This window comes from Belliella alkalica, assembly GCF_022549785.1.
In the GTDB taxonomy this organism is placed as follows: Bacteria; Bacteroidota; Bacteroidia; order Cytophagales; family Cyclobacteriaceae; genus Belliella; species Belliella alkalica.
This window is the reverse complement of record NZ_JAKZGO010000004.1, coordinates 288,358-346,028: the sequence shown is the minus strand read 5'-3', so window position 1 is coordinate 346,028 and position 57,671 is coordinate 288,358. Positions and strand designations below refer to the sequence as shown.

Sequence of the window (57,671 nt, the reverse complement as noted above, 5' to 3'; positions counted from 1 at the left end):
TTTTCTTCTTCGAAGCAAATCCATGGCAAGCTCCAACCCAGCAACAGTATTGGTATGGTATGGGCCAACTTGCAAATAGGGCAAATCCTTGATTTCAATCTGCCAAGCATCATTTCCGAAAACAATGATATCCAAGGTGTCTTTAGGGTAGCGAGTTTTGATCAATTCAGCCAGCGCCATAGCAACTTTTTTGGCAGGTGTGATCCTATCTTCTCCATAAAGGATCATGGAATGAGAAATGTCAATCATCAAAACAGTAGAAGTCTGTGTTCTGACTTCATTTTCCACGATTTCAAGATCGTCTTCTGTGAGTAAATAATCCCCAGAAAAACCATGATTGACTTGGGCATTTCTCAAGGAATCAGTAAGTGCAATCTGATCCAAATTGTCTCCAAAAGAATAAGGTCTCCTATCAGTACCTCTTTCATCTCCTGTTCCAGAATGTTTGGTTTTGTGTTGTCCTCCTTTTGATTTTTTCAATTTCCCAAAAATCTCCTCTAGCGCAGATTTTCTTATTGATCGCTCTGCTTTCCCAGTGATTTTGAATTCCCCTTTTTGATTTTGCTCTGTCAAATATCCTTTTGCCTTGAGGTCTTCGATAAAATCCCCAATGCCATATTGAGGGTTGGTCAGGTTGTATTGTTTGTCCAAATTAGTCAACCAACTCAATGCTTCAGCAGCATCTCCTCCAGTCATGGTCACTAATTGGAGGAAGATATTCAGCAAATTTTCAAAATTATTCTTATCGGGGTCTTGTGGCGGTATATATTGTGTAAATCTGAATCCTTTCATAACAGGCACATAACAAGAATAGGTGCTTGCTAGTTTACCTTATTGAAAGAATAAACAAAAAAATCATGAAAAATTTCCTCTCACCAGTCTATTGGGTCACTGCAATCTTGATTATTTATGTGACATTTCTATTTACCAACATCAATATCGCTGTAATTTTATTCATATTCTCAGTATCACCACTCCTTATACTTTGGATGGTTTACAAAGTACTGACAGCTGATGTTGAAGTGGAGTCAACATTCGAAGAAAAATGGTATGAAGATCAGCAAGATTAGAATTACTTGCAAGCACCTTGAGTAAATGACTTCACCCCTGCATTGATAGCTATACAATCATTGCCGTATGTTTTATTGTCACAACCACATACAGGAGCATATATCATGTAACAAGCCGCATCTTTTTTGATTTTTGATGGATCAATGCAATCAGTTACTTCATTTGGGGTGATATCCTCGCACTGAAATGCAAAAGCTGTCATCAAGAATATTAGTATGGCTGGAAATTTTAGATTTTTCATATGGTCAACAATTTTCCCCCTAGACGTAATTCGATTAGAAAACGCTACAGATAATTTTTTGGTATCTTTAGGGAAAATTTCAATTATCTCCCCATGGATTTACAATACCCGCTAGAACTTGCCGGAACTTTTGTCTTTGCTATTTCTGGAGCACTTGCTGTGAGAGATCGTGAACATGATCTCTTTGGTGCAGGTTTTACAGGTTTCATCACAGCCATCGGAGGTGGTAGCTTGAGAGACATTCTTCTTGGAAGCTATCCGTTGGTTTGGATTGGGGATGTACATGTATTGTATGCCATCTTTGCGGGGATTCTATCTGCATTTTTCTTCCAGAAATTCTTGCTGAAACTTCGGAAGACCATGTTCCTTTTTGATACATTGGGTATTGGTTTTTTCACTGTATTGGGAGTAGAGAAAGCGCTTAGCTTGGGCGTAAGTGTAGAGATTGCAGCAATCATGGGAATGTTCTCTGCAGTAATGGGCGGGGTATTGAGAGATACCCTGACCAATGAAATCCCGATTTTGTTTAGAAAAGAAATCTATGCCAGTGCTTGTCTTACCGGTGCTATTTTATATTTGATCTTAAATCATTTTGGCCTGGAAAGAGACTATAACCTACTGATCTCTATGTCGGTAGTAATCAGTATTCGGATGATAGCTGTAAAATACAAACTGAGTTTGCCTAGCTTGGATTAAAAGATTTATTTGACTATTTTAGATCTTGAAAAGTGTTAAAATCTTTTTTGTGAATATTCATTTAAACTCAATACAGCTATGGAATCAATATGTTGTAAACACTTTTTTTCTTCCACTTTGGTCTTTTTCCTATGTTTCCAATTCAGTTCATTTGCCCAAAAAGAGGCTGAAATTTTCACTGCTAAAAACTCTTTATTTGTTGAACTCGGGGGAAATCCGCTTCAGTATGCCGTCAACTATGGGCGCATTATACATCAAAACAATAAATTAAAAATAGCAGCAAGTGTAGGTTTCTCTTTGAGATATCGCCAACCCAGTGAACCCATTCATTCTGGCTATTTGATTCCTGTCTTTCCAGCAGAAATTACAGCGTTTCTTGGGAGAGATAAACATCATTTTGAGTTTGGAGCAGGATTTTTCACGATTCTAAACAGAAGATTTCTCTCAGACCCTGATCAGGCAGGCGAACTTGAGGAAAAAACATATTGGGATAGATTCCTTATGGCGAGAATTGGGTATCGCTATCAGAAGCCTGATGGAGGCTTTTTTTATAGAATAGGATATACACCTACCTTAGCATTCTATAATTCTGGCGTTTCAGAAAAACCTGTTCAATTTATCCCAATTGGATTTGGAATCAGTTTGGGGAAAAGTTTTTGATCACAAAACCACTTTGGAAAGGAATGGCACTAGAATGTCTTGATCTCTATTTCAACAGTGATCAGTATTAAGATGATTGCCGTGAGGAAAAATTGAATTTGCCAAGCTTGGATTAAAAGTAAAAGGATGCAATAAAACCAATATGCATCCTTGAATGTCTATTTTTTGAATCAGTAAGTCCGCTTTCTAACTCGTAGCTAAGCAAAATGATATGTTTTAAATCAATTAGTACACTGATAACTAATCGACTAATAACCCTTGCTCGCTGCACCTAGGCGCACAGGCGTGGCGTATGTAATGATTACCCTCCTGATTTCATGTAAAAATTCACCTAATGATTTTTTAAGTTCCAACTTATGAAAGCAAAGTTTGAATTTCATCAGCTTGAAGATTGCAATTGATCCATTCACCATCCAAATCCGCACCATATTTTTTGTAGAAATTGATAGCAGGTTCATTCCAGTCGAGTACCTGCCACATCATTCCAGAACATTTGTCTTCAAGGCACTTCATCATGGTTCTGTCAAAAAGTAACTTTCCAGCACCGAACCCTCTTTCAGATTCTGTCACCACAATATCTTCTAGATAAAGTCTTTTACCTTTCCAAGTGCTATAGCGATAATAATAAATTGAGATACCAATAATCTCTTGTGTTGCCTCTTTGACCGCGACAAAAAAACCATAAATTGGATTTGGACCAAATCCATCCATTTCCATCATTTCTACAGTATTAGAAACTTGCTCGGGTGCTTTTTCATAAAGTGCAAGTTCCCTGATCAATTCTAAAACCCTTGGAAGATCTTCTTTTTCTCCTTTTCTAATCTTATACATATTCGAAATTAGCCAAAATTCTAAAAAGGTTGAAATCAATTTTTATATTTGGACAAAAATAATCACCAACCTATGTTTCTTTCAATTGATGCAGGCAACTCAAATATTGTTTTTGGATTTTATGACAAGCAAGAGGCTGCCTGGAAACATGAGTGTAGAGTAACCACCCGGATAGATATCAGTATTCTTCAATTGGAAAAAGAACTCCATCTTTTTTTCCTGGAAAACAACATCAAATATGAACAGATCTATCAGGTTGGGTTTAGCTCTGTGGTTCCAGAAATAATTCCTGTAATCCAGCAATTTTGTGCGGAATTTTTAAGGGCTCCTCTGCATATGATTTCAGGTAAGAGTTACCAAAAACTAAAAGTATCAACAAAGAGGCCAAACGAAATCGGTACAGACCTGATGTGTAATGTGACTGCTGCCTATGAGATGTTCAAGTCAAATTGCATTATTGTGGATTTTGGGACCGCTTTGACATTTACAATAGTTGGAGAAAAGGGTAATGTGATGGGGGTGAATATAGTTCCTGGTTTGAATACAGCAAAACGTTCACTTTTTCATCACACATCAAAACTTCCCGAAGTAGAGTTGAAATTCCCAAAATCAGCAATTGGGAAAAATACGGTGGAATCAATTCAGGCTGGAATTCTCTATGGCTACACAGGTTTGGTAAAAGGCATGATTGAAGCAATAGAACATGAGACTTCTACAACTTTCAAGATAATCGCTACCGGTGGGCTTGCATCTATTTTATCCAATCTTCAATCGACATTTGACAAGGTTGACAAAAACCTAACACTTGAAGGGATCCGGTTGATCACGAATGCAAATTCATTTACTGAAAACCAATAATTAAATTTGGATCAGGGCAAATTTTGAGAAACTTCTCCTTTTCTCTGTGGGAACAAACACCAGGGAAGTCCCCACTCATCCCATGCATGTCCCACATCAATTGGAAATGCAAATGAGGAGGCCAGTCTCCATTTTCAGGAAAGGGCCCCAAATGGCAAAGCAAATCACCTTTTTTTATATTTTGGCCTATTGCAATTCCCTGCAAGTCTTTGATTGATAAATGCCCATAAAGACTGTAAAGAGTCCTACCTTCAATACTATGTTGAAGAATGATAGTTGGTCCATAATTTCCAAATCCAGCATTGTCCTGAAAGCTGTGAATTTCTCCATCCAAAGGAGCAAAGACAGGGTGTCCTGCAACAGTCCAGATATCAATACCTAAATGAATATCCCTAAAATCCTGATCCTGAGTTACAAAAACATCGCTTCTACTGTAAATGGATCTGTGCTCCATGTAACCACCAATACCATAATCCTTACCTGCACTCTTCAACTGCCCAAAAACATAAGAATCAAATTCACCAGTGATCTCCAATTCCACCAAAGCCAAATCTTTGTTTGAAGGGGAAAAATCCAAAGGAAGTGTATTTGATCGATTAAGCTTCTCTCCCATAATAGGGAAGCAATCTAAAGAATTAAAAATTTCCACGGACATAGATATATTTTTTTTGAAACGTGTAGCAAATATATGGTTTAGGAGGAGAAATTGAGATAGAGGAGGTGAGATTTAAGCAAGAGAAGAACTTGTGAATTGACACTAATCTTTTCATCTTTGTGAGTCGAAACCTAGTCTTAACATAAATTAACCCTGTAAATACCAAAGTGGGTTTTTATATCGTTAAGTACTTCATAAATTGCAACGTCTTGAAAAAAGTCAACTTTAGTCTCCTTGTATATTCAGTGACATTATGCCTATTGTGCATGCTGTCGATTGTAGAGGTGAAAGCACAACAATATGAAATTGGAGGAGGCTTGGGAGTGGCTGCGTACTCAGGTGATATTGTCAGAAGATTAGACAAAGGCAGAGTAGGACTTCAAGGCACGTTGTTTGGCAGACGAAATTTTGACAATGTTTGGTCACTGAGGGCAGGTTTATCATATGGCCGTATCAGTGCAGCAGATAATATAAATCCAATAGATCCTGTATCAGAGTTTCGAAATGCATATTTCAAAGGAAATATCTTTGAAGCTTCAGCAGTGATGGAATATCATTTTCTGGATTATTTACATCCGCAATCGGAGCATAGGTACTCACCTTATGGATTCTTTGGTCTTGGGTTTACCTACTTTTCTGGAAGGGGTGCATTCAATTTTGACGGAAATGATGATAGAGGAAGATATTCATTGGCAACCCCGGTCATTCCATTTGGTATAGGAGTAAAATACAAAATCACTAACAATTGGATCCTAGCCATGGAACTAGGGTTTCGGGCGACCTTTACTGATTTCTTGGACAGAATAGACAGTCAAGAAAGATTCCTGAGAACTACAGATAACGACGGAAATATTCAACCACTACCAGATGAAGTGAGAAACAGTATTTACTTCGGGAATTACAGTGACAAAGACTGGTATTATTTTTTGGGAGTCAGCATAAGCTACTCCATTAACTCATATAAATGTTATGCTTATTAATTAATTGACCGTTAGGTTAGAATATTGAAAAAGAAATAGCATTTTTGTACCTCCAAAAAAAACCGTATTTGGATTTGAACGGAATGAAGGAATCAATAGACAGTACAAAAATCCCTCGACATATAGCTATAATCATGGACGGCAATGGTCGTTGGGCACAAAAAAAGGGTGCTATGCGAGTGTTTGGTCATAAACATGCCCTAGCAGCAGTACGTGACACAATAGAAGCAGCAGATGATCTGGGAGTGAAAATAGTAACTCTTTATGCATTCTCCACAGAAAACTGGTCGAGACCAGCTGATGAGGTAAGTGCCTTGATGGAAATTATGATCAACAGTTTTATAAGTGAACTCCCAAGAATGGTGAAAAACAATGTCCGCCTAACAGCAATAGGAGACATAAAAAGTTTACCCGAAAGTATGCAGAGGAATCTTAGAAACACAGTAGAAACCACTAAAAACAACACTGGAGTCAGGGTAAACCTAGCATTAAGCTATAGTGGACGGTGGGAATTGGAGCAAGCAGTAAAAAACATTGCCAAAAAAGTAGTTGATGGTCAAATGACCTTGGAAGAAATAAATCAGGAAGCTATTGCTTCTCATTTAAATACGGATGACATGCCTGATCCAGAATTATTGATCAGGACAAGTGGAGAGCTGAGAATCAGCAATTTTCTACTTTGGCAAATGGCCTATACAGAGCTGTATTTTACAGATGTGTTGTGGCCTGATTTCAGAAAAGAGCATTTAGAAGCTGCTATTCTGGATTATCAAAAGAGAGAGAGAAGGTTTGGTAAAACCGGAACTCAGATTAAATCATAAATAATTGATGAAAAAGTACTTTATTATCCTAGCTCTCCTCCTTACGGCAGGTTCACTTCAGGCTCAGATTCGTTTGGGTCAGAGTCGTTATACCTCTCCAAAACCGGTGGATATTTTGGAACTTAATTATTCAAAACCGCAAAAGTTTAGGATAGCAGAAATCAAGGCTGTGGGTCTTGCAACACTTGATGAAATTGCGATTGTTTCTCTTTCAGGATTGAAGGTAGATGATATGATTTCAGTACCAGGAGATGCAATTTCCAATGCGCTAAAAAAACTTTGGGGACAAGGCATTATTGGCGATGTTAAAATTTTAGTGACAAAAATAGAAGGTGATGATATTTATCTATTGTTGGATTTGACCGAAAGGCCGAGGTTCAGCAGGGTGGAGTTCTCTGGGGTAAACAAAACCCAAGAAAGTGAGCTAAAAGATAAAGTCAAAATCCGTGGTAGAGTAGTAAGAGATGATGTTCTCAATACCTCCCAAAGGAATATTCGACAGTATTTTGTGGACAAAGGCTTCTTGAATACTGAAGTAAAAGTAATTCAGGAAAGAGATACCACATTACCAAATAGTGTTAAATTGAAATTTGATGTTGACACTAAATCAAAAGTTAAAATCAATGAAATTATTATTTCAGGTAATGAGGAGATCAGCGATAGAAAAGTCAAAGGGAAACTAAAAGGCACAAAAGAACATCCAAGGCTACATATTTTTAGAGAGTTTTACAGTAGATTGACCAATACAACTCCGAAATCTGCCAAAGAAGCAATTATATATAGAAATCCTGTTTCTGACGAAGAGGTGATTACATATATGAATAAAAACTTCAAACTGAATTTTTTCAATGGTTCGAAGTTCGTCACAAAAGACTTCAGAGAGGACAAAGAAAAAGTAATTGATTTCTATAATTCCAGAGGATTTAGGGACGCTGAAATCCTGTCAGATACAGTTTACAAGTATTCAGAAACTACAGTAAACGTAGGCTTATCATTAGAAGAAGGCAACAAATATTATTATAGAGATATCAATTTTACTGGTAACTACATCTATTCGGACAGCGTTTTGTTGGCAAAACTAGGTATCGAAAAAGGTGATGTTTATAACAAAGAAAAACTAAGCAAAAGATTGAATTATGATCCTCAAAAAGGTGATGATATATCTTCGCTCTATCAAGATGATGGCTATCTATTTTTCAATATAGACCCTGTAGAAATCAATGTTCAAAATGATTCTATTGACATAGAATTGAGAATACTTGAAGGTCCACAAGTAACTGTGAACTCTGTCTCTATAGAAGGAAACGAAAGGACATCAGACCATGTGGTAATGCGTGAAATCCGAATCCTTCCAGGGCAAAAATTCAATAGAAGCTTACTTGTAAGAACAATACGAGAACTATCACAATTGGGATACTTCGATCCAGAAAATATAGAACCTGATATGCGTCCAAACTTTGAGGATGCTACAGTAGATATCGTGTTTAAATTAGAAGAGAGACCAAATGACCAAGTAGAGCTGTCTGGAGGTTGGGGTGGATTCTTCGGATTTGTAGGTACTGTTGGATTGGTATTCAATAACTTTTCCATCAAAAACATTGGTAATTTTGATAAATGGAGACCGCTTCCTGTAGGAGATGGACAAAAACTTTCATTGCGAGTACAAGCAAATGGTAGATCTTTCCAAAACTATAGTGCCTCTTTGACAGAGCCTTGGTTTGGTGGCAAAAAACCAAATGCACTAAGCTTTAGTTTCAACCACTCTGTTCAAAGACAAATTGGTTTTCCAGGATTTGGAGGTGTTCAAACACAAAACCCATTTGGTGATGGAGGTTCTTTTAGTATCACAGGGGCCACTTTAGGTTTAGCAAAAAGAGTAACATGGCCGGATGATTACTTTATGATTAGTAACTCCATTCAATATCAAGTTTATAATTTTGACAGATTTGGAGAAAGATTTGGTTTGACATATAATACAGGAAGGTCAAACAGTGTAACATTCAATACGACCATCTCTAGAAACAACGTTGACAACCCAATCTATCCAAGATTAGGTTCTAATATCTCTTTGGCCACATCATTTACTCCACCATATTCATCACTTAATCAAAATATAAACCGAGAATCTCCTGATGAAGAGCGGTTCAAGTGGTTAGAGTATCATAAGTGGATGTTTGATGCTACATTCTATACCCCTGTATTTGGCTCTACCAAATGGGTCATCAGTGCAAGGTCACACATGGGTTTCTTGGGCTCCTATGGAAATAGAATAGGCATGATTCCATTAGAAAGATTTGTACTTGGTGGTGATGGAATGACCTTCAACAACTTTGCATTGGGTCAGGAAATCATAGGTCTGAGAGGTTATGAAAACCAAGTCCTCACACCAAATCAAGGTGGAAGAGGTGGTGTAGCTTATAACAAACATGTGATGGAGTTGAGGTTCTTGGTATCACCAAATCCATCTGCTACGATTTTCCTACTTGGTTTTGCTGAGGCAGGAAATAACTGGGGATCCTATGCAGAGTATAACCCGTTCAATCTTTATAAGTCTGCGGGTGTAGGTGCAAGGATATTTATGCCGGCATTCGGTTTATTGGGAATAGATTGGGGTTATGGTTTTGATCCTCTTGAGGAACGATTTATTACTAATCAATCACAAAGAGGAAGCAGATCTGGTCCACAATTCCACTTTACTATTGGACAACAATTCAGATAATCATGAAAAATTTCTTGAATTTGTTAATTTTGTCAGCAAGTTTGGTGATGACAACAGGGATTCAGCAAGTATCAGCACAAAAATGGGGCTATATAGATTCCGAATATATCCTGAACAAACATCCTGATTACAAGCTTGTTCAGAATGAATTGGAAGCATTAAACGCCTCTTGGAAAAAAGAGGCACAAAATTTGGAAAGAGAAGTTAAAGAAATGCTTTCCAACTTAAAAGCAGAGGAAGTATTATTGACAGAGGAGATGTATCAAGAACGCATGGCTGCGATCGAAGAGAAGCAAAAGAGTGCTGTAGCATTCAACAATAGGGTATTTGGCATCAATGGCCAATATTACCAAAAACAATCAGAATTGCTACAACCACTACAATCCAAAATCTTTGATGCCATCGATCGGGTGGCCAAAAGAAATGGGCTTGCTGCCTTGCATGACAAAGCTGCCAATATGGGCTTGATCTATACAGATCCACGTCATGATTACTCTGAATTTGTATTGGAAGAATTAGGAATAGAAAACAAATAAAAAAACAAATAAAAACTAAAATGATGAAAGCAAAATTTATCCTTTCAGCAATCGCTATCTTTTGCGTAGGATTCGTAGCTCAGGCTCAAGAAGTAAAAATTGGCTATACCAATGTTGAATTGATTATGGATTTGATGCCAGAAATGGAGCAAATTGGGGCGGATATACAAGACTATTCGCAGCAACTTCAAACCCAAATCCAGACAAAAACTTCGGATTTTCAGAGACAGGTACAGGCTTATCAACAAGCTGCACAGACTATGACTGAAGAAGCAAGAAATGCAAAAGAACAAGAGCTTACGAAAGTAAATCAGGACTTAGAAAAATACAGAGAAGATTCACAACTTTCTTACCAAAGAAAATTACAGGAGCTTTTAGAGCCTGTTCAAACTAAGGTATTCAATGCAATCAATGCAGTAGCTGCCGAAAATAACTACACTCACATCTTTTCTGAGTCAGCTGGCCAAGCTCCAGTATTATTGTACACTAGAGATGATGATAAATTTACAGAATTGGTCTTGACGAAATTAGGTATTCCAATCCCTCAAGGTGGAGTACAAGGTGGATCTAACTAATTCAGAATTAGTTGACCAATAAATGCAACGCTACAAACATAAAAAAGCCCCAAATTTGGGGCTTTTTTAGTTTATATAGGTTCCTGCTGACTTAGGCAATGAAAACTCCCAAGTCCCCAGATTAAGTCTAAAGAGTCTATACCAATTACTTTTCTTTCGGGAAAAGCAGAAGCAATGGTCTCCAAAGCTTTTTCATCATTGTCATCCCTAAAAGTAGGCACTACAACAAGATCATTTGCAATGTAGAAATTTGCATATGATGCCGGTAACCTCATATCTTCAAATATAATTGGAGCAGGCATTGGAAGTTCTATTACATTCAACTGCTTTCCATTTTCGAGTCGAAGCTTGTGAAGCAATTTGGTGTTTTCCTTCAAAGGTTTGTAATTGACATCCTTTTTGTTGTGTTCCACTACTGTCAGCACAGTGTCTTCATTTACAAACCTCGTCAGATCATCAATATGACCATCTGTATCATCCCCTTCAATCCCATCCCCTAGCCAAAGGATGTTCTCTACTCCGTAATAATCGACCAAGTATTTTTCTATTTGAAGTTTGGTAAGGTGTGGGTTTCTATTTGGGTTGCAAAGGCAAGCCTCAGTGGTCAAAAGAGTCCCTTTACCATTGACCTCAATGGAACCGCCCTCCATAATAATCCCTGGAGTGAAACAAGGGATATTTCTGTATGCGGCGATATGATATGGAACCTGATTGTCAAGGTCAAACGGTGGATATTTTCCTCCCCAAGCGTTGTAATTCCATTTCACCAAAGCCTTGGGCTGATCTGAAAGTGGATTTGTCAAAAAGGCCGGACCATGGTCTCTACACCAAGCATCATTGGTAGGGAAATCATGAAAAAAAACTTTTGATAGGTCTGTGCCTACTTCCTCCAAATGTTGTGTAGCAAAGGACTTCATTTGTTGATCTGCTACATTGATATGCACTTCTTCTACAGCTGCCAAAGCTTTCACAAAATTTGCATAAGCAGGGAATATGGTATGAATCTTCCCAGGCCAAGATGCTTCCTTGTGTGGCCAACTCAGCCAAGTCGATTGATGCGTGGCAAATTCAGCAGGAAATGAATAACCCAATTCTTTTGGAGTCGCTTGTGATTCGGTTTTTTGTGAGAGGCTATTCATCTTCATCTATATAACGCTTGGTGATGGGACTGTAGGTTTCTATGCGCCTGTCTCTGAGGAAAGGCCAATGTGTACGATATCTATCAGAATTCTCCATGTCCAATTCTTCTACGTGTACCATTTCATCTTCGTGACTGGCCTGATATGTAACCCAACCAAAGGCATTGGTGACAAAAGAACCTCCCCAAAACCTCATATCCCCTTCTACTCCTACCCTATTCACAGAAACTACAGGGACACCATTTGCCACAGCATGGGATTTTTGAATGGTCTGCCAAGCGTGATACTGTTCTTTGTTGGTGGTGTCATCTTGGTCTTTGTGCCAACCAATGGCAGTAGGATAGAACAAGATCTCTGCTCCCATCAATGCAGTAATCCGTGAAGCTTCGGGATACCATTGATCCCAACAGATCAGAACCCCTATCGTAGCAACCTTAGTCTTGAACACCTTGTATCCCAAATCTCCAGGAGTGAAATAGAACTTTTCATAATATCCTGGATCATCGGGAATATGCATCTTCCTATATTTCCCCAAATAAGCCCCATCTGTGTCCAAGACCGCAGTAGTATTGTGGTACAGTCCTTCTGCTCTTTTTTCAAAGAGTGATGCTATGATAACGACTCCCAATTCTTTGGCAAGAGGGGAAAGAAAATCAGTAGACGGACCTGGTATTTTTTCTGCAAGTTCAAAATTCGAATGGTCTTCTACATCACAGAAGTATAAGGAGCCAAAAAGCTCCTGCAAGCAAATGATCTGGGCACCATTTTTGGCAGCTTCCTTGATGCCCACTATTGCTTTTTCTCTATTTTCGGCAAGGTCTTTAGAACAAGAATTCTGAACCAGACCAACTTTCACAGTTCTTTTCAATGCTAGTTTTGATTTTATTCAATATAAAACAGATAAATTTGGTTTAAATCTAAACCAAATTTTATAAAAAATATGAAAAAGTTATTTTTTTTGATTTAAAATGGCAACTTCTCCAAATCAACATTTCCTCCACTTAAAATAATCCCAACTTTTTGGCCTTTGAAATGCTCCTTATTTTTGAGCAAAGCTGCCAGTGGAACTGCACAGCTGGGTTCTATAACTATTTTCATTCTTTCATAAATGAGGCGCATGGCAGCAATGATTTCTTCGTCATTGACCGTGAGAATATCATCCACATGGTCCAAGATGATTTCAAAATTCAATTTCCCCAAAGATGTCAATAATCCATCCGCTATGGTATTTGGCCCTTGCATGGGGATTAGTTTTTTTGACTGAAATGATCTAAAAGCATCGTCAGCCCCTTCAGGCTCAGCACCAATAACTTTGGTTATGGGTGAAATGTATTTGGTAGTCAGTGCAGTGCCTCCGAGAAGCCCACCACCACCTACTGGAGCCATGATGGTATGGAAGTCAATTCCTTCCTCCCACATTTCCAGAGCGCAAGTGGCTTGTCCTTCAATGACATCGAAATAATCATAAGGAGGAATAAATGTGGCTCCAGTCTTTTCCACTACCGTATTTAAAGTAGTTTCCCTTGCTATCAAATTGGGCTCACATTCTATGATTTCACCTCCATAAGATTTTACAGCTTTCTTTTTGATCTCAGGAGCTGAAGATGGCATAACGATGTATGATTTAATTCCAGCCACAGTTGCTGCCCGAGCCAATGCGGCTGCGTGATTACCAGATGAGTGTGTAGCTACACCATTTTTCTTTTGCTCTTCAGTGAGTTTGACTACTGCATTTGCTGCCCCTCTAGCCTTGAATGCACCGACTTTCTGAAAATTTTCACATTTAAAGAATATCTCACAGCCTGCCATTTGATTTATAGCTTCTGAGCTCATAATTGGTGTCTTGTGGATAAAAGGTTGAATTCTTTGATGTGCAATTCTGATCTCTTCAAGGGTGGGGAAATTTTTCATAATATCAATTTTATACTCATTGCAAATATCAAAAAAATACCTTTCTAACGTGTGAACAAATTTAACTAAGATTAAATGGTGTTTCTTTCCGCTGATGGATTTTTTGTTGTCTCGAGTTCTTCAATTTCAAAAGAATAAAAAGAGACCTTACAACTGTAACCTTGTAGCTTAGTGCTTTAGGTCATCTGAGACCAAAGCCATCAAACGAAAAAAATCTCTCCCAAATTAATAGGAGAGATATGAACTATGTTTTTATTGAAATATTTTCTTCCCGCGAAGAATAAGTTCGATTATATATGCAAAGCCCTATTATCTGTAGCAGCCAAACATGCCTCTTTGAATGCTTCTGTATAGGTCGGGTGCGCATGCGACATTCTGGAAATATCCTCTGCTGAAGCTCTGAATTCCATGGCAACAACTGCTTCTGCAATCATATCTGCTGTTCTTGGGCCAATCATGTGTACTCCCAAAATCTCGTCTGTCTCAGCATCTGCCAATACCTTCACCAATCCATCGGTATCCATAGAAGCTCTTGCTCTTCCTGATGCCATGAATGGGAACTTGCCGGTTTTATATTTGACACCTTTTTCCTTCAATTGCTCTTCAGTAAAACCTACTGCAGCAACTTCAGGCCAAGTGTAAACTACTCCTGGAATAAGGTTGTAATTGATATGTGGCTTCTGTCCTGCAATAACTTCAGCTACAAAAGCACCTTCTTCCTCGGCTTTGTGAGCAAGCATTGCACCTTTCACTACATCTCCTATAGCGTAGATGTTCGATACATTCGTTCTCAAATGATCGTCAACTTCCACTTGACCACGATCTGTAATTTTAACTCCTGCAGCTTCTGCATTCAAGCCATCAGTGTAAGGTCTTCTACCAATAGAAACCAACACATAATCAGCTTTCAGCTCTACAGTTTCTCCCTTAGAGTTCTCCGCTTTGACTACTACTTCCTTCCCTTTGTTTTCTACCTCCACCACTTTGTGTTTCAAGTAGAATTCAAAGCCTAATTTCTTCAAAGACTTTTGTAATTCCTTACCCATGGTTCTATCCATAGTTGGGATAAGTGAATCCATATATTCAACTACAGAAACTTTCGCTCCCATTCTGCCATACACAGACCCCAATTCCATTCCAATCACACCACCACCGATTACGATCATGTTTTTTGGAATTTCTTTCAAGTTCAAGGCTTCTGTAGAAGTAATGACTCTCTTCTTGTCCAACTTGATAAAAGGAAGTGTAGAAGGTTTAGAACCCGTAGCAATGATGATGTTTTTGCCTTGGATATTCTCGGAAGAGCCATCATCTTTGGTTACTTTGATGGTGGATTTATCTACAAAGGAACCCAAACCTTGATGAACATCAATTTTGTTTTTCTTCATCAAATACTGAATACCATCGACATTCTGCTTTACAACATCATCTTTTCTGGCAATCATCTGTTTGATATCAACTTTCAAGCTGCTCAAATTGATCCCGTGGGTTTTGAAAGTATGGGCAGCATTGTGATAATGTTCGGAGGAATCCAAAAGTGCTTTTGAAGGAATGCATCCAACGTTCAAGCATGTCCCTCCAAGTGTTGGGTATTTCTCTACTATGGCAGTTTTCATTCCCAATTGGGCTGCTCTAATAGCAGCAACATATCCTCCTGGACCGGAGCCGATTACGATTACGTCGTACATATTTTTAGACTTTAGATGTGAGACTCAAGAAACAAGACTTGCATCTCCCAAATTAAAACTTGATTTTATAATAAAAAGGTAGAGGAACTATTCATCCCTCTACCTTCCTAATTCATCCTTTGTTAAACTCCAAACAACAATCTCGTTGGATCTTCCAATAGTTGTTTTACTCTTACCAGGAAGCTAACGGATTCTCTACCATCGATGATTCTGTGGTCATAGGAAAGCGCCAAGTACATCATTGGAAGGATTTTCACTTCGCCGTTTACAGCCATTGGTCTTTCTACGATATTGTGCATTCCTAGGATAGCAGACTGAGGTGCGTTGATGATTGGAGTAGACATCATGGATCCGAAGATACCTCCATTGGTCAATGTGAATGTACCTCCTGTCATTTCCTCAATTGACAATTTGTTGTCTCTTGCCTTTGTAGCCAATCTCACTACTTCCTTCTCGATTTCCTCAAAGCTCATTGCCTCTGCATTTCTGATTACAGGTACTACTAGTCCTTTTGGTGCAGACACGGCAATGGAAATATCACAGAAATCATTGTAAACGATTTCGTTTCCGTCAATTTGTGCATTCACCGCAGGCCATTCCTGCAATGCCACACAAACTGCTTTGGTAAAGAATGACATAAAACCAAGGTTTACACCATGCTTTTCCTTAAACTGGTCTTTGAATTTTTTTCTCATTTCCATGATTGGTCCCATGTTCACTTCATTGAAAGTGGTCAACATGGCTGTTTCATTTTTCACAGAAACCAATCTTCTAGAAACAGTTTTTCTAAGGGAAGTCATTTTCTCCCTTCTGCTATCTCTTGATCCAGCTACTTTAGGTGCAGTTTCAGGTTTTTCTTCTTTTTTGGATTCAGCTGGCTTCGCTGCTGGCTTTGGAGCTGATTTTTCAGCCTTCTCCGCATCTTCTTTTGTAATTCTTCCATCCTTGCCAGTTCCCTTGATTTCGTTGGCGCTGATTCCTTTTTCTGCAAGTATCTTTGCAGCTGCCGGAGAAGCATGGCCTGTAGCATAGGTTTCGTTTCCAGAAGAATTCGAAGTACTTACTGATTCCTTTGAGCTTGATTCAGAAGAATCTTCAGAAGCTGGCGCTCCACCTTCCATTACTTCAATCTTACAGATCAAACCACCGATTTCTAAAGTATCGCCTTCTTGTGCAACATGTCTCAAAATACCGTTTGCTTCAGCAGGAAGTTCAAAAGTAGCTTTATCAGAATCAACCTCAGCGATGATTTCATCCAATTCCACATAATCCCCGTCCGCTTTCAGCCAATTTGCCAAAGTCACTTCAGTGATTGATTCTCCAACTGTAGGTACAATCATATCTTTGACTTCACCAGTTTTGCCTCCTCCGGAAGAAGAAGACGATGATTCAGCTGGTTTGTCTGACTTTTCGATTTTACCTCCAGCTTGTCCGTCTGTGTTGATTTCGCAGATCACTGCTCCGATTTCTAAAGTATCGCCTTCAGCTGCTTTGGTTTTCAATATTCCAGCAGCCTCTGCTGCCAATTCAAAAGTTGCTTTATCGGACTCCAGTTCACAGATTACTTCGTCCATTTCGACGAAGTCACCGTCTTTTTTGAACCACTGTCCAATTGTCACTTCACTGATAGATTCCCCAACGGTAGGGACTTTGATTTCTAGGCTCATTGTTTTTTCTTTTTTACCCCCAAATTCTATTACAGAATTTAAGGTTAATTTAACATGAATAAATTTAAATTAAACCTAAGCCAGCTTTTCTTTAAAAGCTGGCTAGGGGTTTTATGAAAGTTTTAATGCTTTTTTCACGATATTGGATTGTTCTTCCACATGGACTTTGTTATATCCTGTAGCAGGGGAAGCACTCATTTTCCTTGCGATCACATCCATTGGAAGCTCTTTGTAAAGCATTCTCAAGATATAATTCCAGTACCCCATATTTTCCGGTTCTTCTTGTACCCAAACTACTTCAGCATCTTTGTACTTGGCGATGGCATCGAGCATTTGTTTTTTAGGAAGTGGGTGAAGTTGCTCTATTCTGATGATAGCTACATCTTTTACTTTTTCTTTTTCCCTTACTTCTTCTAGGTCATAGAAAATTTTCCCTGAACAAAGGATGACACGCTTCACATCTTTTGCTTTGACTGTATTGTCAAGAATAACCTCCTTGAAACCTCCCGATGTAAACTCTTCAATAGGAGAAACAACCTTAGGATGTCTCAAAAGCGATTTTGGAGACATTACAATGCACGGTTTTCTAAATTCCCAAGCCACTTGTCTTCTTAGCAAATGGAAGAAGTTAGAAGGCTCTGTGATGTTGGCCACCACCATGTTGTATTCAGCAGAAAGCTGTAAGAATCTCTCTGGTCTGGCATTGGAATGCTCAGGACCTTGACCTTCATATCCGTGAGGAAGCAACATGACCAAGCCATTCATTTTTTGCCACTTGGATTCTCCAGAAGAGATAAACTGGTCAATCATGGTCTGTGCGCCATTGGCGAAATCACCAAACTGAGCTTCCCAGATAACCAAAGAATTTGGACTCGCCATTGCATATCCATATTCAAATCCCAAAACAGCATATTCAGAAAGCAAGGAATTGTAAATGCTAAATTGACCTTTGCTATCCTTCATTTCCTTTAGGAAATTGTAAGGCTTATTGGTAGTGGAATCATGAACTACTGCGTGTCTATGGGAGAAAGTCCCTCTTTGCACATCTTGTCCGGTGATCCTAACTGTTTTTTCTTCCAATAGCAAAGACCCATAAGCAAGCAACTCAGCAGATGCCCAGTTTAAAGATTTCGCATTGAAAAACATCTCTTTTCTTTGCTTCAGCTGAATATCAATTTGCTTGATAGGTTTGAAACCCTTTGGCACTTGAGTGATTGCTTCAGCTACTTTTTTGATTGCTTCTTCAGAAATGAAGGTGTCAGGTGATTTGTCAAAATCCTCCGGCGTTGACCTTCTCAGTGACTGCCATTCCTTTTCAAATTTTGTAAATTGATATGGAAGTGGCTTTTCTTTCACCATGTTCAATCTGTCTTGAAGCAATTGTCTGAACTCAGCATCCATCTGCTTGGCGATTTTAGCATCAAGGTCTCCTCTTTCAGAAAGTCTTTTTACATAAATCTCCCTTGGATTAGGGTGCTTCGAAATGATATTGTAAAGTTCAGGCTGCGTGAATTTAGGCTCATCAGATTCGTTGTGGCCGTGACGACGGTAGCACACCATATCGACAAAAATATCCTTGTTGAATTTCTGACGGAATTCTGCTGCAAGTCTTGCCGCAAAAACCACCGCCTCTGCATCATCACCATTTACGTGGATCACAGGTGCATCAATGATCTTTGCAACATCTGTACAGTAGATAGAAGATCTAGCATCGTCAAAATCAGTAGTAAAACCAACTTGATTGTTGATGACAAAATGGATAGTCCCTCCAGTATTATAACCTTTCAAACCAGCCATTTGTGTAACTTCATACACAATCCCCTGTCCAGCAACTGCCGCATCTCCATGGATCAATATCGGAAGGGCTTTAGTAGAATCTCCTTTGTGCTGAGAATCAATTTTTGCTCTTAAAAAACCTTCTACTACTGGGTTTACAGCTTCTAAGTGAGAAGGGTTTGGAGCTAATTTGAGGTTTACTTTCTTGTCGTCAATCGTAGTGATATCACTAGAATAACCCATGTGGTACTTTACATCCCCATCACCCATTGTCAAGTCAGGCTTTGCCGTACCTTCAAACTCAGAAAAAATCTGCTCGTAAGTTTTACCCATGATGTTGGCAAGGACATTTAACCTTCCTCTGTGCGCCATTCCAATCATGACCTCCTCTACTCCAAGTTCAGCACCTTTATTGATGACAGCATCCAAAAATGGAATTGTGCTTTCGCCACCTTCTAGGGAAAATCTTTTTTGGCCGAGGTATTTTGTATGCAAAAAGTTTTCGAAAACCACCGCCTCATTCAATTTGGATAGAATTCTTTTCTTTTCTTCTGTTGGAGGGTTGAAGGAAAGCGCTTCTTTTTCAATTTTTGTTTTCAACCAATCGAGCATTTCGGGATCTCTAATGTATAGATACTCGAAGCCCATAGGTCCTTCATAAATAGTTTTTAGAGACTCGATGATTTTGGAGAGCTTTGCTGCACCGATTCCGATCTCATTTCCAGCTTGAAATTCAGTATTCAGATCATTTTGATCCAAACCGAAATCTTCCAAATCTATCAAAGCTTTTCTATCTCTTCTTTCCCTTACAGGATTTGTTTTTGAGCGAAGATGGGCTCTGGATCTATGCGCATGAATCAAAGCACGAACTTTGATTTCCTTTGGCAGTTGTTCCATGTCCATAATGGTACCTCTAGTAGCAAGAGCACCATTCGCAGCAGGTTTTGTTTGATTGGAAGCAGAAGATACTTGGGCGCCTCCGTTTTCGTCCTCTCCATATTGCGTGATGGCAAATTCAAATCCATCAAAAAATGTCTTCCAGCTAGGGTCTATTGCCTCTGGGTTGTTTTTGTAATCTGCGTATAGCTCATCGATGTAAGCTACATGTGCATTGGCGATATAGGAATATTTATCCATGATTGAGTTTTTGCTAATGGTACAAATGTACTTAGGATTGTATTTACTTAAAAACTGTTTATTCGCTTATACAAATGTCCCTTATTGTCTTGAAGATAAGGTTTATTTATGAATCAGAATAAACATAGGCTCTACTGAGAAAACCCCTGTAGAATCAAAATAATATAACGAAATCGAAAGAAAAACTTACTTATTTGAAATTAGATATAGACAAACACCTAAGTATAAATTAGAAAAAATATTATGTGATTATCCGCAATGAAACCAGTAGGTTAATTTTCTAATGAAATCATGCGGATAATCGTTATTAGTTGATCAGTTATTAGTGCATCAATTTCACTTTATGAATTTTTCCACCTCCGAAAAAAACCACTCTGGCTCATCCAAGAAGACAAAGTGATAAGCAATATCTGCAACTAGCAAATTTGCATTTTGGATATCTTTCAACTGATTTTTATATCCAAATGTCACATTTTCTTTGGTTGCACCATAATTTTGATACGCGGCCCAAGCGCCAAATACCTGAACTGGGATTTTGACTTTACTCATTAATGGACGGATATCCGTGGTATACATTTCTCCATAAGCTTGTCCGATTATTTGAGGGTTGCTATTCATTCCCATCTCTATCACTTTTTCTCTTTTTGAAGGAGTAGCAATCATCGATTCCACTATCATTTTTTGGTTTTGTAATGCTTGCTCCTCATTCATTGAGGCCATGCTTGAAGTCATTTGCTCAACGATAGGCTTGGCTGACTCAGGAGTGATCCCAGGAATCTGCAAAACAGGAAAATACGGCACTCCATCTATTGAAACCACTTTTTCAAAAAGTTCAGGTTCCTCTGCTGCTGCCCACAGTCCCAAAAAACCTCCCATACTGTGACCTACTAAAATAGTATTTTCTAATTTTTTTTCCTTCGTGTAAGCAATCAACTCCTCTAAAATGGCTTTGAGGTAATGATCTTTTTCCACAAACTCATCATTTCCAAATCCCTTGATATGAACCAGATGCAATTCATAGTTTTCCGTATATCTTTCCACCAAATCATCCCAAACATCGGAATTGCAAGCCATTCCATGAATTAAGATCATCGGCTGTCCTTTCCCAAGCACTGTCGTACTCATAACTTTTTCTGATTGCTGTCCAAATAATATCCCAGAAAATGCCACGCATAAAAAAAGCGTCAAGATTGAATTTGTTGTTTTCATGATTTTGTTGTTTTGTTTGACTCAAATTTGGCAGAAGGAATAGATTTCCTAAAATTACTTTGACACAGGGACGCTGAGATTTGACGAAATGTAAAAAGCACTCTCAAAAACTGCTTCTAAGGCATAAAACTTCCTTTTTCTCAAACAATCCGTTTTTATCGGCAATTGGTCATTGAAAACTTGCGATTGGTCAATCAATTTTGATTGCTTTCTTGATTATTGCGATTTTTGGAAAAAGAATAAAATGATTTGGTGGACATTATATATTGTAGCTATTGTGTTTTTAACTTTAGGTCTGGCTAAAGCTTTTCAAAAAAAAAGTAAAGGTTAAAGCTCAAAGTTTGATTTCATAAATATTCAAAACAAATAAATTTATGGGCAACATTACTGGCAACTTCATTGGGCAAATCCATTTGCTTGCTTCAATTGCGGCATTGGTTACAGGGTTTTATGTTTTGGTCTCTGCCAAAGGGACAAAAAGACATAAAAAAATCGGCTATGCGTATATTTTATTCATGGTCGTAGTAAATCTTACTGCATTTATGATTTATAGGCTTTTCGGTAAGTTTGGAATATTTCACTGGTTTGCGGTTGTCAGTATTTTGACAATGATTGCCGGTCTTTTTCCTTTGTTTGTCAAAAACACAAAAGACTATCTCGTGTACCATTTCAACTTTATGTATTGGAGTGTAATAGGCCTTTATTGTGCTTTGATGGCAGAAACCTTCTCAAGGCTTCCTGAAATAGTATTGACCGATACCGGTCAGCCAAATATCGTGTTTTACAAATTTGTCGGAATCGGAACGGCTGTCGTGATGGCAATTGGTATAGCTTTTTACATAAAGTATAGACCCATCTGGCAAAAAAGATATGGAGACTAAAAAATCGGCACCTAATTGCGCATGAATACTTTAGATTCTAAAAAAAAATGAGATGATTGAAAAACTGAGACAGTACAAACTTCACCATATTTCATTTTGGGTGACATACTTTTTCTTTTGGGTCAAATACTATACTCCATACTATGAAAACATAATTGATCTTTATGGGGTAACGGGAATTTATCTCTTTGCCCATGCCTCACTTTTCTATCTTATGCGATGGCTATTCCTATCAGAGAATCAAAAAAAGCTGAATTCTTTTTTATTGATCATCATATATCTTGCTCTATGCGGAGCTATAAGTTTTGTGATGTATGGCATGATCAAATTATGGCTTGGAGTCATGCCCGAAGAAATCTTCAAAGCAGATTTCATGCAAGTCATCATGTTTTTTTCTATTTCCAACTTCTTCACGGTGGGTGCCTTATTGGTACTTGCAATATTCTCCCACAACAAAAGGCAGCAAAGAAAAGTAGAAGCCATGGAGAAAGAACGCCTAGAAACAGAACTGCAATACCTAAAAGCACAAGTTAATCCACATTTTCTCTTCAACACCATCAATTCTATTTATGTATTGATAAAGATTGACCCGGAAAAGGCCTCTGACACCTTGATCAAGCTGTCCAATTTGCTAAGATCTCAGCTTTATGAATTTACAGAAGACAGGATAGACATCGCCAAAGAATTGGATTACCTCGAAAACTACCTTGCTCTTGAAAAGATTCGAAAAGGTGAGAGATTGGATTTGAAGTTTGAAAAGGAGGGGAATTTGAGTGGCTTTAAGATCGCACCTTTGATGCTGATTCCATTTTTGGAAAATTGCTTCAAGCATCTATCAACGTATACAGACCGACCTAACATTGTTCAGATCAATATAAAAAGAAACGGAAAACTTCTGGAAGCCACATTTTTCAATACTTGCGAAGACAAGAATGTATTGAAAGAGCAAGAAGTGGGTGGAATTGGTCTGAACAATATCAAGAGAAGACTTGAACTGGTCTATCCAAAGCAACATGAGCTGAACATTAGGCATGACCAAGAGGGATATTTTGTACATTTGAAAATCAAGCTGGAAGTATGAAAATGAGGGCAATAATAGTCGAAGATGAACCACTTGCCCGTCAGGGTTTGGAAAGCTATGTGCGTGAAATAGAATGCCTAGAACTCTGCGGTGTCTGTGAAAATGCCCTCCAAGCCAATGAAATGATAGCTTCGCAAAAACCGGACTTGATGTTTTTGGATATTCAAATGCCCAAGATTACTGGCCTTGATTTCCTCAAGACGCTCTCAAACCCACCTTTGGTGATCTTGACTACAGCTTATCCAAACTATGCCCTGCAAGGATTTGAACTGAATGTGGTGGACTATTTGGTAAAACCCTATCCCTTCGACAGATTTATCAAGGCGGTGAACAAAGCCAAGGAAATCCTCGAACTCAAGCAAAATCGCAACACTTCCACTGCCAGCACCATAGAAAAAGAACACTTCTACATCAAAGTAGATAATGCCTTGAAACGCATCAACTTTGTTGACATCTACTATATAGAAGGCATGGAAAACTACGCTTCTATTTTCACCGCTAAGGATCGCTTCATTACTCTAATGACGATGAAAAGCCTCGAAGAACTTCTCCCACGAAGCGAATTCCTGCGTGTCCACAAAACCTATATCGTATCCAAATCAAAAGTGCTTGGAATCATGGGAAATGAACTGGATATGGGATTCTCCAAGATCCCTATATCAAGAAGCAGGAGAAATGAAATAATTGGCGAGTTGACTGGGGGTTAGAAGATTGGAAAGTGGGAAAGTTGAAATAGCCCGACCTCGGCAGATTTGATGGACAAGGGATACAAACTCTACTTTTTTTGGATTGAAAGATTTGAAAATTACCCAAAATATGCAGATGAAAGGGATAATAGCATTCGTGCTGCTGCTGAAGTTGCTTTTCTCCGCCAAATCCACTTTTTTTAATTGAAACTGAAAAACTAATAATCTTGCCAATTTCCTATTGGTAAGATCGTATATGTAACTATTTACATCATAGTAGATTCCACTTCTCAGCTTGAAGTGTATCATAACAAGACAAGGTGTTTCCAATCCAATATGTAACTTAATCCCTAACCTGACTGATATAGTCATTGACTAACTCAACAATTTTTGTTATTCCTAACATTTTGGTAATTGGTAGAAAAAGAGAAATCAGCCTTTGCCTAAAAGAGAACTTTTCTAAAGTTTCGAACTTTAGAAAAGTTTACTTCTTGCTAACCTATCTCCTTTCTGACTTCTTATCCCAATTGAATACCCCTCCAAAACCCAATTGAAAAAACCAATAATTGAAATTGTCAGTTGGAGAATTGGTGATTGGCGTGTAAAAAGATTCCCAAGGACTACTTCTTTCCATTTGAAATCGCTTTCCAATTTTTATTGTAGATGTTACGGATTCTTTCTTGAACAACCAATGGCCATCAAATCCAACACCTACAAACAAGCCTGACGATTCATGGAACAGATTGACAGAGTTTCCAGGGGAAGCCAATATACCATCTAGGGATGTGCTTGGTGCCGTGGTGTTGGATAGAAACAGATTGGTATCCGTAAAGCTGAATCCAACTTGTGGATATATAGCAAATCCATCTCTTTTGAATACATGGTAGGCAAAATTGAAAGAGTAAGTCCATGGATTTCTTTTGGACATAGCTCGATCCGGAATATCTATAGTGTTGATTTGGTTACCCCAAAACATATCTGAGCCCATCATAAATCTATTCAGCCTATAGTTAAACCCAAAGCCATAATTTAGATGTCCTCTAGGCAGGATTGGATAGTCATTTTGGAAGAGGTTTGCATTGATGTTGGCAAAGGAACTGATCGTATAGGCAGGGATAACAGCATATATTTGAAATCCTCGCTTAAAATCAGATCTATCTCTGATCACCCTTCCTTCTATTTCGTCAAAATCTTGGGCGAAAGTATTGCCCAAGATTCCGATAAAGAATACTAAAAAGAAAAATTTACAGTTTACCATTGGAATAAAATTAAAACTTTGATTATTATATATATCCGTTTTTATACCAGTAGAATCTAAACAATTGAATTAACCTGTGATTTCGAACTAATATCAATAAATATCCAATATCTATTAGTATCAGTTTGCCAAAAAACAATCGTTTAATTGATTAGTGGCATGATTGCGGATAATCATATTGATTATTTATCAATTTCGCGGTTCCTAGCAGATAACCTTTTGAAAAAAAGAAACGCCAAACACCGTTCGAGTTTAAACCCGATATAAAATATACTGAGTATCCGCAATGTCACTCGTTATGATAGAAAAAGACTTTGTCCCACGCAGATACTTGTGCAAAGTCAACTGGACACAACACTTAATTCAATGCTCAACCAACCTATCAATTTGCTACACCCAAACATGCGAATACATATATAAAATATTGACTCGATATTTTTATCATAATTAAATTTTGCTTTTTATTAAAGAATAAGTATTAAATAATGTGATATGAAGTAAATAAAAAATTAGATGAAAATCAATTAGCAAGATGACAAAGCTTATGAAAAATTTTATTTACAGTTGAGACATTCAATACTTCTATGATGTCTTTTTTCGGACCTGACACTCTTTTATCTTAAATGATTGCCGAAATCTGATCTTCTGACAAAGTATTTCCTTCTATGCTTAGAGAGGAATGAATAATTCTGATTCGATTCTGTTTTCGAAGTTTCGGGTTTTCCTTCACCAGATTTTTGGCATTCACAGCTCCTATTTTTTCCGAGACGGAGGTAATTAATTTTAAAATTGTGGCATTAATCTCGTAAGGTGGTTTCATTTTTTGATAGTATCAAAAATAATTATTTCGCGTGATAAAAAGTTTTGAAACTTGAAAAGATGAAACAAATATTGGGTAACTTGACTTGGTCGATCTAGGAAAATGGTTCTTTTCCGAGTAAAATCATGCTCTAGCTTTTGAAGACTAGAGCATGATAAAAACAAGAATTATACAGACTATCAACTACAATGCTTGAATTATAAAATAAAATCTTCAATCAGTCAAACTGAATCAACTCTACTTCTCCAGAAAACAATGTTAACCACAAATTATCTTCAAGTTGAACCAAACCATTTGGGGAAAAATTTAATCGGTCCTGTGAATGAACTAACTCGATAGATCCATTTGACAAATCCACTTGGTAAAACCCACTGATTCTGTGTTCATCTTGATTTGGCATATAAATCAGGTATAACAAAAACTTGTTGTCTTTCAATGTAGTTTCTGAAGGTAGATAGTAAGTCACACTTTTTTCTGAAAGAGACTCAAAGCTGGGTTCTTGGCCTTTTTTACCCACAACGAATTTTGAGGAGAAGCCTTGTTGTGAAGCTTCAGGTCCTAATCCCTGAATATAGAAAACTAAATCCTCACTCGGAATATATTGTAACAAAGCAGTTCCTTGAAAAGGAGAAAGCTCCTCACTTAATGTTCCGGTTTCTATATCAAAAATCGAATTCCCAAATATTTTTTGCCCAATAATATACTCTCTATTAGTATTACCAAAATCGAAATCTGGTATAATCCTTCTTTCATCATTTTCTAAATTAACAATTGTAAGAGTTCTGCTTCCATCTTCTATCGGATTGGAATAAACCAAATGCCCATCATTGACTCTTGACACTCTACCTGTACTACTCATTTGTCCAAATGGAATGGATGACGAATTTTCAATATCATATAAAAATAAGTCGTTTATATATACCCCTGAATTTTGATATATGACCCTATTACCATCTACAGCCCTTAATCTTGTACCTAATTGATCATCAAGTTTGAGAAGTTGACTAGAATTTATTTCAAGTCTATAAGTGCTAATCTCATTATTGGCAAAATCATTCAAAAACAAATATTCCCTATCGGGGCTTAAGTCAAATTCACCCAAACGGTCAAATTTAGCCAAAGGCTTAACCGCCATCTGCGTTTTTATGATATGCTGGTAATCAGGCAGCTGAAATCTAAAAATACTATCTTTATTAACTTTTAAATCTACATATAATTGATAAAATTCTCCCTCTTTAAAATCATACTCTAATTCAGTAATTGAAGACGTCTTCTGGAAAGGGGCGGTATTCACAGGTGTTATAGCGAGGGTGTCACTATCTTTGTTAAGCATGATTAACTGTGTTAAAGGTTGGTCACTATAATCGTCTAGCCTAGGAAACCAAAATTTAACACTGCTTGAAGACTGTGGGTGTGTTGAAAAAAAAAGCTTATCTGATTTTAAAACTACTTTTACTTCAGCTGAAATTATAGTATCAGGATTTTGAGGTTCCTCACATGAACCAAGAAGTAAAACAAAAATTAAGAGAGCGAATGAATATTTATTTACCATGATATTAAATTTTGAACAATTTAAATCTTACTACAATTTAAATATGTAACTACAAAAGCTATAATTTCACTAAAAATATAATTTTTTCTCAAGAATTTCAAAAAATAATCTATTTTTTGAAATTCTTTATTGAAGCATTATCTACACAATTTGTACTAGCTAATTCTTTTTTCATATCAAACAATAAACCCCGAAAATATCCATTCAAGGAATTTTCGGGGTTTTGAAATTTAGATTGGAAACCTTCGGGGTCTGAAAGACATCAAAGTTTCTAGGGAAAAAACCTTCGGGGTCATAAAGACATCAAAGTTTCTAGGGAAAAAACCTTCGGGGTCTGAAAAAGACCCCAAAGGTTGAGTATTTATATCATTCCACTAGACCTCTTGACAAATTCAATAAGGACTTAACATGTCAGAATAACTAGAACATGAAATCCTAGATCAAAATTCTATTTAAAAACTTTTCACAGTTTTTATAGTATGCAGATTATTTTGAGAATTTCTTTTTATTACTCAAGAAAACTCTTTCCTCTTGGTTGAATTTTGAATTGAATGCAAAATATGCTATGGAGCCAAAAAGGGGTAAACCTATTATAACCCAAAACCAAAACATTTGATTCTTTTCTAAGTCTCCTTTCCATATTTTGAAAAGAAGATTACAGATTGAGGATAATATTACCACTAATATTAGAGAAAGTATAATTATATTGATATCCATATTATTGATGTTTAATGTTCTAACCAACAGTGAATAGCTGAAGCAACATAAACAGCAGCTACACATTGAGGACCTAATGCATCACAAAGCGCTTGTGTTTCTCCATCAGATTCAATTATTTCCATCATTTGCCTATAATGACATCCAGCACAAGATTCTCCTTCAGCCTGTTCACAATCATTTAAAATTCTATAATTTTCTTCTACAGGTGCCCCCATGAATTCGGTAAATTTACCATCAAAAACGGTATTTGAACCTATTTCTATCCCGTTTGCAAAGTGATAATAAGAAATCGACCCATTTTCATTATTCACCATTCTTTGTTCAAGAACTGCTTTTACAATTCCTAAATCATTAATTAGTACAGGATATATTATGTCATTAACATTTGATGTTACTATGGGGACTTCAAAGCCCTTGATATTGCGAGTAACCACAATTAAATTGTTAGTAGGTATTCCTTTTAATTTACTAACTTCATTTATAGCCAAACTTTCTATTGTAGTGTGTTTTTGAAAATTATCTTCACTAACACATGAAAATATAGTAATTATTGTAAAAAACAAATTACTAAATAGTTTAAAATTTTGTGTCTCATTTTTTAAATAATTAATTGTTAATAAATTGATTAAAAAGGTCTTAGCGCTAAAAACTTAACTTAAAAATATCCCCCCCAAGATTAAAAGTCAAGTTTTCAAGAAAATTTTTTTTTGAAATATTTTGTAAATATCTGATATTCAACATGAAAAAATTTAAATTTACCGAACCCCAAAATTATTAGGCAACTATAGATCAGGCGGTTATAAATCACTGAAAAATAAATTCACCTTATTTAATTTCATATATGATAAGTCATAAAAGAGAGATTTTCTGAAAATTTAAACGTAATTTTTGTCATCACTTCATATCAAACAAAAAACCCCGAAAATATCCATTCAAGGAATTTTCGGGGTTTTGAAATTTAGATTGGAAACCTTTGGGGTCTGAAAGGCACCAAAGTTCAATGGGAAAAACCTTTGGCATCATAAAGACATCAAAGTTTCTAGGGAAAAAACCTTCGGGGTCTGAAAAAGACCCCAAAGGTTTAGAGTTTATATCATGTTTACAGACCTTTTCACAAACTCAGTCAAGTCCTTACCTGTTAGCAAGCCTTGGGCAAGGAGTGCCAAGTCGAAAGATTGCTTTGCCAACTTGGTTTGTTCTTCTTCGCTTTCGGCTTTGAGGATTTTATCGATGACGCTGTGGTTTCCGTTGATGGCTACTTTGTAGTTGTCAGGAAGTGAACCGTAGAAGCCCATTCCGCCGCCTGTTGCAGCCATGTCTTTCATTCTGCGCATAAACTCATCCATAGTCACAGTCACTGGAAGTTCTTCAGGATTCAAGCCTTCGATTTCCACACTGTAGGATTTATTGTCAATCGCTTTTTCGAAGATTTCCTTCACTTTAGTGGATTGCTCTTCAGATAGAAGATTTGCGAAAGCATCATCTTTCTGGATCAACTTTTCTGCAACATCAGCATCTACACGCTTCAGTTGGGTCTTCTCTTCTTTGCCTTCCAAGTGTTGGATAAAGTGGCTATCAATCGGTGAATCCATCACCAAGACATCATAGTCTTTTTTGTTGGCAGACTGGATGAACCCATCCTGCTTGTTGACATCCGTAGCATATAGATAGATCGTCTGCTCGTTTTTGTCTGTTTGGATTCCCTGTACTTTTTCCTTGTATTCAGGTAAGGTATAGAACTCTCCTTTTGTGTTTTTCAACAAGACGAAATCTTTTCCTTTTTCAGCAAATTTCTCCTCAGAGATCATTCCGTATTTCACAAAAAGACCGATATCGTTCCATTTTTCTTCATAGACTTTTCTGTCTTTCTTATAAAGTTCCGACAACTTATCCGCCACTTTTTTGGTGATGTAGTTGTTGATCTTTTTTACATTTCCATCAGCTTGCAAGAAGCTTCTCGATACGTTGAGAGGAATATCAGGAGAATCGATCACCCCATGAAGCAGCATCAAGAATTCAGGAACGATGTCTTTAACTTCGTCAGTGATAAATACCTGACGGCTATATAATTTGATTTTGTTTTTCTGGAAATCAAAATCATTTTTCACTTTAGGGAAATACAAAACCCCTGTCAAGTTGAATGGATAATCCACATTCAGGTGAATCCAGAAAAGAGGATCTTCACTCATTGGATAAAGCTCCTTGTAGAATGAAAGGTAATCTTCATCTTTCAAGTCACTCGGAGACTTGGTCCAGATCGGTGAAGTGGTGTTGATGATGTTGTCAACTTCTACAGATTTCCACTTTTTCTTGCCTTCTTCATCCACACCATCTTCTACACTTTCGGATTTGGTGCCGAACTTAATGGTAACAGGAAGGAATTTGCAGTACTTGTCCAAGATGCCCTGAAGCTTCCACTTGTCCAAAAACTCTTCGGATTCTTCATTGATGTGAAGGATAATATCTGTACCTCTTTCTGTTCTATTCCCTTCGGAAATCTCGAAAGATGTACTTCCGTCACATGTCCATTTGGCAGGCTCAGAACCTTCTTGGTAAGAAAGCGAATTGATCTCAACAGTGTGGGCTACCATAAAAGCTGAATAGAACCCAAGACCAAACTTACCGATGATCTCGTTGGCATCTTTTGCATCCTTGAATTTTTCTACGAACTCAGTAGCACCAGAGAAAGCGATTTGATTGATGTACTTTTTGATCTCTTCGGCCGTCATTCCAAGCCCTCTGTCTGAGATGGTGATAGTCTTTTTGTCTTTGTCAAAAGACACTTCCACAGTTGTATCACCTAGTTCTCCAGTATATTGACCGAGTGTAGCCAATCTTTTGATTTTTTGGGTGGCATCTACGGCATTGGACACCAATTCACGAAGAAAAATCTCATTGTCTGAGTAGAGAAACTTTTTGATGATTGGGAAAATATTCTCGGTATGGATCGAGATGGTACCTTTTTCCTGCATAGCTATATAGATTTTTAATTATTGATAAACATTTTTGACAATACAGCCTTATCAATGCCTGTTCCAAAGGGTGAAAAGTGTCATTTTGGCAGTTTAAAAAGAAATATGCTTCGTGAAATAAATAGATATATACCTTCGGTGAAATATTATTGAAATATGGAAAAATAGATATTATATAAGTCCTATAGCTTTTAAAATGCCTACTGCAACTCCTATTATGAACATCATGAAAATAAAAGTGAGACAGCCACCTTTTTCTGATTCTATGATGGGTTTGCCATTTTTATAGAAGTCAAAGAGGACCCCATTGATTCCCAAGGAAAACTTGAATTGATAATGATTTAATTCCTCTTCTTCTTTTAAAGAAAAATGATGGTCAGCACCGAAAATGGAGTACTTTGAAGAAACAATTTGATCATCAACCTTGATGGTTTCTTTTCCTAAAAGAGAGTTGAAAATCTCTATTTTCTTATTGTCAAGATAGATTTTTGTGTATTTCATTATATTAGAGAGTCTTCTTTGTCTTCTTTTTCAGGTAAAAATCTAAAACCAATCAAATAAGTCAAAATTCAGATAATGCATATGATCGTTTTGATATCAAAATCGAAAGTTAAAATATGCCAAAGAATTTACCAATTATTTCTATTTATTTCCACCATATTTCCATTTATATCAAATCCTTATAAAGTATCCCTGTATCCAATAATACCCCCAATATATTTCAATTTTAGATCTATAGTATTTCTATTTATTTCCATGTATATCTTATTTTAAAAAAAGGAAGGATGTTTTTTTTATAATAATATTAGCCTATTTTCCTATCGCATATTACAATAAAACAAAGCATATGATAAATATTTTTAAAAATCTAAGGAAAGGATTTATTCAGAGTGGAAAGTTTTGGAACTACCTAACGTATGCCTTGGGAGAGATCTTTCTTGTAATTATTGGAATTCTATTGGCCTTACAGATAAATAACTACAATCAAAAAAAATCAAATGAAAGAAGGTTTCATTTGATTTTGGAAAATATTCAGAAAGAAATAGAATTAGATATCAAGAGTTGTGATAATGCGATCAAAGAGCATGCAAAAAGGGACTCCATCATTACAGCAAACTATTTTCTTGATGCCTCTTTGGACAGTATAAAAAAGATTAAAGGAGCCGATTTCTACCCACATTTGTCATACTCTGGCTTCAAGGCAAATAAATCTATTTTTGGAACACTTTTACAAAATCAGGAAATCGTTCCTTCCAAAAACATTGATTTGATTTTTTCTCTGAGTGCCCAGTATGTCAACTGGTATGATTACATTATGGAGGTGCAGGGAATCCTCAAAACACAGGTTTATGAAAAAAGAAAAGAGTATTCTGATCTATTCGAAATTCTCTCGGAGGATGTATGGCTTCCATTTGTCGCCAATAATCCTAGGTACAAGACGGACTTATATAACTACAAGGCTCTTGATGATAATTTCATAAAGATGGTGCGGGGTTATAGATCGCAAGACATTGATAATTACTTAAAAATTGATTCTATCTTACAAACTAATAATCCCAAAAACTTTTTGCTCGCTTTGGAAGATGAGCCATTTTTAGGAACCTATTTTTTAGATAAAGATTCGACAAGCATTGAATTGATTAGGAATGGGAACCAACTTTTATTCAAAGAAAATAGTAGTTTTTACAATGGATATGTTAAGAGTATAGCATTAGCTAAGATCAATGATTCCACTTTGTTTTTCAATGACGAGCTTAATATTCATTTTATCATCAAAATGAAATATGAAGATCAAACGTGGAGCATGGTACTCCCAAAAAACCAGGAAAGGTATAGGCTAGAAAAACATTCTGGTACAAACGACATTAAAACCCCTTAAATCAAGTAACAGTTAAAACTCAATTTGAATCGTAAATTATAATCCTATACCCTCATTATCTTTTCCATCTTCTTCCCTTTGGCCAGCTCATCTACCAGCTTGTCTAAGTATCTCACCTGCTTGGTGAGCGGGTTGTCTATATCTTGGATTTTGTATCCGCAGATGGTTCCGGTGATCATTTCTGCATTTGGATGTAGTTTTGCCTGAGCAAAAAACTCTTCAAATGTGACTCCTTCATCTACCAAAGATTGGATCTTGTCATCATCAAAGCCAGTCAACCAATTGATGACTTGATGCAATTCATCTTTCGTCCGCTCTTTTTTTTCGACTTTGACGACATAGTGAGGATAGACCGAAGCAAAGGTCATTTTTGCCATTCTTTCATTGTGTTCTGCTGTGGGTATCATTTTTCTTGAAGGTTTGTTCTTGAAAATTTCTGATATTTATTGACTAAAATAAACCCTATTTTATAAAATGGGCATAAAGACTGGAATCATATCCAATTATCTTGAAAATTAAAGCTAAAGCTTTTTACAAAAATCTCAAAGCCAAACTTAATCAACGTTCAATACTTCAGGATAATCAGTCATTTTCTCTTGATCCTTATCCAAGAGGTTTTTATCAAAGAAATTTAAAATCAAACTATTGATAATTTCATAAGCTTTGAAAACATCTATTGTACCAGATTCATTCACATAAGGGACTTTTACAATGAGCGGAATATCCATAAAATTGGAGTGCCCTGAATTTTTGATCATAAGACTTGTGAAATTCTCTTTATCCAAATTTCGATAAGAAAATTTATTGAGCTTAGGGTGGTTTTCGTCCCATTCTGAAGAGATCAAAAGAAAAGGTTTATTAAAAGAAGTATCTATCATCGTCCCCCATTGCACTCCATCCAAATTGATCCCAGCCAAGATCCTGTCATCATCTAGCATTGCTTGTCCTGCTGCGGAAGCCCCTTGAGAATGCCCAAACACCCCAATTTTAGACAAATCTAAATGATCACCAAAAAAAGAGGTGTTTTCTAATTTTTGCAGGTAATCAATCAGGTCTGTAATATCTTCACTCCATCGCTCGGTAATCTCGGCAGCAACATAATCTCTGATCAGGTCTTCTACAGCCGCCAATTTCTCCGCTTCATTTTGTGCATTTTGGTATTCTTGCGTAGCATTCCAAGCCATCTCTGCCATTTTTTGATTATTGGTTTTTCTATCAAACTCTTTATGGTAAAGCTTTATTTCTCCATCTGGAAAAAGGGCACCACTGCTTTCATAAGTATGATTCAGGTTGAAAACAATATATCCTTGACTTACCAATTCTTCCATCAAAGCATAATATCCATAAGCTTCTGAATAAGAGCCATGGGAAAAAACCAAAACCGGAAACTTCCCATTTGCTATTTCCGGATTCAAAAAAGTGTTGGTCTTGAAATAGTCAAAATAATTGGTAAACCAGCTTGGCAAGCCATATTTACTTGAAAAACCAAGTCTATTTCCTTGATCAAGATATGGTTCACGCATTTCATCTACTACGAGAGCTGGATACCAAACCTTTACCATGAAAGCTCTTTTGTCCTCGGGGTTTTCCGAGATGATTTCGGGACGATCAATGTTGATAACTAGCTGCTTGGACCCTACCTGATATTCACCTTTGGGTATTGGCAAATCAAATATGGGGAAGGCTACAGGAAGTATCCAACCAACCAAAATGAAAATTAGAGCAAAAAACCCAATTGTGAAAGATGCTAATTTATTTTTCGCCCAAAAGCTTTTTTTTGAAAGTAGCAAAGTCAGATTCAATAGGGTGAAAATGTATGCTGGAAACATTTGCCATCTCAAGCCTTCGAAAAATAGATGTGCCAAAAATATAAAGGAGACTAATACAATACTTAGAAGTCTATACTTTTTATAAGGTTTGAAGAGAAAAAAAACTGGAATTAGCGTGGAGGTGATCAGTAAGATGATTTCGATAGGTCTCATATATTTTTATTTTGACCGAAACTATAAAAAGTGTGAGGTAATGAGACAATTTACCTAATAGACAAATAATGGACAGGCACACAGAAACCTATTTATCAGACACTTAAAATAAAACTATCCAGATCTTCTTGAGGTTCTAATGAGATTTTTTTTCGAAGTCGATACCTGGCTTTGTTGACACTTGCAGGAGTAATATTCAAAATTTGGCTGATTTCTTTTGCTGTCAGATTCATTCTGATCAATGAGCATAACCGAACTTCTTGGGTGGAGATTTCAGGAATCAACTGATAAAGAGATTCGTAAAAATGTGGATAAACTTTTTCAAACTCTGCATAAAATGCACTGACTTGTAATGCATTAAAGTTAGATTTGATAAGTTCTCGCAATGAAGCTTCTAAGTTAGTTTCAAGGAGAAAATTCCTAGACTCCAAACTCGACATTTCTTGCGCTTTCATTTTTGTCTCTAGCTGTTCATACAGACTTTTTTTGCGCAAAGATTTAGACTGAATCCGTTTCAATTGCTTTTTTCTCAAGAAAAAAGGTATTGCTACAAATCCAACTACCAACAAAAAAAGTGCTGTTATGAACAGAATGCAAAAGACAAACCAGGTATCGACATCTACTCTAAAATTCATTTTTACAGATCTGAATGCAAACCAACAGTATTTCCTTCAGTGTCTAAGATTACACTGCAAAAGCCATGCTCTCCAATTGGCATTTTTTCTTGGATAACTTGTCCACCTGCCTGCTGAACTCTGGACTCCTCTACTGAACAATCCTCACAAGTGAAGTACACAAGTGTCCCTCCTGCACCAGGTTTGAAGTCGGCAGTTTTACAGAGTGCCCCACTGATATTCTTTTCGCCTTCTGCCCAAGGAAAACACCACATTTCCAAATCACTAAAGTCCCCTGGTGTTTGCATGGGGATCATTTCGATTTGAAAAACATTTTCATAAAACTTTTTAGCTCTATCCATGTCTTCAACATAGATTTCGAGCCAGGTAAAAGGGTTTTTTACAGCTTTTGACATGATTGAGTTATTTTTAGATGATTTAAGATACAAAGAAATTTATAATGGAGATCATTTATCCACTATCTTTGGCACAAATCATCAAGCATGTTTCAACAAATCCATACACTAATCCTCAAAGAACTCACACTAGAATGGAGGCAGAAATATGCTCTCAATGGGATTTTGCTGTATGTGGTCTCAGCTGTATTTATCACTTACCTCAGTGTAGGAGCAAAGCAGGGTAATATTGGAGTTCCTACTTGGAATGCTCTTTACTGGATTATCATTCTTTTTTCAGCCGTGAATGCTGTGGCAAAAAGTTTTGTACAAGAGCATCAGGGAAGGCAATTGTACTATTATATGGTAGCTTCTCCTGAAGCCATTATCGTTTCGAAGATTATTTACAATTCAATTTTGACATTGGTTTTGGCACTTTTGGGGTATTTGGTATTTAGCATCATTTTGGGAAATCCCGTTCAGGATCAAGGGTTGTTTCTGCTAAATCTTATCTTAGGGTCATTGGGCTTTTCGGCTTGCCTTACCATGGTATCCGGCATCGCCTCCAAAGCCAGCAACAATGCCACATTGATGGCAATCTTGAGCTTTCCTGTCATCATTCCTATTCTCCTGATGACTATTCGAGTTTCCAAAAATGCAATTGACGGCTTGGACTGGAGTGTCAGTGTGGACAAGGTGATTACACTTTTAGCAATCAATGCGATTATTTCAGCAACAGCTTATATCTTGTTTCCTTATTTGTGGAGGAGTTGATATTGAAAATCCAGCAATTCATTGACATTCCTTTGGTACTGTTTAAATAACTGACAAAAAGCACAGGAATCAGGAACTTATAGCTTATTTTTGCGCTTGAAAAGCAAAAATCGATTACATAAAATCGAGCATAATGAAAATGTCAATGGTAGATATGATTAAATCATGCGACCTGCCTACCGGTAGACAGGGATTCCATAGCCTGTCCCGACCGGTCGGGATGACCTCTTAAAAACAAATAATAAACACATGAAATCTAGCTGGTGGAAAATTCTGACAATAGTACTATTAGCTTATACTATTATTGCAGGACTCTTACTTGATGTTCCCAGACTTCCTATTCTCAACGAAACCATCCGAGCACTCTATTTCCATGTCACTATGTGGTTTGGAATGATCATCATGCTCGTAGTAGCAGTCATCTATAGCATCAAATTTCTTAGGACAAACGACCTTAGAAATGATGACATTGCGATTGAGTTTACAAATGCAGCGATTCTTTTTGGTGTGTTGGGCATTGTGACAGGAATGCTGTGGGCAAAATTCACCTGGGGAGATTATTGGAGTGGAGATCCAAAGCAGAATGCATCAGCTATTGGCTTATTGATGTATTTTGCATATTTGATTTTGAGAAATTCACTAACAGATGTGCACCAAAGAGCCAGAATCGGCGCAGTATATAATATTTTCGCTTTTGCTGCCTTTATTCCTTTGATTTTCGTATTACCAAGATTGACGGATAGCCTCCACCCGGGGAATGGTGGTAACCCAGGGTTCAATGCATACGATATGGATAGCAACTTAAGACAAGTGTTCTATCCTGCTGTGATAGCGTGGACGCTCTTGGGTACTTGGCTTAGTGTAGTGAGAGTGAAGCTCAAAAGAGCAGAAAGAAAAATAGAAGACAGATTGATCAATCAATTATAAGTAGATGAAAAAGTGGTTTATTATATTATTTCTCTTGGTTAGCCTTCAAAGCTACGCACAGGAGAAAATCGCCATCACAGAAGACGATTATACCAATTCGAAAATCGAAATGGCTGATGTCATGCGGTCAGAAGGGAAAATATATGTCTTAGTAGGAATTATCGGGATCGTATTTGCCGGAATATTGGTTTATGTAATTGCAACAGATAGAAAAATCAGCAGATTGGAAAAATTGCTTGAAGAAGATCGTGGGATAAATTCAAAATAAAAAAGATTCGGAATCTGGGACACTTCACAAACAAAGTCACACTGGATTCCTCCAAAAGTTGGGATAGAACATCCTAATAATTGGGGAAAATTACGACCGTTAAAAATCAAATTATAAACAGATGAAAAAAGGGCACATTTTAGGACTTGGGATCATTGCAATAGCAATAGTGATCATCGTTTCGATGTTGGGAGATGCAAGTACGTATGAAAGTTTTGCTACTGCCAAGGAAATGAAGTTGAAGGGTGAAGACAAGGCTATTCATGTAGTGGGTCAATTGAAAAAAGGTATATCAGGAGAAGTAGAGGGAATTGAAGTAAATGAAAACAAAACCTCATTTTACTTCATGATGGTAGATAATGATGGTACCGAGCAAAAAGTCTTTTACAATGAACCTGTACCTGCAGATTTCCACAGGTCTGAGCAAGTTGTGGTCATTGGTGCTTACAAATCAGAGGAAATTTTCATGGCGGATAAAATCTTGATGAAATGTCCTTCCAAATACCAAGAAACGGAAGTGAATACTGCCGGAATGTAAATTTGATTAAAGACTAAGATATGATTAATACCTTTGTTGGTAATTTAGGCCATTTTGCTACTATTCTTGCTTTTGTGAGTGCTGTAGTGACGGCCTTTTCCTATTATAAATATACTGTAGCTTCAGAGATGGAGAAGACAAGCTGGAGAAATTTCAGTCGAATACTTTTCTATATTCATTCTGTTGCGAGTGTGACGATTGCAATATCACTTTTTGAAATTATTTACAGTCATCGGTTTGAGTATTTCTATGCTTACTCACACTCATCCATAGCCTTGCCAGTACACTACATGATTTCCAGCTTTTGGGAAGGTCAAGAAGGTGCTTTTATTTTATGGATTTTCTGGAACGTAGTTTTAGGGCTGGTAATAATCCATACCAATAAATCTTGGGAAGCTCCAGTAATGGTCGTATTTGCACTTGTACAGGCTTTTTTGGTTTCAATGATTCTGGGAGTGGTTATTGGTGATTTGAAAATCGGTAGTTCTCCATTTATACTCTTGAGAGACGCTGTATCTGCCCCGATCTTCCAGATGAACCCAGACTTTGTACCCGAGGATGGTACAGGCTTGAATCCATTATTGCAAAATATCTGGATGGTCATTCATCCACCAACGCTGTTTTTGGGATATGCCAGCACATTGGTTCCGTTTGCATTTTTGATGGCCGGATTGGCTTTCAAAAGATATTCTGAATGGATCCGTCCCGCTTTGCCTTGGGCAATATTCTCCGCGATGATATTAGGTATGGGAATTATAATGGGGGCTTATTGGGCGTATGTCACATTGAATTTTGGAGGTTATTGGAACTGGGATCCTGTAGAAAATGCTGTCTATGTACCATGGCTGATCATGGTAGCGAGTATTCATACCATGATTACTTACAAGAAAAGTAGCACTGCATTAAAAACTTCTATTGTGCTGGTAATAGCATCATTTATATTGATTCTCTATGCAACATTCCTCGTTAGAAGTGGTGTTTTAGGTGACTCTTCGGTGCATTCGTTCACGGACTTGGGACTTTCAGGACAACTATTGATATACATGCTATTCTTCTTGGCAATAGCTATTTTCTTAGCTGTCAGAGCGTGGAAGCACATCCCCACTTCGGACAAAGAAGCCTCTGTATATTCGAGGGAATTCTGGATTTTCATTGGTGCCACCACTTTGTCACTGATGGCATTTCAGGTAATTCTACCTACTTCGATTCCGGTATGGAACGCCATAGTAGAAAGTTTTGGAGGAATCTCCAATATGGCACCCCCTACTGATCAAGTTGGCTTCTATACCAAATTCCAACTTTGGTTTGCTGTAGTTTTGGCTCTTCTTACTGCCGTAGGACAGTTCTTTTGGTGGAACAAAATAGATGGTAAGACACTAAAAGAGACTTTGGTGATGCCATATATTATTTCAGTTTTAATATCAGCGGTAATTATTGTTACAGGGAAGGTTTATGACATTAGCTATATCATCGTGGTATTGGCTGGAGCATTTACCATAGTGGCGAACGCTACTATTTTGTTCAAACTCCTAAAAAAATCAACCTTCAAACTTGCTGGAGGCTCTTTGGCACATATTGGACTTGGTATGATCTTGATTGGAGTAATGTTCTCTTCGGGCTATTCGGAAGTGATTTCTTACAACCTATCGGGTTTGACTTACAAAAACAGCTTCGAAGACGAAATAAACAAAGAGCATGTATTGCTTTGGATCAACAAACCTACACAGATCAAAGATTATACTGCTATCTATAGAGGTAGGCAGAAAAAGGTAGTCGGTGTACCGGGACTTGTGGATAGCAAAATCTTGAAAAAAGCCGAAGGAGTAAATCAGGCAATAGCTTTGAAAGATATCGTAGTGGATGGAAAAACATACCACAGAGAAGGTGAGTTTGTTCAAATCGTCTTGGAAGAAAACAATTACTACAAAATAGATTACTACCAAGAAGATCAATTGGCTTTTTCCTTAAGTCCGATGGCACAGTACAATACCTCCATGGGTTTGATATCATCTCCAGATTCAAAGAGATATTTGAGTAAAGATTTGTACACATTTGTATCTGTGATCAACGATCTAGATGATCCTGAGTGGAGAGAAGGAGAAGTGTTTGAAGTATCTCCAAATGACACATTCTTCATATCTGACATGGTCACCAAGTTCGAAAGCGCGGACGTAGTGAAGGAATTGGATGGGATGCAGCTATTCGATGGCGATGTAGCCGTAAAAGCCAAGCTAACCATTCAGGATTATGATGTGGAAAAAGTGTTGGAGCCAATTTTTATAATTAGAAATAATCAAGTCGGCAGAGTTCCAATCATAGATGATGAACTTGGAATCAAAATTGAGTTGACGAATATTTTACCTGAAGAGAACAAGTTTGTCTTTACAGTCAATAGCACTCAAAAAGACTATGTAATCCTCAAAGCTATTGTCAAGCCTCAGATCAATATTCTATGGGCTGGGACGATCATTATGTTGATCGGATTCTGTGTGGCGATCTACAGAAGATATGACGAATTCTCTAAGATGCGGGATAAGGGTTTGGAGTAAATATTTTACACAAGTACAAGTGCAGAATCACGGACATAATGCATTTGTACTTGTGCAATTTTGATAAAATCTAGAAATTTAATTTTTGAATGTTGGTTTTAAATTGTAATTTTCAATATAAAATCGACAAATATGCAAACCAAAAGTAGAATCATTTCCAAATATATTTTCAAGGATGATTATAATCCTAAATATGTCAATGGAGCTTTTGGAGGTCTTGGTCCACAAGGAGAATTTATCATAAACTTCTATTTTGAAAGAGTGCCCTTGCCAAATTCACAGACCTTTGAGATAATCGATGGAAATTCAGTACAAGAAATTGAAAATGAAAGAAAACCATTAGATCATGAACAAAGTTTGGTTAGAGTCGTTGAAAATGGTATAATTATGGATTATCAACACGCTAAAGAAATCCATAGATGGCTAGGAGAGCATTTGAAAACCTTTGAAAAAACTTTTTTGAACAATGAATAATTTAATATTTCGAAACACAAGTACCAAAAGTCTTGTAATAGATTTAGGCGTTAAATCTATAGATTATACTATTCTGGGGGATCAAAAAATTGGATTTGAAAATCAATTTACAAGAACACCCAAAAACAAATTTTTCAGTCCTCTTTTAAACAATATTGATACACTAAAATCAATTAAAAATTTACCAAAAGGATGGAATGGAGAGAATACTTTTAAATTCTCTGAGGATTTAATTCAAAAAGTTTATAATATTCTGTCGATTTTAACATTTCAACCAGAAATCTTTCCAACAGGTCGAAATAGTATTCAATTAGAATTCGAGCGGGAAGATAATTACTTGGAGTTCGAAATTTTTGAAGATAAAATCATTGCCCTAATTCAGTTTAATGAAATCGACGAGGAAAAAGAAGTAGAAGAAATTGACATTTTAAATCTAGTTGAGGATTTTTATGCTTCAGAATTATATATCTGATCAAGAGATTCTGTATAGGGCAATTAAGCCTTATCCAAATTGGTGGAAAGCAGAGATAAACAGACCTTCATCGGCAGCATTTAAAGACTCTAGAGGAGTTTCTGTCGATAGAGATTTTGCAAGACCTCCTGAACAAGTCATAAAGGAATTAAGAAATCGGTTTACGCTCAAATCTGTTGTTTCAATAGGAGCAAATGTTTGCCGGGAATTTGAAACATTTCCAGTTTCAAAACCATTACCAAATCAGCCTGAGCATGCAGAAATCCATAGAAGTGAACATGAAATCGAACTCACAAGCGGTCAGGCAAGAAAGTTAAGCAAAGCAGCAAAAATAGAATATTTTTGTCATACTATTTAAGTGCATTTATCTCAACAAACCCATCTTCGTCATAAAATCCCAAATCCCAATCCCCAGAGTCACGGAGATATTCAATGAATGTTTTGTTCCCAATTGAGGGATTTCTATGACATGATCGGAAGCTTTGACAACTTCATCTTCTACCCCAAATACTTCATTCCCAAAAACCAACGCATACTTGCTTTCAGGTTTGGCATCAAATTCATTTAACTTCACACTTCCTTCTACTTGCTCAAAAGCACAGATTTCGTAACCTTTTGACTTGATTTCTTCCAATGCTTCTAGGGTGGTGGATTTATATTCCCAAGTCACAGACTCTGTAGCACCAAGGGCAGTTTTTTGGATATCACGATGCGGAGGTGTACCTGTAATCCCACATAGATAAATTTTCTCTATCAAAAATGCATCGGAAGTTCTGAAAGCAGACCCAACATTGTTCAAGCTGCGAATATTGTCCAATACAATGATTATCGGGCTCTTATCCACTTCTTTGAATTCCTCCACTGAGAGCCTATTGAGCTCTTCCATACTTAATTTTTTCATTGGGTTTTGATTACCTTTCTTATTATTTTAATTTCAAGCTTTCAAGCAGATTCAAAATTAGCATAAAGATTTAATTTAAGGTACAAAATGGCCAAAGCGAAGGTAACAGAAGTAAAAGAAACACCCTTGATGAAGCAGTATAATGCTATCAAAGCAAAACACCCTGGAGCATTGCTGCTTTTCAGAGTCGGGGATTTTTACGAGACTTTTGGTGAAGATGCCATCAAGGCAAGCAAAGTGCTTGATATCGTATTGACCAAGCGTGCAAATGGCTCTGCTTCTCATATTGAACTTGCAGGATTTCCACATCATTCTTTGGACAGCTACCTGCCAAAGCTTGTCAGAGCTGGAAATCGGGTTGCTATCTGCGATCAACTCGAAGACCCTAAAGAAGTCAAAGGGATCGTCAAGAGAGGTGTCACAGAACTTGTGACTCCAGGGCTTTCGTTCAATGACAACGTGCTTGACAAAAGAAGAAACAACTACCTCGCATCAATATACTTTGGAAAAGACACTTTAGGCATTGCATTCTTGGATCTCTCGACAGGAGAATTTATGTGTGCTGAGGGTTCTCAATCTTATATCGAAAAATTGCTACAAAGCTTTAGCCCTTCTGAAGTCATTTATTCCAAAACTGCAAAAGCCAGGGCCTCTGAGATTCTCAAGGATAATTTTTCAACATTCCATTGTGAAGATTGGGTATATCAATTTGACTACACGTATGAAAAACTTACCAATCACTTTGCTACAAACAACTTAAAAGGATTCGGAATAGAAAATTTGGAGCACGGAATCATTGCTGCCGGTGCCGTACTTTTCTATTTGGAAGAAACTGAGCACAAAGAGGTAAAACATATCGCAGCCATTTCCAGAATTGCCGAAGAGAGGTATGTATGGCTAGACAAATTTACCATCCGAAACCTAGAGTTGGTCTATCCACAACAGGAAGGGGGGATTCCATTGATATCCATTTTGGATCATACCGTGACGCCAATGGGTTCGAGGATCATGAAAAAATGGATGGTCTTGCCACTAAAGGAAAAAGAGCCAATCGAAGAGAGGCTAAAAGTAGTGGAACACTTCTTTTCGGAAAGAGAACTTTCTGATGAAATTCTAATACACCTCAAGCAAATAGGAGATCTTGAAAGGCTGATTTCAAAAGTAGCAGTAGGAAGGATCAATCCAAGGGAGATGAACCAGTTGAAAAAAGCGCTCAAAAACACCCTTCCTATAAAAGAGCTTCTTAAAAAATCCTCAAACAACTCACTCAAAAAATTAGCAGACCAAGTAAATCCTTGTGAGTTTCTATTGGAGAAAATCGAAAGAGAACTCCAAGAAGATGCCCCTATGCTAACACATCAAGGAAACATCATCAATGATGGTGTAGATGCAGAATTGGACGAATATAGAGGTCTTGCCAATACTGGAAAAGATTACTTGGTACAATTGCAACAACGAGAGGTACAGAGAACAGGGATTTCTTCATTGAAGATTGCATTCAATAAAGTCTTTGGATATTACTTAGAAGTGACAAATTCACACAAGGATAAAGTACCAGAAGAATGGATAAGAAAGCAGACTTTGGTCAATGCAGAGAGGTATATTACTCCAGAACTCAAAGAATATGAAGAAAAAATCCTCAATGCTGAGGAAAGGATGATTGCAATAGAACAGAAGTATTTTCTTGCTTTGGTTCAAGATGCATCAGAATATGTCACCCAAATACAGCAAAACGCAAGGGTTTTGGCAACTGTAGATGGATTGCTTTCATTTGCAACGGTGGCAAAAAACAATAATTATTGCAAGCCAAAAATATCAGATACAGACACGCTGGAAATCAAAGATGGGAGACATCCGGTGATCGAAAAGCAATTGCCTGTAGGTGAAGCATACGTTCCCAATGACATATATTTGGACAATGACACCCAGCAGATCATCATTATCACTGGGCCAAACATGGCGGGTAAATCTGCACTACTCAGACAGACAGCATTGATTGTATTGATGGCGCAGATGGGAAGTTTTGTACCGGCATCTTTTGCAAGGATTGGTATCATTGACAAAGTCTTTACACGTGTAGGAGCCTCAGACAACTTGGCCAAAGGAGAATCTACTTTTATGGTAGAAATGACAGAAACTGCCAGCATTCTAAATAATCTCTCAGATAGGAGCTTGGTCTTGATGGATGAAATCGGAAGAGGTACCTCTACCTATGACGGGATTTCCATTGCTTGGTCGATTGTAGAGTTTTTGCACAATCATCCGAAATCAAGGGCAAAAACACTTTTTGCAACCCATTATCATGAATTGAATCAATTGGCGGAGGATTTTCCAAAAATCAAAAACTTCAACGTGTCTGTCAAGGAGGTTGGAAACAAGGTGATTTTTATGCGAAAGCTAAAAGAAGGAGGCAGTGAACATAGCTTTGGTATCCATGTGGCCCAAATGGCAGGTATGCCAAACCCAGTTGTTCTAAGAGCTTCTGAAATAATGGTACACCTCGAGAAGGATAAAGATCTCAATGAGCAAAAGGAAAAAATTAAAGACTTGCCAAAAAATAACTATCAATTGTCCTTGTTTGAAATAGATCCAAAATACAAAGAAGCAAAGGAGATGTTAGATCAAATTGACATCAATACAATTTCACCAGTTGAGGCTTTAATTAAATTAAATGAAATTAAGAAAAAGCTTGAGAATTAATAAATTTTAATGACACTCAAGCTTGAAACTTGACAATTATATTATATATTTCAATAGTAATAGTTTTAAAAAAATGGCTATTACGCTGCAATCGAATAATCATAGGTTTAGTTTGTAGAAACTAAAAACAAACAAAACATATAGAGTTACAATTGGTTTGCTCATTACTAATTAAAATATTTTAATTGGTGTTTTTCATAACATCATGCCATTACGATTATATTATGGATAAATTTTTACGAGAAAAATTAAAGAGACAGAATTCCTTTTCAAATTTTTTTACGGAGTGGAAAGAGAGAGAATTCAATACTGAGGACATTGATGAAGATAAGCTACTTAGGGATTTAGAGACGATAAGTCAAAATCTAGGTATGAAAGAAGGCATAATTATAGGCTGTATAGATTACAGGGATTTGAGTTTAGCCTTCTTCACAGACAACGTAGAAGACATCATGGGATATCCTAGATCATTTTTTGAAAACAAAGGAATGGAGGCTGTGCTTGCCATGTTGCATCCTGAAGATGTGCCAGAATTAGCTAAGTTTCAAAAGATCGTTTTTGATCAATTGCAAGGATTGTCCCGAGAAGAAATGGAAACCTTTGAATTTTCGTACACAGTCAGATGGGTACATTTCAAGACCCAAGAAGTAAAATGGTTTGCTTCTAAGGTGAGGCCATATTTGATTGATAGGAATAAAAATGTGGTATTTGACCTTCACATAGTTGTGCATTTAGTAAATCCCCCACAGGTAAACGTATTTGATTGGAGTTATTCTTACACATCACAGTCAGGAGGTAAAGTCCATGCATCAAAAAAAGATCCTCAAACGATCAACTTCAATCTAACAAAAAAAGAGAAAGAAATTTCAAATCTTATATTGGAAGGTAAAAGTTCCCAAGAAATTGCTGAATTTCTTAACATTGCCAAAAACACTGTAAATACACACCGCAAAAACATCTTCAAAAAGCTAAAAGCAAAAAACACAATAGAATTGATGAAAATTCTGTTTACAACATCGATAAATTAATTTCCTGATAATCAACACTAGAAAGTTTAAATGGATAAATATTTGATTTTTTTTTCTCTTTGCTTTTGCAAATAAAGAAAACTGATATACCTTTGCACACACAAAAGACGGAAACAAAAGGTTGAAGTCAAAAATAAAACAAAAGCGAAAGTAGCTCAGCTGGTAGAGCACGACCTTGCCAAGGTCGGGGTCGCGAGTTCGAATCTCGTCTTTCGCTCAAAAAGCCCTTGAAGAAGGGCTTTGTTGTTTACAAGTAGCTCCGACAAAAGTCGAAGTGAAGCCGGGATGGTGGAATTGGTAGACACGCAAGACTTAAAATCTTGTGGCTTCACGGCCGTGCGGGTTCGATTCCCGCTCCTGGTACTTAAACCTCGTAGAGATACGAGGTTTTTTGTTTTATAATGTTTTTCTAATATCACAACTTAGGAAGTTTGGTATCTTTAAGCAATGAAAAAATCCAAAATACTTGTCATAGAAGATGATGTCAGAATAGCTTCCTTATTACAAAGAGGACTGGAAGAGTCTGGAATGGATGTTTTATTGGCTTATGATGGGGAGTTTGGATTGAAATTGTTTGAAAACACGAAACCAGATTTAGTGATTACAGATCTAATTCTACCAAAAATCGATGGACTGGAAGTCTCTAAGCAACTACGGGAAAAGCACCCCAAAATCCCAATCATTATGCTTACCGCACTCGGCACAACTGATGACAAGGTAGAAGGCTTTGACGCTGGTGCAGATGACTATTTAGTCAAGCCGTTTGATTTAAGAGAGCTATTGGCAAGAATCAGAACTCTTCTCAAAAGAAGTCAAGGATTTAATGATTTTTTCCAAAATGATGAAATTTCTTATGCTGATTTAAAGATAGATCGCCTACGAAAAAAAGTGTTTAGAGCAGAGAAAGAGATCAACCTAACTCCTAAAGAATTCAATCTTCTCACCTATTTGATCCAAAACCCAGAGAGAGTTTTGTCCAGAGAGGAAATCGCACAAGAAGTTTGGGGGGTCAATTTTGATACAGGCACCAATTTCATAGATGTATATATCAACTATATCAGAAAAAAAGTTGACAAACCCTTCGAAGAAAAACTGATTCACACCAGGCCAGGAATGGGATTTATCCTTCAGACACCATGAATATTCAGCAACGTATCACTTCCCTTTTTACCACTGTAAGTGCAGGGATTTTAGCTCTTTTTATGACTATCGTTTATTTTTCAGCCTCACAAAATCGAGCAAACGAATTCTACAATATCCTTGAAAAGGAAGCCATCACAAAAGTCAACCTTTTACTAGCAACACAACTTGATGCAGAAACCTTACAGACAATTTATAAGAATAATCGAGAAATACTCTATGAAGTAGAAACAGCCATTTATGACGATCACTATAATTTGATTTATCATGATGCAGTAGATATTGATTTTGTCAAAGAAACTCCCGAGATGTTGGCAGAGATTCTCAAAGCAGATAAAATTCAGTTCATCCAGGCTGACTGGCAAGTGATTGGGATGATCTATCAGTTTCAGGAGAAAAATTTCATCATTACCGCAGCTGCTTTTGATGGATATGGATATAACAAATTAAACAATCTTCGTTCGACAATGCTGATTTCCTTTTTCTCAGGATTGTTACTAATATTTCTGACAGGGAAATATTTTTCTAAAAAATCCCTGAAACCCTTGGCCAAAATGGCTGATGATGCCAGAAAGATCTCCGCAAGCAACCTTGATTTAAGATTGAAAGAAGGAAATGACGAAATAGGCTTACTTGCCAAAACCTTCAATGCAATGCTGAAACGTTTGGAAAAATCATTCGAATCTCAAAAGCAATTTGTATCCTATCTCGCGCATGAATTCCGAACACCTTTGGCTATTGTTATCGGAGAAATCGAGCTAAGTTTATCAAAGGATAGAAACCCCCAAGAATACCAGCTTACGTTAGAAACTGTCTTGAATGATTCCAAGAAAATTGCCCAACTCTCAGAAACCTTCTTTGACTTGGCTAAAGCGAGTTATGATCCAACAGAAGTCAACTTCCAGCAGATTAGAATTGATGAATGTATAATAGAAGCAAGCCAAAGAGTACAGAAGAATCATGGCGACTATAAAATAGAAATGGAGTTACCAGAGTATTTGGAAGAAGAAGAGATTACCGTTAGAGGGAATGCCTATTTAATCAGTACAGCATTCAAAAACCTGATTGAGAATGCCTGCAAGTTTTCAGAAAACCATACTTGTACGGTTAAAATTTCGTCAACAAAATCAAAACCTACGGTAACTTTTATCGACAATGGAATCGGCATAGTAAAATCAGATTTGAATAAGCTATTCACACCTTTTTTTAGAGGTACCAATAAAGGTTTCGCAGAAGGAACCGGAATAGGACTTTTTTTGGTAGAAAAGATTATCACTTTACATGAAGGAAAAATCCAAATATCTTCTGAAATAGGTAAAGGAACCCAAGTCACAATTAACTTCTGACAAAAACCTTTCTAAGAAAATTCTAATTTTTTTCTAATCAATCCTTAAAGGATGACCAGGGCACTGCTTTGTACTTTTGTGTAGTGTATTCTATTTCTTTTCGTTATGAAAAAACTACTATTAATTCTTTTCGTCTTGCTGACAAAAACCGCTTTTGCCCAGGAAATGGCAATCAATATAAGAGATCCTGAGGGACACAAAAACACCGAAAGACTGGCGATTTTGGATACGATTAGTCTTCCATTTGAATTGTCAGATGACAAAAAGCTGTCTCGTGAAGATATCCTTAACAAGAAAGAAGGATTTTTTGTAACGGGTTTGCCAAGATTTGAATTTGACCCAATCCGTGGTTTCGGTATTGGCGGAAATGTGTTTTTCTTCCAGAACAAAACCAAAGAAGATCCATTCTTTTATTATACACCATATAGATACAGTATCAATTCAGAGTTCTTTGTTTTTGAAAATGGCCGTGTTAGAGCTGCTGTAAATTTGGATGTCCCTTACATCTTTAACTCCAAATGGAGATTTAGGGCTGATGCCGTAGTTTGGGAGGATCCAAATGCACAATATTGGGGAATAGGCAGAGAGACACTCAACAACCTTAGTTTCCAAGACAAATCGGCAGGTGCTGAAGGAGGGGTCCGTCAATTCAACAAAGTCAATGACTATGAAGACAACCTCAAAATCGCCGTACCCAGAAATGGAGGAAGAATGCAGACAAATACGCACTATAACCAGTTTATCCAAAGAGAACTGCTTTTCAATGCTTTGGGAGAGAGGGTTGAAATGGGAGGTAAACTTAGATTGATGTTTGGATATGAAGCTTTGTTCACTGCCTTTGAAGATTATACTGGTAGGATTGCTGAAGAAGCATTCCTACCAAATGGTACCGAAGTGGAAGCCATACAAGGACAGACTTTGGTCAATCAGCAAATCAATGATGGCACTTGGGATAGGTTCAACCTTTCTGGGTTCTCTGATGGGTTCAAGTTCACTTCCATGCTGGCCGCAGCCTTGATTTATGATACACGTGATTTAGAACCAGATCCTTCGAAAGGGATATTCTTGCAATATTCCCACGAGTACTCAGCTCCATGGTTAGCTTCTGATTTTAATTTCAATAAGTTTATGGTTCAGGGTCAATTTATCCACACTTTCCATAGATGGAAAAATAACAGAAACAGACTGACTTTTGCGGGTTTGGCAGCTATTGGACATATCTTCGGGCCAAACATCAACTTTATAGAAATGTGGGATCTTTCTTCCCAAGCAGAGGCAGGAGGCATCTTGGTTCTTGGCGGTGGCCGTTCGTTGAGAGGATATAGAGAAGCAAGGTTTATGGCCCCAACTGTAGGATTGGTCAATTTGGAAATGCGAGCTAGGCTTTACGATTTCAATGCATTCAATCAGCATTTTGCTCTTGGTGTTACTCCATTTTATGACTTCGGGACAGTATGGGAAGGGCTGACAGATATGCAGCTTAATAATTTTAGAGGAGCTCCAGGTGTTGGGGGACGAATTGCTTGGAACCAATCGACTGTCCTTAGATTGGATTATGCCCAAAGTAGAGAAGGCGGTCAGTTCTTCTTTGGTTTTGGACATATTTTCTAAGCTAGACTAGTGTATGAAATAAAAATTGGAAGTCTTTGGCTTCCTTTTTTTACTCTTCAACTAGCTTTACTTTCCCCGTATCTATATCATAAATAGCCCCCACCAATCTCAGCTTATTTGTAGCAATCCGTTCATTTATGTGAGGAAGTTTATTTTTCAACTCATGAATTCCATGTAAGACATTAGCTTCAATCGCTTTTTCATAAAAATCAGGAATGTCTCTTGGTATGGATTTTTCCTCTTCCTCCGCATCGATAAAATCAATGATTTTTTGAATGTATTCAGAATAATGATGGGAATGATCATGATCTTGATCTACAAATGCTCCAATGGCACCACACTTGGTATGACCAAGGATTATCACTATTGGAACCTCTAAATGCTCTATAGCATATTCCAAGCTACCAATTTCATAATCACCAACAATATTCCCTGCATTTCTGATGACAAATAAGTCCCCCAAGCCTTGATCAAATACCAACTCAGGTGGAACCCGCGAATCTGAGCAGCTAACTATCGCCGCTACGGGGTGCTGACCTGAAGATAACTCCCTCAATCTTTCTAATGTCTGATCTGGATGCAATGGGTGGTCCTCTGCAAACCGTTCATTTCCTTTTAAGAGTGCTTCTAAGAGATTTTCTGTATGTACTTCCACCAGATGGTGGTCTGATGTTTTGGATTGACAAGAAATCATCCCAAAGACAAGTACTATTAATATTGAGCTTATTCTTGCCATTTCAGTAACCTTACCATACAGGCAAAGCTCAAGTTTTTATAAGACAAAAAATGTGCTATAAGTCACCCACAAAAATATAGAAAAAGAAAAAAGCCAGCCCATAAGGTTTGGACTGGCTATTTATTCAAATCACATTCTAACTACTTAACTTGAAACCCAACTCTCATAATGTTGGATATACCCGATGGTGCGTCCATGACAGCCACAGTATTTAGAGTTTTTAGATTTCTAACATGTATCTTCGTTTTGTCTGCTTCCAGTACATAAAGGTAGTTTTCAGAAGCTGTCAAAACTGGGTTTCCTTCACTCATCATCCTATAATGCTCCAACTCATCCGCTCCTTTTCGAGCACCTGCATTTACATTTTCTGCTACAGTCACCGTTTTGGAAGCCAATTCATTTCCTGAAGTGGTATCAAAAACTTTCACCACATTATCATTAGTCTGAACAATCAAATGCCCACCATCTGCACTTAGCAAATAGGTCTTGATATTATTTGACAAAAAGGTAGGTTTGATAGTACCAGCCGCAGGATCTATCTCAAAAACACCATGATTCCGAGCATAACCATAAAACTTATTTACGTTGTCATTTGCCTTTATTGTACCCATCCAATTCCCTGAAGTAGATTCTAATGGGCTTGGATTAGGAATCAAACTGATCTGATTATCTGAACTCGCAAGAATCACTCCTTCTGTACCACCAAAAACAACATAGTCACCATTAGAAGCATCGCCGTGGATGCCAGTAACAGAGACACCCTCTTTTTCATACAACACTTGACCAGTAGTATTGATGATCTTTACTCTTTGCGGCAAGGCTCCTGCAGTTCCTTCGTCCTTAAATGTAACGGCAAGTTTATTTCCTTTCAACCAAGAAGCAGCACCGTGATGCACGCCATTGCCGATGTTAGCAATTACAGTAGGGGTAAAACTAGGAACTTCCATGTTGGCCTCTCTAACAAAAGTCACTGTCCCATCTCCATCATTGAAAATAATAATATTACCATTGGTCGAAGAAAAGTGCGTCGGCAAAGGCGCTGCCGCATTGGATGACAACCACTTGGGAGCATAAGCATGACCATGGTCATCATGATTTTCAATCCCAGTATCAAAAAACCTCACATTGCCATCTGCTCGCTCTATTGAGACAATGTACCTACCTGTAGAAGAAACATAGTTCGCACTCGTAGACTGAAAAGCAGAAAGGTCGGGTTGCGCTATATCGCCCGATACAGGTGTAATTAGACTGATTCTAGAACTTTCATTCCATGAAGCCAGTCTAATCCATTCACTTTCTGTCTCTTCAAATTTTGGTTCCTCCAAAATAGGATCCTCTTTCTCTTGACATCCTATCATTGATGCAAACAATAGTGCACTAGCAAATGCAAAATACTTTTTCATAAATCTTTTTTTATGCAAAAATAGATATCAAATCTTTAAATGCAACATTATTGCATTTAAAGATTTGAGCAAAAATCACAAACCACTTAGTGATAGATAAATAAACTTAATTTATTTTTAACTTAAATAAATCAAAGTTCAGTAATATATATTTGAACATATAAAGAGATTAATCGTTACATATTATAGAGATATTGTTTTATTTATAATTTTTTCAGATTAAAATTTTCTTATTCAAACAATCACATAAAAATCAAATCGAAATGAAAACAAACTATGATTACCGTATCAGGAAGGGGCTTGGTATAGCTTTATTAATGCTGATTGTTGCTGCACCATCCTTTGCACAAAGTAATAATCCTGGTCCAAAATTAGGAATTAAAGGAGGGGCTAACCTATCCCAATTTTTTGTCAATCAACCAACTGTTGAGGATGAAAACATGAAAGTGGGATTGCATTTTGGTGTTTTTACAAAAATTCCAATAAACAACTTTGTTTCCTTCCAGCCAGAATTACTTTACACGAATGTAGGATCAAAAATATCCTATGGGGGCAGTACATTGGAGAGTGCTTTAGGTATCGAAGAAGGTGAAGTTCGCTTCAACCTGAATTACATCCAACTACCACTAGCTTTTACATTGAATGTGGGACCTCTTAATATTCATGCTGGCCCTTATTTATCCTATCTTGCTTCCGCAAATGTTAAGAATCTAAGGAATTCTGACCTAAGTACAATAAACGCCACTGAATTGGACAGAAATGATTTCCATACTTTGGATTATGGGCTTTTGGCCGGAGTTGGCTTTGATGTTCAAAACGTTACGATCGGAGCTCGCTACAATTATGGCTTACGAGAGGTCGGGAAAAGTGGAATAGCGGGAAACTTAACAAATGACTCCAAAAATTCCGTGGCTCAATTATACATTGGCTTCGGATTTTAGATTTACAAGCTGCTTGAAAGTCTTTTTTCAAGTAGCTCCTTTTGGAAATCACAACCTACAATAGTTCTTCTATTATAGTAAAGCCCGGTTTTTCAGAAACCGGGCTCTTTGCATTTTCTATGATGATTTATATATTATTTTGTTGAATATGTTCTTATATCGGCAATTACTCTAGAGGAATTTCCCTCCAACGCAAAACTAAATTACCTCAGTCAATGACCTCAAGCTTTCCAAAGACATTGTTTCTCCTAGACTTTCCGATAAATGTAATGAAGGTCAAAGAAAACCTTCCTTTTGCCTCTATCTCTACATGCTGATCGCTCTTGAATTTTTGCTGGATAGGCAATTGGTAGTTTCCATGCAGCATCATATTTCCGAACTGTACCTGTACCCCTGCCTGAGCGAATGTCGCATCCCCACCACTATTGGCTTGATAGAATCCCTGAAAAGTATGCTGTCCCCCATTTTCGTGATAAACTCCAAGCATTGGAATTGGAAGGATTTTTTCTGCTTTTGGTTTATAGAAAATACTAGCTTGGACATTATATTGATTTCCAAAACGGTATTCTTGAGAATTTTCAGAGTTAAATTTATAGACACCTTCTAAGTTTACACCCCATCGATTTCTCATTGAAGTATAATTGACCATCGTCAAATAGTCCCAAGAACCACTGCCCAATTGGAAGTTTGGATTGATCAGTTGTGAAGTCTGGGAATATTCAAAATCTGCCAAAGGAGCTTTGATACCTCCCCCTATCCACAAGTTGTGCAGCCATTTCTCCATGGGATCCCCTTTTTGATCCAACACTTTATAATTCAAGAGTACCATGGGGTCACCAAAGCCACTTAATGCTTCATTTTCATGGCTGCCATCCATTTGATTATACATGTATGGCAACACAAAATTCAACTGCCATCTTTCTTTGAGGGCAATCCTACCCATGATATCCAATCTCTGATAAAGATCGTTTGAAAACTCGCGTTGTCCTGCATGAGTCATCTCTGCATAGAAGCTTGATCTAGAATATTTGATCCCAAGAAAGTGGGCTTCATTTTGTGGAATTATACCAAAATTGAATCCTCCCAATGCACAGCCACAGGCCTCACAACCGATTGCTTTTTGATTGGTAATTGCTACAAGAATAAGTATTGAGAAAATATATTTACAAATTCTATTCATTTGAGTTAAAGAAAATTGGGTTGTTAAGAAAGTTGTCATCAGTGAGAGATTTTAGAAAGGCAATAATTTTTTCTTTTTCTGGATCTGAAAGCTTAATCGTCGGTTTGCCATCTTCGAATACCAAAGGGTCAATGTTGACCTGCTCCTGTATTCCTTCTGTATAATGATTGAGAACCTGAAGCAAACCCTCAAACCTAGCATTGTGCATATATGGACTTGTCACTTCGATATTGCGAAGTGAGGGAACTTTGAATTTGGCACGATCTTGCGAAACTTCTGTTATAGTCTCTCTGCCAAGATCTGTGATTACTTTCTGCACGCCATTGTTTCGATAGCTTAAATCGGTGAAGAGGGGTTCTCTATGACAGCTTTCACAATGCTTTCTAAATAATAGCAAACCTTCGATTTCCTCTTGATTCAATGCGTTTTGGTCTCCTTTGACAAATTGGTCATACCTAGAATCCGCAGATACCATCAGCAGCATAAACTGGCTGAAAGCATGCAAAACATAAGGACCAGTAACCTCTTCCACCCCAAAAGCCTCTTTGAATAATCTAGGATATTGTGCATGATTATTCAGCTTATGAACTAGATTTTCAAAACTTTCATCCATTTCTATCTCAGACTCTATTGCCAGAATTGGCGCAAAATCCAAGTGGGTCACCCCACCATCCCAAAAGAATTCATTTTGAAATGCCAAATTAAAGAGCGGAGGAGAATTCCTGACACCTTCTCGGTCTTCCACTCCAAAACTGAATGGATGCAGCCAAGTATCTGCAAAAGCATGGCTTTGGACATGGCAGGAAGAACAAGACACTGAACCATCTCGAGAAAGTGAAGGGTCGAAAAACAACATTTTACCGAGTTTAAATCCCTTTTCATTCACATCGTTGTTTTGGAAGGTGTAAGTAGGCTCTGGAAAATGAGAAGGTTTTTCAAATCTGTATAAACTCAATTTTGGCTCATCAGATTCCGAAACACATCCTACCCACACGATTACTACAAACAAGAGAGCAGGCCATATCAGCCTGTCTCTTGAAGTTAAATTATATTTCATCGTTTTATTGATGGGTGTGATCCACTACAAATGCCTCTGCCAACTTTTGCACGAATGGTACTGCAGCTGCTGGAGAATGGATGTTGTTTTGAATAGCCAAGTCAGTATCTCCTATTACTTTCAACAAGTCCATAATGATGTGTGGAGAAGGTCGCATTGTTTCACTAACCCTGACAGTCGCATCAAAAGGTAAAGAAACCTCCACATTGTTATCAAAGAATCTCTGCGGATTTTCGTCTGCAGAAGGAATATTCTTCCAACCTCCTATGTGAATCTGAAGCCTATTTTCGTCTCTCAATGAGGCTGGGGAATGCCCTTCAATGATATAATTGATAAATCCGGAATTCCAATTCCAAAACCAAGCACCTGCAGCTCTATCCAAAATCCCTCCTACAGCACCTTCTTGGATACCGTCTTCTTTTACTCCAAGATTGAATATGATCTTGTTGTATTGTCCTTCAGGAATATTCTTAAGATGGATATTATAGGTATCGGATTCACCTTGAACCACACGATAGTAGCCTTTGATTTGGTTTGCATCAGCAGATGCATTCATTTCATCTATGAAAACCTCGCCATTTGGCCCTTCGAGCCTTACATGACTGATGTAATAGCCAAACCTCGTCAAATTAAACTCTTGTCCATTAGCGGTTGAATACCTGTAATTTGTACTTCCTACTTCGTCTATAACCATGTTCTGATTACCTACATAATTATCAAATTCGACAATCATTTCTCCTTGACTAATAGAATTTGGATTTTCATTTTCCTGACAAGAAAAAAAGAGGGAGGAGAAAAGAAACACTATTGAAATTGCTAATTTTGATTTGATATTTTTCATGATTAAATTTTTTCTACTTTTAATTTTTTGACAATATTTTATTGTAGAAGACTTTTGATAGCCTTCTGAAAAACATGATGATTTTCACCTTTTTTTAGCTCCAATTTCATGTAAACAATTGAATACTGAATGACAAATCCTTCAAGGCTTTACTAGCTTGATCCCTGAAAATCAAGTTTTCAATAAATCCTAAAAGATCTAAGGTTGAACATTCATCAAATAAAAAATGAAGTAGAAGATGGGGGTTTGTCAATTGGGAACAAGTGAGTCAAATATGTTGGCATTTCCCAAAGCATATTATTATCTATGATGCTTGAGAAATACCATTTTTGATAGGAAAAGTTTGACCCAATTAATGTAAATAAATTGAAGTCAGCTCTAAAATCCATCCAATCAGATTCTTGCTGATCAGTTGCTTTATCAAGCTGCTTATTTAGAAAGCAATGTCCATTACATGCGGACATGGGAATGTCCTTATTCTCACAAAACATCTCCGAAATAAAGGAGCGGTTGAGTTGAAAATTCACACAAATGACCGAGTAAACCATACTATTCAGTACAATCATCCAAGCCATACACAAAATCCAAAGGGTACGTAGCATATCAATATCCCGACTAAGTAGGATGCTAAAAACTCGTTAGAATGAGTTCAATTTCACAAATTTTAAATTAATTCAAAAGCAATGTCGTTTGGTTGAGATTGAGACCTAGCATTTAGGATCATGCAAACAGCTAAATCATCGGAGCAAGGAACCATCCTTTTTTCCAGAAAACC

At 37.2% G+C, this 57,671-nt stretch carries 55 protein-coding genes and 2 tRNA genes (1 of these 57 running past the window's edge); 29 read left to right on the top strand and 28 right to left on the bottom strand.

Annotated features, from left to right (window positions below):
- Window positions 1-792, bottom strand: the 5' portion of a protein-coding gene (locus MM213_RS07120; RefSeq protein WP_241410833.1) for a vWA domain-containing protein. 309 nt of this gene lie to the left of the window's left edge; 792 of the gene's 1,101 nt are visible here — the first part of the coding sequence; it begins with the start codon at window positions 790-792; its stop codon lies beyond the left edge, outside the window.
- Window positions 793-857: 65 nt separating this feature from the next.
- On the opposite strand from MM213_RS07120, the gene MM213_RS07115 reads away from it, so the two are divergent.
- Window positions 858-1,070 (top strand): hypothetical protein, encoded by a 213-nt coding sequence (locus tag MM213_RS07115; RefSeq protein ID WP_241410831.1) that lies wholly within the window; start codon window positions 858-860, stop codon window positions 1,068-1,070.
- Window positions 1,071-1,072: 2 nt separating this feature from the next.
- Here MM213_RS07115 and MM213_RS07110 read toward each other — a convergent pair whose 3' ends face one another.
- Window positions 1,073-1,312 carry a Kazal-type serine protease inhibitor family protein gene (locus MM213_RS07110; RefSeq protein ID WP_241410829.1) on the bottom strand — a complete coding sequence of 80 codons (240 nt, stop codon included), beginning with the start codon at window positions 1,310-1,312 and terminating at the stop codon, window positions 1,073-1,075.
- 93 nt (window positions 1,313-1,405) lie between these two features.
- Here MM213_RS07110 and MM213_RS07105 point away from each other — a divergent pair, with 93 nt between their 5' ends.
- Both MM213_RS07105 and MM213_RS07100 read left to right on the top strand, forming a co-directional pair.
- Entirely contained in the window at window positions 1,406-2,008 is a 603-nt protein-coding gene (locus tag MM213_RS07105; protein ID WP_241410827.1) for a trimeric intracellular cation channel family protein, read from the top strand.
- A 78-nt stretch (window positions 2,009-2,086) separates the two neighbouring features.
- Window positions 2,087-2,668 carry a hypothetical protein gene (locus tag MM213_RS07100; RefSeq protein ID WP_241410825.1) on the top strand — a complete coding sequence of 194 codons (582 nt, stop codon included), beginning with the start codon at window positions 2,087-2,089 and terminating at the stop codon, window positions 2,666-2,668.
- Window positions 2,669-3,022: 354 nt separating this feature from the next.
- On the opposite strand, the gene MM213_RS07095 is transcribed toward MM213_RS07100, so the two are convergent.
- The gene (locus MM213_RS07095) at window positions 3,023-3,499 is read right to left on the bottom strand and encodes a GNAT family N-acetyltransferase (protein ID WP_241410823.1); all 477 of its coding nucleotides are present in this window, start codon (window positions 3,497-3,499) and stop codon (window positions 3,023-3,025) included.
- Window positions 3,500-3,571: 72 nt separating this feature from the next.
- Here MM213_RS07095 and MM213_RS07090 point away from each other — a divergent pair, with 72 nt between their 5' ends.
- Window positions 3,572-4,357, top strand: a complete 786-nt coding sequence (locus MM213_RS07090) for a type III pantothenate kinase (protein WP_241410821.1) — start codon at window positions 3,572-3,574, stop codon at window positions 4,355-4,357.
- Here the strand turns inward: MM213_RS07090 and MM213_RS07085 are convergent.
- Window positions 4,341-4,970, bottom strand: a complete 630-nt coding sequence (locus MM213_RS07085; protein ID WP_241410819.1) for a peptidoglycan DD-metalloendopeptidase family protein — start codon at window positions 4,968-4,970, stop codon at window positions 4,341-4,343. The genes MM213_RS07090 and MM213_RS07085 overlap by 17 nt on opposite strands.
- 251 nt (window positions 4,971-5,221) lie before the next feature.
- Here MM213_RS07085 and porG point away from each other — a divergent pair, with 251 nt between their 5' ends.
- From porG to MM213_RS07060, 5 genes are all read left to right on the top strand, one after another.
- Window positions 5,222-5,992, top strand: a complete 771-nt coding sequence (gene porG, locus MM213_RS07080) for a type IX secretion system protein PorG (protein WP_241410817.1) — start codon at window positions 5,222-5,224, stop codon at window positions 5,990-5,992.
- Window positions 5,993-6,075: 83 nt separating this feature from the next.
- Window positions 6,076-6,813, top strand: coding sequence for an undecaprenyl pyrophosphate synthase (gene uppS, locus MM213_RS07075; protein ID WP_241410815.1), 738 nt, complete (start codon window positions 6,076-6,078; stop codon window positions 6,811-6,813).
- Between the two features lie 7 nt (window positions 6,814-6,820).
- Entirely contained in the window at window positions 6,821-9,532 is a 2,712-nt protein-coding gene (locus MM213_RS07070; protein WP_241410813.1) for a BamA/OMP85 family outer membrane protein, read from the top strand.
- A gap of 2 nt (window positions 9,533-9,534) precedes the next feature.
- A complete protein-coding gene (locus tag MM213_RS07065; RefSeq protein ID WP_241410811.1) occupies window positions 9,535-10,068 on the top strand; it encodes an OmpH/Skp family outer membrane protein in 534 nt (177 codons plus the stop codon).
- 20 nt (window positions 10,069-10,088) lie between these two features.
- Complete coding sequence (locus tag MM213_RS07060) at window positions 10,089-10,643, top strand: OmpH/Skp family outer membrane protein (RefSeq protein WP_241410809.1); 555 nt, start codon at window positions 10,089-10,091, stop codon at window positions 10,641-10,643.
- Between the two features lie 71 nt (window positions 10,644-10,714).
- On the opposite strand, the gene MM213_RS07055 is transcribed toward MM213_RS07060, so the two are convergent.
- From MM213_RS07055 to MM213_RS07025, 7 genes are all read right to left on the bottom strand, one after another.
- Window positions 10,715-11,782, bottom strand: coding sequence for an agmatine deiminase family protein (locus tag MM213_RS07055; protein ID WP_241410879.1), 1,068 nt, complete (start codon window positions 11,780-11,782; stop codon window positions 10,715-10,717).
- Window positions 11,775-12,650, bottom strand: coding sequence for a carbon-nitrogen hydrolase (locus MM213_RS07050; protein WP_241410807.1), 876 nt, complete (start codon window positions 12,648-12,650; stop codon window positions 11,775-11,777). The genes MM213_RS07055 and MM213_RS07050 overlap by 8 nt, the downstream gene beginning before the upstream one ends.
- Before the next feature lie 95 nt (window positions 12,651-12,745).
- Window positions 12,746-13,693 carry a pyridoxal-phosphate dependent enzyme gene (locus tag MM213_RS07045; RefSeq protein WP_241410805.1) on the bottom strand — a complete coding sequence of 316 codons (948 nt, stop codon included), beginning with the start codon at window positions 13,691-13,693 and terminating at the stop codon, window positions 12,746-12,748.
- A 290-nt stretch (window positions 13,694-13,983) separates the two neighbouring features.
- Window positions 13,984-15,381 (bottom strand): dihydrolipoyl dehydrogenase, encoded by a 1,398-nt coding sequence (gene lpdA / locus MM213_RS07040; RefSeq protein ID WP_241410803.1) that lies wholly within the window; start codon window positions 15,379-15,381, stop codon window positions 13,984-13,986.
- 122 nt (window positions 15,382-15,503) lie between these two features.
- Window positions 15,504-17,048 carry a 2-oxoglutarate dehydrogenase complex dihydrolipoyllysine-residue succinyltransferase gene (odhB, locus tag MM213_RS07035; protein ID WP_241410801.1) on the bottom strand — a complete coding sequence of 515 codons (1,545 nt, stop codon included), beginning with the start codon at window positions 17,046-17,048 and terminating at the stop codon, window positions 15,504-15,506.
- A 111-nt stretch (window positions 17,049-17,159) separates the two neighbouring features.
- Complete coding sequence (locus MM213_RS07030; RefSeq protein WP_241410799.1) at window positions 17,160-19,961, bottom strand: 2-oxoglutarate dehydrogenase E1 component; 2,802 nt, start codon at window positions 19,959-19,961, stop codon at window positions 17,160-17,162.
- Between the two features lie 336 nt (window positions 19,962-20,297).
- Complete coding sequence (locus tag MM213_RS07025; RefSeq protein WP_241410798.1) at window positions 20,298-21,170, bottom strand: alpha/beta fold hydrolase; 873 nt, start codon at window positions 21,168-21,170, stop codon at window positions 20,298-20,300.
- Between the two features lie 374 nt (window positions 21,171-21,544).
- On the opposite strand from MM213_RS07025, the gene MM213_RS07020 reads away from it, so the two are divergent.
- Genes MM213_RS07020 through MM213_RS07010 form a run of 3 tightly spaced genes read left to right on the top strand, consistent with a single transcriptional unit; the run spans window position 21,545 to window position 23,839 of the window.
- Window positions 21,545-22,051, top strand: a complete 507-nt coding sequence (locus MM213_RS07020; protein WP_241410796.1) for a DUF2306 domain-containing protein — start codon at window positions 21,545-21,547, stop codon at window positions 22,049-22,051.
- Between the two features lie 52 nt (window positions 22,052-22,103).
- Window positions 22,104-23,132: a sensor histidine kinase gene (locus MM213_RS07015; protein WP_241410794.1), complete on the top strand. Its 1,029-nt coding sequence runs from the start codon at window positions 22,104-22,106 to the stop codon at window positions 23,130-23,132.
- Between the two features lie 2 nt (window positions 23,133-23,134).
- Complete coding sequence (locus MM213_RS07010) at window positions 23,135-23,839, top strand: LytR/AlgR family response regulator transcription factor (RefSeq protein ID WP_241410793.1); 705 nt, start codon at window positions 23,135-23,137, stop codon at window positions 23,837-23,839.
- A 478-nt stretch (window positions 23,840-24,317) separates the two neighbouring features.
- Here MM213_RS07010 and MM213_RS07005 read toward each other — a convergent pair whose 3' ends face one another.
- The 6 genes from MM213_RS07005 to MM213_RS06980 all read right to left on the bottom strand — a co-directional run bounded on the left by MM213_RS07005 (window position 24,318) and on the right by MM213_RS06980 (window position 31,641).
- Window positions 24,318-25,076, bottom strand: coding sequence for a hypothetical protein (locus tag MM213_RS07005; RefSeq protein WP_241410791.1), 759 nt, complete (start codon window positions 25,074-25,076; stop codon window positions 24,318-24,320).
- Window positions 25,077-25,695: 619 nt separating this feature from the next.
- Entirely contained in the window at window positions 25,696-25,896 is a 201-nt protein-coding gene (locus MM213_RS07000) for a hypothetical protein (RefSeq protein ID WP_241410789.1), read from the bottom strand.
- 217 nt (window positions 25,897-26,113) lie between these two features.
- Complete coding sequence (locus MM213_RS06995; protein WP_241410787.1) at window positions 26,114-27,229, bottom strand: hypothetical protein; 1,116 nt, start codon at window positions 27,227-27,229, stop codon at window positions 26,114-26,116.
- A 947-nt stretch (window positions 27,230-28,176) separates the two neighbouring features.
- Window positions 28,177-28,731 carry a hypothetical protein gene (locus MM213_RS06990; RefSeq protein WP_241410785.1) on the bottom strand — a complete coding sequence of 185 codons (555 nt, stop codon included), beginning with the start codon at window positions 28,729-28,731 and terminating at the stop codon, window positions 28,177-28,179.
- 525 nt (window positions 28,732-29,256) lie between these two features.
- A complete protein-coding gene (htpG, locus tag MM213_RS06985) occupies window positions 29,257-31,140 on the bottom strand; it encodes a molecular chaperone HtpG (protein WP_241410784.1) in 1,884 nt (627 codons plus the stop codon).
- Window positions 31,141-31,311: 171 nt separating this feature from the next.
- Window positions 31,312-31,641, bottom strand: coding sequence for a hypothetical protein (locus tag MM213_RS06980; protein WP_241410782.1), 330 nt, complete (start codon window positions 31,639-31,641; stop codon window positions 31,312-31,314).
- A 346-nt stretch (window positions 31,642-31,987) separates the two neighbouring features.
- Here MM213_RS06980 and MM213_RS06975 point away from each other — a divergent pair, with 346 nt between their 5' ends.
- Window positions 31,988-33,019 (top strand): DUF6090 family protein, encoded by a 1,032-nt coding sequence (locus MM213_RS06975; RefSeq protein ID WP_241410780.1) that lies wholly within the window; start codon window positions 31,988-31,990, stop codon window positions 33,017-33,019.
- A gap of 44 nt (window positions 33,020-33,063) precedes the next feature.
- On the opposite strand, the gene MM213_RS06970 is transcribed toward MM213_RS06975, so the two are convergent.
- The 4 genes from MM213_RS06970 to MM213_RS06955 all read right to left on the bottom strand — a co-directional run bounded on the left by MM213_RS06970 (window position 33,064) and on the right by MM213_RS06955 (window position 36,031).
- Window positions 33,064-33,426, bottom strand: a complete 363-nt coding sequence (locus MM213_RS06970) for a DUF2200 domain-containing protein (RefSeq protein WP_241410778.1) — start codon at window positions 33,424-33,426, stop codon at window positions 33,064-33,066.
- A gap of 147 nt (window positions 33,427-33,573) precedes the next feature.
- A complete protein-coding gene (locus MM213_RS06965; protein ID WP_241410776.1) occupies window positions 33,574-35,001 on the bottom strand; it encodes an alpha/beta hydrolase family protein in 1,428 nt (475 codons plus the stop codon).
- A 95-nt stretch (window positions 35,002-35,096) separates the two neighbouring features.
- Window positions 35,097-35,636, bottom strand: coding sequence for a helix-turn-helix transcriptional regulator (locus tag MM213_RS06960; RefSeq protein WP_241410774.1), 540 nt, complete (start codon window positions 35,634-35,636; stop codon window positions 35,097-35,099).
- 2 nt (window positions 35,637-35,638) lie between these two features.
- A complete protein-coding gene (locus MM213_RS06955) occupies window positions 35,639-36,031 on the bottom strand; it encodes a VOC family protein (protein WP_241410772.1) in 393 nt (130 codons plus the stop codon).
- 87 nt (window positions 36,032-36,118) lie between these two features.
- Here MM213_RS06955 and MM213_RS06950 point away from each other — a divergent pair, with 87 nt between their 5' ends.
- From MM213_RS06950 to MM213_RS06915, 8 genes are all read left to right on the top strand, one after another.
- Entirely contained in the window at window positions 36,119-36,784 is a 666-nt protein-coding gene (locus tag MM213_RS06950) for a heme exporter protein CcmB (RefSeq protein WP_241410770.1), read from the top strand.
- A 249-nt stretch (window positions 36,785-37,033) separates the two neighbouring features.
- Window positions 37,034-37,711: a cytochrome c biogenesis protein CcsA gene (gene ccsA / locus MM213_RS06945; protein ID WP_241410768.1), complete on the top strand. Its 678-nt coding sequence runs from the start codon at window positions 37,034-37,036 to the stop codon at window positions 37,709-37,711.
- A 4-nt stretch (window positions 37,712-37,715) separates the two neighbouring features.
- On the top strand, window positions 37,716-37,979 hold the full coding sequence (locus tag MM213_RS06940) for a CcmD family protein (RefSeq protein WP_241410766.1): 264 nt from the start codon (window positions 37,716-37,718) through the stop codon (window positions 37,977-37,979).
- A gap of 121 nt (window positions 37,980-38,100) precedes the next feature.
- A complete protein-coding gene (locus MM213_RS06935) occupies window positions 38,101-38,517 on the top strand; it encodes a cytochrome c maturation protein CcmE domain-containing protein (protein ID WP_241410764.1) in 417 nt (138 codons plus the stop codon).
- Between the two features lie 20 nt (window positions 38,518-38,537).
- The gene (gene ccsA / locus MM213_RS06930; RefSeq protein ID WP_241410762.1) at window positions 38,538-41,066 is read left to right on the top strand and encodes a cytochrome c biogenesis protein CcsA; all 2,529 of its coding nucleotides are present in this window, start codon (window positions 38,538-38,540) and stop codon (window positions 41,064-41,066) included.
- Between the two features lie 132 nt (window positions 41,067-41,198).
- Window positions 41,199-41,540: a DUF3467 domain-containing protein gene (locus MM213_RS06925; protein WP_241410760.1), complete on the top strand. Its 342-nt coding sequence runs from the start codon at window positions 41,199-41,201 to the stop codon at window positions 41,538-41,540.
- The gene (locus tag MM213_RS06920; RefSeq protein WP_241410758.1) at window positions 41,533-42,012 is read left to right on the top strand and encodes a hypothetical protein; all 480 of its coding nucleotides are present in this window, start codon (window positions 41,533-41,535) and stop codon (window positions 42,010-42,012) included. Before MM213_RS06925 ends, MM213_RS06920 begins: the two co-directional genes overlap by 8 nt.
- Window positions 41,990-42,370 (top strand): hypothetical protein, encoded by a 381-nt coding sequence (locus MM213_RS06915; protein WP_241410757.1) that lies wholly within the window; start codon window positions 41,990-41,992, stop codon window positions 42,368-42,370. The genes MM213_RS06920 and MM213_RS06915 overlap by 23 nt, the downstream gene beginning before the upstream one ends.
- A 6-nt stretch (window positions 42,371-42,376) precedes the next feature.
- On the opposite strand, the gene MM213_RS06910 is transcribed toward MM213_RS06915, so the two are convergent.
- A complete protein-coding gene (locus MM213_RS06910; RefSeq protein ID WP_241410756.1) occupies window positions 42,377-42,913 on the bottom strand; it encodes an RNA methyltransferase in 537 nt (178 codons plus the stop codon).
- Between the two features lie 87 nt (window positions 42,914-43,000).
- Between MM213_RS06910 and mutS the strand changes: the two genes are divergently transcribed.
- The 7 genes from mutS to omp85 all read left to right on the top strand — a co-directional run bounded on the left by mutS (window position 43,001) and on the right by omp85 (window position 50,738).
- Window positions 43,001-45,613: a DNA mismatch repair protein MutS gene (gene mutS, locus MM213_RS06905; RefSeq protein WP_241410755.1), complete on the top strand. Its 2,613-nt coding sequence runs from the start codon at window positions 43,001-43,003 to the stop codon at window positions 45,611-45,613.
- A gap of 224 nt (window positions 45,614-45,837) precedes the next feature.
- On the top strand, window positions 45,838-46,641 hold the full coding sequence (locus MM213_RS06900) for a LuxR C-terminal-related transcriptional regulator (protein ID WP_241410754.1): 804 nt from the start codon (window positions 45,838-45,840) through the stop codon (window positions 46,639-46,641).
- 144 nt (window positions 46,642-46,785) lie between these two features.
- A tRNA-Gly gene (locus MM213_RS06895) sits at window positions 46,786-46,858 on the top strand.
- A 62-nt stretch (window positions 46,859-46,920) separates the two neighbouring features.
- Window positions 46,921-47,004: transfer RNA gene (locus MM213_RS06890), tRNA-Leu, on the top strand.
- An 84-nt stretch (window positions 47,005-47,088) separates the two neighbouring features.
- Entirely contained in the window at window positions 47,089-47,781 is a 693-nt protein-coding gene (locus MM213_RS06885) for a response regulator transcription factor (protein ID WP_241410753.1), read from the top strand.
- Window positions 47,778-49,127 carry an ATP-binding protein gene (locus tag MM213_RS06880; protein WP_241410752.1) on the top strand — a complete coding sequence of 450 codons (1,350 nt, stop codon included), beginning with the start codon at window positions 47,778-47,780 and terminating at the stop codon, window positions 49,125-49,127. The genes MM213_RS06885 and MM213_RS06880 overlap by 4 nt, the downstream gene beginning before the upstream one ends.
- Window positions 49,128-49,232: 105 nt before the next feature.
- Window positions 49,233-50,738: an Omp85 family outer membrane protein gene (gene omp85 / locus MM213_RS06875; RefSeq protein WP_241410751.1), complete on the top strand. Its 1,506-nt coding sequence runs from the start codon at window positions 49,233-49,235 to the stop codon at window positions 50,736-50,738.
- A 49-nt stretch (window positions 50,739-50,787) separates the two neighbouring features.
- Here the strand turns inward: omp85 and MM213_RS06870 are convergent, their stop codons facing one another.
- Together MM213_RS06870 and MM213_RS06865 are read right to left on the bottom strand one after the other, a co-directional pair.
- A complete protein-coding gene (locus MM213_RS06870) occupies window positions 50,788-51,474 on the bottom strand; it encodes a carbonic anhydrase (protein ID WP_241410750.1) in 687 nt (228 codons plus the stop codon).
- Between the two features lie 140 nt (window positions 51,475-51,614).
- Window positions 51,615-52,877 carry a hypothetical protein gene (locus MM213_RS06865; protein WP_241410749.1) on the bottom strand — a complete coding sequence of 421 codons (1,263 nt, stop codon included), beginning with the start codon at window positions 52,875-52,877 and terminating at the stop codon, window positions 51,615-51,617.
- A gap of 263 nt (window positions 52,878-53,140) precedes the next feature.
- On the opposite strand from MM213_RS06865, the gene MM213_RS06860 reads away from it, so the two are divergent.
- Window positions 53,141-53,818: a porin family protein gene (locus MM213_RS06860; protein WP_241410748.1), complete on the top strand. Its 678-nt coding sequence runs from the start codon at window positions 53,141-53,143 to the stop codon at window positions 53,816-53,818.
- Between the two features lie 208 nt (window positions 53,819-54,026).
- On the opposite strand, the gene MM213_RS06855 is transcribed toward MM213_RS06860, so the two are convergent.
- From MM213_RS06855 to MM213_RS06840, 4 genes are all read right to left on the bottom strand, one after another.
- Entirely contained in the window at window positions 54,027-54,998 is a 972-nt protein-coding gene (locus MM213_RS06855) for a hypothetical protein (protein WP_241410747.1), read from the bottom strand.
- Window positions 54,991-56,055 (bottom strand): cytochrome-c peroxidase, encoded by a 1,065-nt coding sequence (locus MM213_RS06850; RefSeq protein ID WP_241410746.1) that lies wholly within the window; start codon window positions 56,053-56,055, stop codon window positions 54,991-54,993. The genes MM213_RS06855 and MM213_RS06850 overlap by 8 nt, the downstream gene beginning before the upstream one ends.
- Window positions 56,056-56,059: 4 nt before the next feature.
- Entirely contained in the window at window positions 56,060-56,896 is an 837-nt protein-coding gene (locus MM213_RS06845) for an MbnP family protein (protein WP_241410745.1), read from the bottom strand.
- A gap of 215 nt (window positions 56,897-57,111) precedes the next feature.
- The gene (locus MM213_RS06840; protein ID WP_241410744.1) at window positions 57,112-57,498 is read right to left on the bottom strand and encodes a hypothetical protein; all 387 of its coding nucleotides are present in this window, start codon (window positions 57,496-57,498) and stop codon (window positions 57,112-57,114) included.
- Between the last annotated feature and the right edge of the window lie 173 nt (window positions 57,499-57,671).

Excerpts from the sequence above, each read along its gene's own strand:
- MM213_RS06915 (WP_241410757.1), top strand. The coding sequence starts at position 41,990 with ATGCTTCAGAATTATATATCTGATCAAGAGATTCTGTATAGGGCAATT.
- MM213_RS07070 (WP_241410813.1), top strand. The coding sequence starts at position 6,821 with ATGAAAAAGTACTTTATTATCCTAGCTCTCCTCCTTACGGCAGGTTCA.
- MM213_RS07085 (WP_241410819.1), bottom strand. The coding sequence starts at position 4,970 with ATGGGAGAGAAGCTTAATCGATCAAATACACTTCCTTTGGATTTTTCC.
- MM213_RS07045 (WP_241410805.1), bottom strand. The coding sequence starts at position 13,693 with ATGAAAAATTTCCCCACCCTTGAAGAGATCAGAATTGCACATCAAAGA.
- MM213_RS06925 (WP_241410760.1), top strand. The coding sequence starts at position 41,199 with ATGCAAACCAAAAGTAGAATCATTTCCAAATATATTTTCAAGGATGAT.
- lpdA (WP_241410803.1), bottom strand. The coding sequence starts at position 15,381 with ATGTACGACGTAATCGTAATCGGCTCCGGTCCAGGAGGATATGTTGCT.
- ccsA (WP_241410768.1), top strand. The coding sequence starts at position 37,034 with ATGAAATCTAGCTGGTGGAAAATTCTGACAATAGTACTATTAGCTTAT.
- MM213_RS07090 (WP_241410821.1), top strand. The coding sequence starts at position 3,572 with ATGTTTCTTTCAATTGATGCAGGCAACTCAAATATTGTTTTTGGATTT.
- MM213_RS07065 (WP_241410811.1), top strand. The coding sequence starts at position 9,535 with ATGAAAAATTTCTTGAATTTGTTAATTTTGTCAGCAAGTTTGGTGATG.
- MM213_RS07015 (WP_241410794.1), top strand. The coding sequence starts at position 22,104 with ATGATTGAAAAACTGAGACAGTACAAACTTCACCATATTTCATTTTGG.
- MM213_RS06880 (WP_241410752.1), top strand. The coding sequence starts at position 47,778 with ATGAATATTCAGCAACGTATCACTTCCCTTTTTACCACTGTAAGTGCA.
- MM213_RS06950 (WP_241410770.1), top strand. The coding sequence starts at position 36,119 with ATGTTTCAACAAATCCATACACTAATCCTCAAAGAACTCACACTAGAA.
- MM213_RS07025 (WP_241410798.1), bottom strand. The coding sequence starts at position 21,170 with ATGAAAACAACAAATTCAATCTTGACGCTTTTTTTATGCGTGGCATTT.
- MM213_RS07005 (WP_241410791.1), bottom strand. The coding sequence starts at position 25,076 with ATGGTAAACTGTAAATTTTTCTTTTTAGTATTCTTTATCGGAATCTTG.
- MM213_RS06840 (WP_241410744.1), bottom strand. The coding sequence starts at position 57,498 with ATGCTACGTACCCTTTGGATTTTGTGTATGGCTTGGATGATTGTACTG.
- ccsA (WP_241410762.1), top strand. The coding sequence starts at position 38,538 with ATGATTAATACCTTTGTTGGTAATTTAGGCCATTTTGCTACTATTCTT.
- MM213_RS07110 (WP_241410829.1), bottom strand. The coding sequence starts at position 1,312 with ATGAAAAATCTAAAATTTCCAGCCATACTAATATTCTTGATGACAGCT.
- MM213_RS06900 (WP_241410754.1), top strand. The coding sequence starts at position 45,838 with ATGGATAAATTTTTACGAGAAAAATTAAAGAGACAGAATTCCTTTTCA.
- MM213_RS06865 (WP_241410749.1), bottom strand. The coding sequence starts at position 52,877 with ATGAAAAAGTATTTTGCATTTGCTAGTGCACTATTGTTTGCATCAATG.
- MM213_RS06920 (WP_241410758.1), top strand. The coding sequence starts at position 41,533 with ATGAATAATTTAATATTTCGAAACACAAGTACCAAAAGTCTTGTAATA.
- MM213_RS06970 (WP_241410778.1), bottom strand. The coding sequence starts at position 33,426 with ATGATACCCACAGCAGAACACAATGAAAGAATGGCAAAAATGACCTTT.
- MM213_RS07060 (WP_241410809.1), top strand. The coding sequence starts at position 10,089 with ATGATGAAAGCAAAATTTATCCTTTCAGCAATCGCTATCTTTTGCGTA.
- MM213_RS06995 (WP_241410787.1), bottom strand. The coding sequence starts at position 27,229 with ATGCTTAACAAAGATAGTGACACCCTCGCTATAACACCTGTGAATACC.
- MM213_RS07000 (WP_241410789.1), bottom strand. The coding sequence starts at position 25,896 with ATGAAACCACCTTACGAGATTAATGCCACAATTTTAAAATTAATTACC.
- MM213_RS07030 (WP_241410799.1), bottom strand. The coding sequence starts at position 19,961 with ATGGATAAATATTCCTATATCGCCAATGCACATGTAGCTTACATCGAT.
- MM213_RS06965 (WP_241410776.1), bottom strand. The coding sequence starts at position 35,001 with ATGAGACCTATCGAAATCATCTTACTGATCACCTCCACGCTAATTCCA.
- MM213_RS07115 (WP_241410831.1), top strand. The coding sequence starts at position 858 with ATGAAAAATTTCCTCTCACCAGTCTATTGGGTCACTGCAATCTTGATT.
- MM213_RS06850 (WP_241410746.1), bottom strand. The coding sequence starts at position 56,055 with ATGAAATATAATTTAACTTCAAGAGACAGGCTGATATGGCCTGCTCTC.
- odhB (WP_241410801.1), bottom strand. The coding sequence starts at position 17,048 with ATGAGCCTAGAAATCAAAGTCCCTACCGTTGGGGAATCTATCAGTGAA.
- MM213_RS06955 (WP_241410772.1), bottom strand. The coding sequence starts at position 36,031 with ATGTCAAAAGCTGTAAAAAACCCTTTTACCTGGCTCGAAATCTATGTT.
- MM213_RS06960 (WP_241410774.1), bottom strand. The coding sequence starts at position 35,636 with ATGAATTTTAGAGTAGATGTCGATACCTGGTTTGTCTTTTGCATTCTG.
- MM213_RS06845 (WP_241410745.1), bottom strand. The coding sequence starts at position 56,896 with ATGAAAAATATCAAATCAAAATTAGCAATTTCAATAGTGTTTCTTTTC.
- omp85 (WP_241410751.1), top strand. The coding sequence starts at position 49,233 with ATGAAAAAACTACTATTAATTCTTTTCGTCTTGCTGACAAAAACCGCT.
- mutS (WP_241410755.1), top strand. The coding sequence starts at position 43,001 with ATGGCCAAAGCGAAGGTAACAGAAGTAAAAGAAACACCCTTGATGAAG.
- MM213_RS07105 (WP_241410827.1), top strand. The coding sequence starts at position 1,406 with ATGGATTTACAATACCCGCTAGAACTTGCCGGAACTTTTGTCTTTGCT.
- MM213_RS06980 (WP_241410782.1), bottom strand. The coding sequence starts at position 31,641 with ATGAAATACACAAAAATCTATCTTGACAATAAGAAAATAGAGATTTTC.
- MM213_RS06940 (WP_241410766.1), top strand. The coding sequence starts at position 37,716 with ATGAAAAAGTGGTTTATTATATTATTTCTCTTGGTTAGCCTTCAAAGC.
- MM213_RS07095 (WP_241410823.1), bottom strand. The coding sequence starts at position 3,499 with ATGTATAAGATTAGAAAAGGAGAAAAAGAAGATCTTCCAAGGGTTTTA.
- MM213_RS06855 (WP_241410747.1), bottom strand. The coding sequence starts at position 54,998 with ATGAATAGAATTTGTAAATATATTTTCTCAATACTTATTCTTGTAGCA.
- htpG (WP_241410784.1), bottom strand. The coding sequence starts at position 31,140 with ATGCAGGAAAAAGGTACCATCTCGATCCATACCGAGAATATTTTCCCA.
- MM213_RS06935 (WP_241410764.1), top strand. The coding sequence starts at position 38,101 with ATGAAAAAAGGGCACATTTTAGGACTTGGGATCATTGCAATAGCAATA.
- MM213_RS07020 (WP_241410796.1), top strand. The coding sequence starts at position 21,545 with ATGGGCAACATTACTGGCAACTTCATTGGGCAAATCCATTTGCTTGCT.
- MM213_RS06910 (WP_241410756.1), bottom strand. The coding sequence starts at position 42,913 with ATGAAAAAATTAAGTATGGAAGAGCTCAATAGGCTCTCAGTGGAGGAA.
- MM213_RS07055 (WP_241410879.1), bottom strand. The coding sequence starts at position 11,782 with ATGAATAGCCTCTCACAAAAAACCGAATCACAAGCGACTCCAAAAGAA.
- uppS (WP_241410815.1), top strand. The coding sequence starts at position 6,076 with ATGAAGGAATCAATAGACAGTACAAAAATCCCTCGACATATAGCTATA.
- MM213_RS06885 (WP_241410753.1), top strand. The coding sequence starts at position 47,089 with ATGAAAAAATCCAAAATACTTGTCATAGAAGATGATGTCAGAATAGCT.
- MM213_RS07010 (WP_241410793.1), top strand. The coding sequence starts at position 23,135 with ATGAGGGCAATAATAGTCGAAGATGAACCACTTGCCCGTCAGGGTTTG.
- MM213_RS07100 (WP_241410825.1), top strand. The coding sequence starts at position 2,087 with ATGGAATCAATATGTTGTAAACACTTTTTTTCTTCCACTTTGGTCTTT.
- MM213_RS06975 (WP_241410780.1), top strand. The coding sequence starts at position 31,988 with ATGATAAATATTTTTAAAAATCTAAGGAAAGGATTTATTCAGAGTGGA.
- MM213_RS06870 (WP_241410750.1), bottom strand. The coding sequence starts at position 51,474 with ATGGCAAGAATAAGCTCAATATTAATAGTACTTGTCTTTGGGATGATT.
- MM213_RS06860 (WP_241410748.1), top strand. The coding sequence starts at position 53,141 with ATGAAAACAAACTATGATTACCGTATCAGGAAGGGGCTTGGTATAGCT.